Origin of the sequence: Nodosilinea sp. LEGE 06152, from assembly GCF_015207525.1 — a bacterium.
Taxonomy (GTDB): Bacteria; Cyanobacteriota; Cyanobacteriia; order Phormidesmidales; family Phormidesmidaceae; genus Nodosilinea.
Window position 1 is genome coordinate 1 of sequence record NZ_JADEWR010000017.1, and the last position, 57,671, is coordinate 57,671.

General features: G+C 59.0%; 45 protein-coding genes and 4 pseudogenes (1 of these 49 running past the window's edge). 26 read left to right on the top strand and 23 right to left on the bottom strand.

Annotated features, from left to right (window positions below):
* Nucleotides 1–330 precede the first annotated feature (330 nt).
* From IQ265_RS20835 to IQ265_RS20865, 7 genes are all read right to left on the bottom strand, one after another.
* A complete protein-coding gene (locus IQ265_RS20835) occupies nucleotides 331–975 on the bottom strand; it encodes a helix-turn-helix domain-containing protein (RefSeq protein WP_194057161.1) in 645 nt (214 codons plus the stop codon).
* A gap of 105 nt (nucleotides 976–1,080) precedes the next feature.
* Nucleotides 1,081–1,953 (bottom strand): urease accessory protein UreD, encoded by an 873-nt coding sequence (locus IQ265_RS20840; RefSeq protein ID WP_194057162.1) that lies wholly within the window; start codon nucleotides 1,951–1,953, stop codon nucleotides 1,081–1,083.
* Between the two features lie 6 nt (nucleotides 1,954–1,959).
* On the bottom strand, nucleotides 1,960–2,568 hold the full coding sequence (locus IQ265_RS20845; RefSeq protein ID WP_347404993.1) for a DUF3318 domain-containing protein: 609 nt from the start codon (nucleotides 2,566–2,568) through the stop codon (nucleotides 1,960–1,962).
* A 92-nt stretch (nucleotides 2,569–2,660) separates the two neighbouring features.
* The gene (locus IQ265_RS20850) at nucleotides 2,661–2,846 is read right to left on the bottom strand and encodes a chlorophyll a/b-binding protein (protein WP_194057164.1); all 186 of its coding nucleotides are present in this window, start codon (nucleotides 2,844–2,846) and stop codon (nucleotides 2,661–2,663) included.
* A 33-nt stretch (nucleotides 2,847–2,879) separates the two neighbouring features.
* A complete protein-coding gene (locus tag IQ265_RS20855) occupies nucleotides 2,880–3,068 on the bottom strand; it encodes a hypothetical protein (protein ID WP_194057167.1) in 189 nt (62 codons plus the stop codon).
* Nucleotides 3,069–3,257: 189 nt separating this feature from the next.
* Nucleotides 3,258–3,977 carry a HAMP domain-containing histidine kinase gene (locus IQ265_RS20860; protein WP_194057168.1) on the bottom strand — a complete coding sequence of 240 codons (720 nt, stop codon included), beginning with the start codon at nucleotides 3,975–3,977 and terminating at the stop codon, nucleotides 3,258–3,260.
* Between the two features lie 60 nt (nucleotides 3,978–4,037).
* Entirely contained in the window at nucleotides 4,038–4,670 is a 633-nt protein-coding gene (locus tag IQ265_RS20865; RefSeq protein WP_194057170.1) for an L-threonylcarbamoyladenylate synthase, read from the bottom strand.
* Nucleotides 4,671–4,793: 123 nt separating this feature from the next.
* Here IQ265_RS20865 and IQ265_RS20870 point away from each other — a divergent pair, with 123 nt between their 5' ends.
* A complete protein-coding gene (locus tag IQ265_RS20870) occupies nucleotides 4,794–5,189 on the top strand; it encodes a tetratricopeptide repeat protein (RefSeq protein WP_194057172.1) in 396 nt (131 codons plus the stop codon).
* 112 nt (nucleotides 5,190–5,301) lie between these two features.
* On the opposite strand, the gene IQ265_RS20875 is transcribed toward IQ265_RS20870, so the two are convergent.
* Nucleotides 5,302–7,023 (bottom strand): glycosyltransferase family 39 protein, encoded by a 1,722-nt coding sequence (locus IQ265_RS20875; protein WP_194057174.1) that lies wholly within the window; start codon nucleotides 7,021–7,023, stop codon nucleotides 5,302–5,304.
* Between the two features lie 191 nt (nucleotides 7,024–7,214).
* On the opposite strand from IQ265_RS20875, the gene IQ265_RS20880 reads away from it, so the two are divergent.
* The gene (locus IQ265_RS20880; RefSeq protein ID WP_194057176.1) at nucleotides 7,215–7,637 is read left to right on the top strand and encodes a biopolymer transporter ExbD; all 423 of its coding nucleotides are present in this window, start codon (nucleotides 7,215–7,217) and stop codon (nucleotides 7,635–7,637) included.
* A gap of 197 nt (nucleotides 7,638–7,834) precedes the next feature.
* Here IQ265_RS20880 and cobN read toward each other — a convergent pair.
* Nucleotides 7,835–11,699, bottom strand: a pseudogene (cobN, locus tag IQ265_RS20885) (cobaltochelatase subunit CobN).
* Nucleotides 11,700–11,923: 224 nt separating this feature from the next.
* On the opposite strand from cobN, the gene IQ265_RS20890 reads away from it, so the two are divergent.
* Nucleotides 11,924–14,107, top strand: coding sequence for an ATP-binding protein (locus IQ265_RS20890; protein WP_228038239.1), 2,184 nt, complete (start codon nucleotides 11,924–11,926; stop codon nucleotides 14,105–14,107).
* Between the two features lie 147 nt (nucleotides 14,108–14,254).
* Here the strand turns inward: IQ265_RS20890 and IQ265_RS20895 are convergent, their stop codons facing one another.
* From IQ265_RS20895 to IQ265_RS20905, 3 genes are all read right to left on the bottom strand, one after another.
* A complete protein-coding gene (locus tag IQ265_RS20895) occupies nucleotides 14,255–14,986 on the bottom strand; it encodes a TPM domain-containing protein (RefSeq protein WP_228038252.1) in 732 nt (243 codons plus the stop codon).
* Between the two features lie 229 nt (nucleotides 14,987–15,215).
* The gene (locus tag IQ265_RS20900) at nucleotides 15,216–16,721 is read right to left on the bottom strand and encodes an ATP-binding protein (protein WP_228038241.1); all 1,506 of its coding nucleotides are present in this window, start codon (nucleotides 16,719–16,721) and stop codon (nucleotides 15,216–15,218) included.
* Nucleotides 16,661–17,344, bottom strand: coding sequence for a response regulator transcription factor (locus IQ265_RS20905; RefSeq protein ID WP_194057180.1), 684 nt, complete (start codon nucleotides 17,342–17,344; stop codon nucleotides 16,661–16,663). The genes IQ265_RS20900 and IQ265_RS20905 overlap by 61 nt, the downstream gene beginning before the upstream one ends.
* 273 nt (nucleotides 17,345–17,617) lie before the next feature.
* On the opposite strand from IQ265_RS20905, the gene IQ265_RS20910 reads away from it, so the two are divergent.
* Together IQ265_RS20910 and IQ265_RS20915 are read left to right on the top strand one after the other, a co-directional pair.
* A complete protein-coding gene (locus tag IQ265_RS20910; protein ID WP_194057182.1) occupies nucleotides 17,618–18,187 on the top strand; it encodes a hypothetical protein in 570 nt (189 codons plus the stop codon).
* 83 nt (nucleotides 18,188–18,270) lie between these two features.
* On the top strand, nucleotides 18,271–18,711 hold the full coding sequence (locus IQ265_RS20915) for a GNAT family N-acetyltransferase (protein ID WP_194057184.1): 441 nt from the start codon (nucleotides 18,271–18,273) through the stop codon (nucleotides 18,709–18,711).
* Between the two features lie 18 nt (nucleotides 18,712–18,729).
* On the opposite strand, the gene IQ265_RS20920 is transcribed toward IQ265_RS20915, so the two are convergent.
* Entirely contained in the window at nucleotides 18,730–19,368 is a 639-nt protein-coding gene (locus IQ265_RS20920) for an Npun_F5749 family FMN-dependent PPOX-type flavoprotein (RefSeq protein WP_194057186.1), read from the bottom strand.
* Between the two features lie 141 nt (nucleotides 19,369–19,509).
* On the opposite strand from IQ265_RS20920, the gene IQ265_RS20925 reads away from it, so the two are divergent.
* The 5 genes from IQ265_RS20925 (at nucleotide 19,510) to pyrC (ending at nucleotide 24,119) form a co-directional block, all read left to right on the top strand.
* Nucleotides 19,510–20,610 (top strand): calcium/sodium antiporter, encoded by a 1,101-nt coding sequence (locus IQ265_RS20925; RefSeq protein ID WP_194057188.1) that lies wholly within the window; start codon nucleotides 19,510–19,512, stop codon nucleotides 20,608–20,610.
* Nucleotides 20,611–20,676: 66 nt separating this feature from the next.
* Nucleotides 20,677–22,269 carry an Hsp70 family protein gene (locus IQ265_RS20930; RefSeq protein WP_194057190.1) on the top strand — a complete coding sequence of 531 codons (1,593 nt, stop codon included), beginning with the start codon at nucleotides 20,677–20,679 and terminating at the stop codon, nucleotides 22,267–22,269.
* 63 nt (nucleotides 22,270–22,332) lie between these two features.
* Nucleotides 22,333–22,548, top strand: a complete 216-nt coding sequence (locus IQ265_RS20935; RefSeq protein WP_194057192.1) for a hypothetical protein — start codon at nucleotides 22,333–22,335, stop codon at nucleotides 22,546–22,548.
* 100 nt (nucleotides 22,549–22,648) lie between these two features.
* Complete coding sequence (locus IQ265_RS20940; protein ID WP_194057194.1) at nucleotides 22,649–23,068, top strand: VOC family protein; 420 nt, start codon at nucleotides 22,649–22,651, stop codon at nucleotides 23,066–23,068.
* A 22-nt stretch (nucleotides 23,069–23,090) separates the two neighbouring features.
* Complete coding sequence (gene pyrC / locus IQ265_RS20945) at nucleotides 23,091–24,119, top strand: dihydroorotase (protein WP_194057196.1); 1,029 nt, start codon at nucleotides 23,091–23,093, stop codon at nucleotides 24,117–24,119.
* A gap of 236 nt (nucleotides 24,120–24,355) precedes the next feature.
* On the opposite strand, the gene IQ265_RS20950 is transcribed toward pyrC, so the two are convergent.
* Nucleotides 24,356–24,568, bottom strand: coding sequence for a type II toxin-antitoxin system HicA family toxin (locus tag IQ265_RS20950; protein WP_228038253.1), 213 nt, complete (start codon nucleotides 24,566–24,568; stop codon nucleotides 24,356–24,358).
* 29 nt (nucleotides 24,569–24,597) lie between these two features.
* Nucleotides 24,598–24,803 (bottom strand): annotated as a pseudogene (locus IQ265_RS30155) (2-oxoisovalerate dehydrogenase).
* A gap of 90 nt (nucleotides 24,804–24,893) precedes the next feature.
* Here IQ265_RS30155 and trmFO point away from each other — a divergent pair.
* From trmFO to IQ265_RS20965, 3 genes and pseudogenes are all read left to right on the top strand, one after another.
* Nucleotides 24,894–26,276 (top strand): FADH(2)-oxidizing methylenetetrahydrofolate--tRNA-(uracil(54)-C(5))-methyltransferase TrmFO, encoded by a 1,383-nt coding sequence (gene trmFO / locus IQ265_RS20955; protein ID WP_194057198.1) that lies wholly within the window; start codon nucleotides 24,894–24,896, stop codon nucleotides 26,274–26,276.
* A 148-nt stretch (nucleotides 26,277–26,424) separates the two neighbouring features.
* Nucleotides 26,425–26,670 (top strand): hypothetical protein, encoded by a 246-nt coding sequence (locus IQ265_RS20960; RefSeq protein ID WP_194057200.1) that lies wholly within the window; start codon nucleotides 26,425–26,427, stop codon nucleotides 26,668–26,670.
* Nucleotides 26,671–27,358: 688 nt separating this feature from the next.
* Nucleotides 27,359–28,078, top strand: a pseudogene (locus tag IQ265_RS20965) (hypothetical protein).
* A gap of 4 nt (nucleotides 28,079–28,082) precedes the next feature.
* Here the strand turns inward: IQ265_RS20965 and IQ265_RS20970 are convergent.
* The 5 genes from IQ265_RS20970 to IQ265_RS20990 form a co-directional block, all read right to left on the bottom strand.
* Nucleotides 28,083–29,273 carry a benzoate/H(+) symporter BenE family transporter gene (locus tag IQ265_RS20970; protein ID WP_194057202.1) on the bottom strand — a complete coding sequence of 397 codons (1,191 nt, stop codon included), beginning with the start codon at nucleotides 29,271–29,273 and terminating at the stop codon, nucleotides 28,083–28,085.
* A gap of 39 nt (nucleotides 29,274–29,312) precedes the next feature.
* On the bottom strand, nucleotides 29,313–30,194 hold the full coding sequence (locus IQ265_RS20975) for an AraC family transcriptional regulator (RefSeq protein ID WP_194057204.1): 882 nt from the start codon (nucleotides 30,192–30,194) through the stop codon (nucleotides 29,313–29,315).
* Nucleotides 30,191–30,931 carry a GDSL-type esterase/lipase family protein gene (locus IQ265_RS20980; RefSeq protein WP_194057206.1) on the bottom strand — a complete coding sequence of 247 codons (741 nt, stop codon included), beginning with the start codon at nucleotides 30,929–30,931 and terminating at the stop codon, nucleotides 30,191–30,193. Before IQ265_RS20980 ends, IQ265_RS20975 begins: the two co-directional genes overlap by 4 nt.
* A gap of 707 nt (nucleotides 30,932–31,638) precedes the next feature.
* On the bottom strand, nucleotides 31,639–33,408 hold the full coding sequence (locus IQ265_RS20985) for a tetratricopeptide repeat protein (RefSeq protein ID WP_228038242.1): 1,770 nt from the start codon (nucleotides 33,406–33,408) through the stop codon (nucleotides 31,639–31,641).
* Nucleotides 33,408–34,703 carry a P-loop NTPase fold protein gene (locus tag IQ265_RS20990; RefSeq protein WP_194057208.1) on the bottom strand — a complete coding sequence of 432 codons (1,296 nt, stop codon included), beginning with the start codon at nucleotides 34,701–34,703 and terminating at the stop codon, nucleotides 33,408–33,410. Before IQ265_RS20990 ends, IQ265_RS20985 begins: the two co-directional genes overlap by 1 nt.
* A gap of 312 nt (nucleotides 34,704–35,015) precedes the next feature.
* On the opposite strand from IQ265_RS20990, the gene IQ265_RS20995 reads away from it, so the two are divergent.
* The 5 genes from IQ265_RS20995 (at nucleotide 35,016) to IQ265_RS21025 (ending at nucleotide 45,186) form a co-directional block, all read left to right on the top strand.
* Nucleotides 35,016–35,681, top strand: coding sequence for a GIY-YIG nuclease family protein (locus tag IQ265_RS20995; RefSeq protein ID WP_228038244.1), 666 nt, complete (start codon nucleotides 35,016–35,018; stop codon nucleotides 35,679–35,681).
* Between the two features lie 63 nt (nucleotides 35,682–35,744).
* Nucleotides 35,745–35,879, top strand: a complete 135-nt coding sequence (locus IQ265_RS29530; protein WP_255523783.1) for a hypothetical protein — start codon at nucleotides 35,745–35,747, stop codon at nucleotides 35,877–35,879.
* Nucleotides 35,879–36,157 (top strand): hypothetical protein, encoded by a 279-nt coding sequence (locus IQ265_RS21000; RefSeq protein ID WP_194057210.1) that lies wholly within the window; start codon nucleotides 35,879–35,881, stop codon nucleotides 36,155–36,157. Before IQ265_RS29530 ends, IQ265_RS21000 begins: the two co-directional genes overlap by 1 nt.
* Nucleotides 36,158–36,260: 103 nt before the next feature.
* The gene (locus IQ265_RS28865) at nucleotides 36,261–41,234 is read left to right on the top strand and encodes a PAS domain-containing protein (RefSeq protein WP_228038246.1); all 4,974 of its coding nucleotides are present in this window, start codon (nucleotides 36,261–36,263) and stop codon (nucleotides 41,232–41,234) included.
* Entirely contained in the window at nucleotides 41,161–45,186 is a 4,026-nt protein-coding gene (locus tag IQ265_RS21025; protein ID WP_228038248.1) for an ATP-binding protein, read from the top strand. Before IQ265_RS28865 ends, IQ265_RS21025 begins: the two co-directional genes overlap by 74 nt.
* Nucleotides 45,187–45,230: 44 nt before the next feature.
* On the opposite strand, the gene IQ265_RS21030 is transcribed toward IQ265_RS21025, so the two are convergent.
* From IQ265_RS21030 to IQ265_RS21040, 3 genes are all read right to left on the bottom strand, one after another.
* Entirely contained in the window at nucleotides 45,231–46,283 is a 1,053-nt protein-coding gene (locus IQ265_RS21030) for a TIGR00341 family protein (RefSeq protein WP_194057213.1), read from the bottom strand.
* A 404-nt stretch (nucleotides 46,284–46,687) separates the two neighbouring features.
* Nucleotides 46,688–47,752: a hypothetical protein gene (locus IQ265_RS21035; protein ID WP_194057215.1), complete on the bottom strand. Its 1,065-nt coding sequence runs from the start codon at nucleotides 47,750–47,752 to the stop codon at nucleotides 46,688–46,690.
* An 89-nt stretch (nucleotides 47,753–47,841) separates the two neighbouring features.
* Nucleotides 47,842–49,032: a helix-turn-helix domain-containing protein gene (locus IQ265_RS21040; protein ID WP_347404994.1), complete on the bottom strand. Its 1,191-nt coding sequence runs from the start codon at nucleotides 49,030–49,032 to the stop codon at nucleotides 47,842–47,844.
* 322 nt (nucleotides 49,033–49,354) lie between these two features.
* Here IQ265_RS21040 and IQ265_RS21045 point away from each other — a divergent pair, with 322 nt between their 5' ends.
* From IQ265_RS21045 to IQ265_RS21080, 8 genes and pseudogenes are all read left to right on the top strand, one after another.
* Nucleotides 49,355–50,440: a glycosyltransferase family 9 protein gene (locus IQ265_RS21045; protein WP_194057217.1), complete on the top strand. Its 1,086-nt coding sequence runs from the start codon at nucleotides 49,355–49,357 to the stop codon at nucleotides 50,438–50,440.
* On the top strand, nucleotides 50,430–50,843 hold the full coding sequence (locus IQ265_RS21050; RefSeq protein WP_194057259.1) for a hypothetical protein: 414 nt from the start codon (nucleotides 50,430–50,432) through the stop codon (nucleotides 50,841–50,843). The genes IQ265_RS21045 and IQ265_RS21050 overlap by 11 nt, the downstream gene beginning before the upstream one ends.
* 209 nt (nucleotides 50,844–51,052) lie before the next feature.
* Nucleotides 51,053–52,063 carry a glycosyltransferase gene (locus IQ265_RS21055; RefSeq protein ID WP_194057219.1) on the top strand — a complete coding sequence of 337 codons (1,011 nt, stop codon included), beginning with the start codon at nucleotides 51,053–51,055 and terminating at the stop codon, nucleotides 52,061–52,063.
* Nucleotides 52,064–52,213: 150 nt separating this feature from the next.
* Nucleotides 52,214–54,172: pseudogene (locus IQ265_RS21060) on the top strand (glycosyltransferase).
* Between the two features lie 82 nt (nucleotides 54,173–54,254).
* On the top strand, nucleotides 54,255–55,019 hold the full coding sequence (locus IQ265_RS21065) for an SDR family oxidoreductase (protein ID WP_194057220.1): 765 nt from the start codon (nucleotides 54,255–54,257) through the stop codon (nucleotides 55,017–55,019).
* A 194-nt stretch (nucleotides 55,020–55,213) separates the two neighbouring features.
* The gene (locus IQ265_RS21070; protein ID WP_194057222.1) at nucleotides 55,214–55,798 is read left to right on the top strand and encodes an HAD family hydrolase; all 585 of its coding nucleotides are present in this window, start codon (nucleotides 55,214–55,216) and stop codon (nucleotides 55,796–55,798) included.
* Nucleotides 55,786–57,282: a D-glycero-beta-D-manno-heptose 1-phosphate adenylyltransferase gene (gene rfaE2 / locus IQ265_RS21075; protein ID WP_194057224.1), complete on the top strand. Its 1,497-nt coding sequence runs from the start codon at nucleotides 55,786–55,788 to the stop codon at nucleotides 57,280–57,282. Before IQ265_RS21070 ends, rfaE2 begins: the two co-directional genes overlap by 13 nt.
* On the top strand, nucleotides 57,282–57,671 hold the 5' end (the start) of the coding sequence (locus IQ265_RS21080; protein ID WP_194057226.1) for a glycosyltransferase family 9 protein. Its footprint extends 837 nt past the window's final position; the window shows 390 of its 1,227 coding nt (coding positions 1–390); the start codon lies at nucleotides 57,282–57,284; its stop codon lies beyond the right edge, outside the window. Before rfaE2 ends, IQ265_RS21080 begins: the two co-directional genes overlap by 1 nt.

The following is a 57,671-nucleotide window of genomic DNA, read 5'->3' on the forward strand; positions in this document are numbered from 1 at the left end:
CATCCTCAATGCCATGGTGAGCCATGACACCCTCTGGCAGGCTCCAGCTTGCTCATTGCCGCCAGCTGCCACCCTCATGGCAGCTACTACATAGCAGGGTGAGCTTGACAATCAAGATAATCGCTACAGCGGCTACAGTCGCTGGATTAAAGCTGGTACCTTCTTATACCAAATCCGAGTCACACAACCCCGATTCGTAACCGGTACCTCGTAGGGAGCATTGCACTGCAATGCCCCTACAAATCGGGGGTATACAGACAGGATTTGGTATTACCTGGAATCTTCTGATGGGAGGGTTGTGGCCAGAATTGACGACACGCCCTAAAACCCTCACAGCGTTGGGAAATCGGCTGCCAGGCTGGCCCCTTCTAAACCCAGGGCCGAAGCGTATTTTTGAATAAACGCGCGAATGTAAAACGGCTCTGGCAGCTGCTGCAAATTGCCAGACTCGATCGCCTTTAGGGTATGGGGCTGAATAAAGGTTCGCTGATAGACATCCTCTAGGGACAGGGCTTTTTCCTGCCGAGTCTGCTGTAGGTAAGCCCCAACTTTTTGTAGGCTGGCCTGCTGAATAGCGGCAAAATCGGCCCTGGCCTGCAGCTTTTTGGCCAGCGTTTCGTGAATGTAGTGGCGCTGGTCTGAAAACCGGGCGGAGGGGCCGGAAGTCGCCGCTGTTTGGGGCCGGGCCGAAATGGCATCGGGCCGAGGTTGAGCGGTGACGCGCTGGGGGTTGGCTGGGGCTGGTCGGGGCGTCGCCGCTTCCAGGGTAAAGCCCTCAGTCTCACTGTCTTGCAGGCGCTGGTCGAGGCGGTATCGATTGAGCAGGCCCAGGGCCACCAGGGTGGTTACCGGCAGGGTTGCTACTGCCACCTGCTGAGCCGCTATGGATATTGCGGCCGTCGCGCCTGCCCCCAAAATCAGAGCATACTCTGAGGAGGGCGGCAGCTTAGAGCCAGAAAATTGAGGAGTCTTCATAGCACCTTCAAGACATTTCTATGGTCTACCTTTTCGCTGAGGGTAGTCCTTCGTCCGGAAGGAGCGGCCAAAGTTCTATCGTCGGTATGACCGCGGTTAGCCCTGCTAGCGGGGCCACAGCCGAGAGACTGCCCCAGGTCGCCCCAGGTAGTGGGGGCGCAGGTATTGCCAGACCGCCACAAACCAGCGCCGCGCCGCCTGACTAGATGGGCCTCGGTAGCGGCAGAGTACGCCCGACTGCAGGCGAGTAACGCCCCCGTCGCCCGCTTGCTCTTGGGGCCAAAGCTGACGGAGAGCCTCGATGTCGGGTGCTTCAACGCTATACCCGAGCAGGGCAAAACTGCCCACCACCGGGTACCCGGCCAGGCCGTTGAGGCTGTGCAGGGGGGCGCTGCCGCCAACTAGCTGTTGGCGATCGCACCACAGGGGCCAATCGTTTTGCCAGACCTCTAGCTGCGATCGCCACTGGCCTCGCTCAAAGGTTTCGCCCCGAGCGCTGCGGCCAAAGCGGGTGATCTCCCAACCGCCCCAGACTGCCCCAGGGGCCAGGACTACCCGCAGCTGCTGCCGGTAGTGGGCCTGGTTAAACACAATGGTTTCCTGGGGCATCCATTCCAAGCAGCTGCCTGGGGCTAGAGTAATCTCAACGGTTTGGCTAGATGGAGACTCGGCGCTGCTGCCGTAGATTTTGCTGGCGGCAGCCGTGGTGACCAGCACCTGGGCCTGGGGTGCTGTGGCTAGCTCTACCTCCAGGCGATCGCCCCCCACCAGCCCACCAGCCGTATGCACCAGCACGCTGTGGCACAGCCCCTCACCCTCGGGGTAGAGGGGGCGCTGCACACGCAGGGGAGCGCGGGTGTAGGTCTGGGTGGGTATACACCGCCCCGACTCGACCGCGTAGGTGAGGTGGGCGACGCCCAACCAGCCAGCCCGATCGGTTGGCAATGGGGGCGGCGATGGGGACGGTAGCTGCACCATAGGGGCCTAGCGCAGGTAACTCTCGGGCACCGGAAACTCCGAGCGCCCCGTCTGCCTCCGCAGGTTTTGGCAGCGAACCAGTTCGTTAACGGTCAAGACTTGCCGCCCCTCTAGTGGCGGTACGGCCTCAATGGCGCGAATTAGAGCGGCGGCGGCCTCGGCCTGGTCGTAGCCCCGTCGCTGGGCCACCTGCACCGCCTTGTCATCGGCAGCAATGTCGGTTTGGGGGCCGGTTACCCCCCGCCAAATCTGCCAGCCCGCCAGAGCCGTGACCCCGGCGGCGGCAACTACGCCCACCGCATCGGCCTGCAGCAGCTCGACTACCCCTCCGGCCAGCCCGGCCCCGGCCAGAGCCTGGTACCAGTTGGGCTTGAGCACGTTGGCCAGGGTGACCCAGCAGACGGTGCGCAAAAACAGCAGGTCGCGATCGCTGACTGCCAGCTGATGCCACAGGTCAAGGTTGATAGAAACGGCGTGGGCCTGCTGCCAGGGACGCGGAAACTCCGCCTTGATCACGCTCAGCTGGCGATCGTTGAGCATGAGTTTGGTTTTCATGCGGGCCGAGGCGGGCATTAGCTCCCGCAGTCGGCTAATTTCTGCGTTGGGGTTAACCACGGCCCTACCCTTTCAAAAACCACCCCTAAGCCTACCATTTCTAATCGCTAGAATGGCGCATCGGTAGGGGCTAGACCGCCTAGGGCAGCCGTTCAGCGCAGCCCCAGCCAGCTAAAAAACGTTTGGCCAGTTGCCAGCTCGAGCAACAGCAGCGCCACAAAGCCCACCATGGCAAACCGCCCGTTGATGCGCTCGGCATAGCGAGTCCAGCCAAAGGCCGGGGTGGGTTCAGCAGAGGCTTCAGGGTTAGAAGCAGCAATATTCGAGTCTTTGATCATCGTTGGGGTAGGTAACGTCTATGTAAGAACATCTTACTTTTTCCCTTCCTCTTTTTTCTCGACAATGCGGACGGGAATACCACTATCCAAATACTTTTTTAGAGCAGCGGTAAACTCATCTTCTGCGGTTTTGGGCTTAGGTTTTTGGACTAATGGTTTTCCCAATAAGGCCTCATTAGTCCATGCAATAAGGACCAGAATGAGAACAATGACAAGTTCCATAATGATTGCTGTGACTTAGTTTCAGGGATCTGATCCGGTAGGCTGCGCTTTAACATCTGTGGGGCAGGGGTATGGGTTAGCTACAGGGAAGCAGCGATTAATTCCGGAAGCGATTTGCCCAAACTATATCGAAAGATCCTGAAATGGATCGGTTTATTCAAATGTTCAGTGAAATGGCGGTATTGAGTGTCAGTTAGTAGGGCTTGGCAGCTTCAGGCACAGAAGGCTTTTAGGATTTTCTGCGGCACCTAAAAATTCTAGGGTGCCGCCCAAATGGGGCACTAAACGGGCCGCTAGCTGGTAGCGAAACTCTGGCGATAGGGCGGCTACAGCTGGGGTTTGAGCCTCGCCAGGGTTGGCTCCCAGGTGAATAACGACGGCGCTGGCGGCGGCAGCATCGGCGACGGTGAGGCTAATTTGGGGGCTGCCCTGAACCAGGGCGGCTTCTATTAGCATGACCAGTATCTGCTCTAGCCAGGCGGCATCGGTCTGAACGGTGAGGCTGGCGGCCACGGGGCCAAGGCTAAAGCGGCAGTGGCGGTTGATGCACTGCATTTCGATCAGTCGCTGGACTCGGGTGAGCAGTGGCTCTAGCAGGGTGGGCTGGGGTTGGGGTTGCAGGGTGCCAATGTCGAGCTTAGAGAGCGTAATGAGCAGATCGAGGTTTTTGAGCACCGTCTGAATGGCCTGGTTAGCCTGGGCAATGAACTCGCGCTCTTCGGCGGGATTTTCGCACAGGTCTTCGAGAATGAGCTGGTGCAGGCTAATGATTTGGTTGATGGGCGATCTGAGTTCGTGGGAGGCGGTGCCCAAGAAGGCCGCCTGGTGCTGGGTCTGGTGCAGCAGGCGATCGTAGGCTAGCTGCAGGGTGGCCAGATCGGTAAAGTCTTTGCCCTGGGGGTAGTGCATAGCTATGGGGGAGAAGGGGGTGTTCAATTCAAACCAAAATTCAACGTTCAAAATTCAACGTTAGGGGTTGGGTAGGGCTACCGCGCCCGATCGCAGCACTTTCCAACTTCCGTTCTGCCAGCGAGCTACGGTGGAGGGCAACCCGGAGCCCTGGGGCTGGTTATTGGGTGGCATCTCACTGCCGATCGCCCCGTAAATCTCGGCCTGGGCGGCGGGAGAGAGGGTGAAGACCTGGGGAAAGCTGGCCGCGATCGCCGTCATAGTTTCGAGGGGCGGCTGGCCAGAGCGATTGGCGCTGGTGGTGGCCAGGGGGCCAGTGTGGGCCAGCAGGTGCCGGGCCAGGGGGTGGTCGGGCACCCGCAGGCCAATGGTGCCGGTCTGCTGCGGATTCATAGCGGCGGGCAGGCGACCGGAGGCGGGCAGCACCAGGGTGAGGGCACCGGGCCAGTACTGAGCGGCGATCGCCCTCCACTCAGCCAGCTCATCGTCAGTTCCCGTAATATAGGGCAGCAGATCGCCCAGGCTAGCCCCCATCAAAATCAGGGGTTTGTCAGGGCTGCGCTCTTTGGCGGTGTAAATGCGATCGCCCGCCTCGGGCTGCGCCGCCAGCGCCGGTACCGTATCAGTCGGAAAGCTGACCAGCTCCCCAGATCGCACCGCTGTAACCAGTTCTGTTAACAATACTTCAGGCATAGGTTGAACTATAGAGCAAATTTCCTGCGGCTGTAACCCGTACCAACGGCGCGTGTCACCCCCCCTCAGCGATCGCCTGCCGCACCCTCACAATGGAAGCTGTTGCCCGAGTAAAATGCTTGAATGAACCCGATCCACGACCACGACCACAGCGCCGCCGCCCTCAATGCCAAGGGCTGTGCCCTATGCGAACAGAACCAGTTCGCCCAAGCCCTCGACAGCTTTGATCAGGCTCTGGCCCTCAACAATGCCTACTGCACCGCCTGGAACAACCGCGCCAACGCCCTGTGTGGCCTCAACCGGCAGGCCGAAGCTCTGGCCGCCTACGATCGCGCGGTAGCCCTCAACCCCCAGTACCACCAGGCCTGGTTTAACCGGGGCAAACTGCTAGCCGACATAGGGGCCTACGGCAACGCGATGGAGTCGTACAACCGCGCGATCGCCCTGCTGGCCGACCCCATGTACCTCCACGCCAGAGCAAACATTTGGGTAAAAAAACAGCTGATCGCTACGGTTTAGCGATCGCCCCAACACCCCTTTCAGCCCCTATTCAAGCAATTCCTTCAGCCCCCCATTTCCCGCCCACCCTCCTACCCATCCACCCTCCCACCCTCTTACCCATATCCGCCTCCTACCCCCTCGGTACCGCCCCAGGCACCAGCGGAGCCCGCACCAGCTGCCACTCTCCTACGGTGGCAATGACTTCGTAGCCCTCGCTCAAAGGCACCGCGTTGGGGTTGCCCCAGGCGTAGCCCTCAGAGGGTATTTGGCTCCAGTTGCCCAGGGGCTTGCCCAGGTGGGGCGTATAGACCGTGAGTAAAACCGACAGGCTATCCTGCCTGGGCTGCACCATGTGCACCGGGTTGTTTGCCAACACATCCACCACGGGCGGCGCTTGCAGGGCGAGCTTAAGATCGGCGCTGTAGTTGCCAAAAATGCCGGTTGCAAAGGCGGCCAGGACGGCCAGCCACGGCCCTAGCAGCCAGCCCCACTGCCACAGCCGCTGCTGGGGTTGGCTCACCCGCCCGCGCCGGTTGAGCACCATCAGCCAGGGCAGCAGCAGCCCCAGCCCGCCCGCTACTCCCAGCCAGCCGTAGGGGCGCAGGTCGGCGGCAATCAGCTCGCCGGGGGTAATTAGCATGGCGGCCCCGGCAGACATCAGCAAAATGCCCACGACTCCCGCTACCCAGCTCAACCCCACTGCGACCCAATAGCGCCGGGGTGCCCGGGAGCGAAACAGCCGCCCCAGGTGGGTTAGCCCCACCGCAGCCAGCAGCGCGATAAAGGGGTGAACGGGCAAATCGTCGAAGCCAACTCGAGTGTTAAACAGGCTGAGCAGCCCCACCAGCACCACCGGATACCCCAGCCAGAGGGTGCGGCGACCCAGGGCGCGATCGCCCTCGGCAGCCAGTCTACAATCCCTCGTTCCTACCAGCCAGGCTCCAACTAGGGCAAACCCTACCCACGGAAAGGTTGCCAGGGGCAGGTGCCACAGGTAGTAAATCGCATCTAGGGTAGACATTTGAGCGGCCAGCCCTGCCCCACGAAACGGAGAGAGCAGATGCGCCGAAAGCTGAGACAGGGGCAAGTCGCCGTAGCGGGCTACACTGTGCCCTAGCCACATCGCTGTGGGTATAGCCCCAAAGGCCAAACCGTAGTACAGGCCAATGTTGCTCAAGTGGTGGTGGGTTTTGTGCCCTCGCACCAGGTAGGGCAACAGCGCCAGCATCGGCAAAACAACCAGCAGGCCCTTCGCCAAAAAGCCAAAGCTGAGGGCGATGCCCGCCACCATGCCCCAGCCGATTCGTTGGCCGGGGTGATCTTCGCTGTGCAGCAGCGCCCAGATGGCTAGCAGGGTCAGGCTCAGCAGCAGCGCATCGGGGGTGGCCAGCTTGGTGGCCTGCATCCACAGGGGCATTACCGCTAGAATGCCCGCACTCCACAGCCCTAGCTGGGGTGAACCCAGTCGCTGGCCCAGCCGCCAGGTCAACCCCAGGGCGATCGCCCCCGCTGCCATGCTGGGCAGCCGTGCCGCCAGTTCGCTGCGGCCAAACCAGTGGTAGCTGAGCGCAATTAGCCAGTGCAGCCCCGGCAGGCGATCGAACTGGGGCGTACCCCACCAGCCCAGGCCAACCCAGTTGTTGTAGCTCAACATCTCCCAGGCCTGCTGAGCGTAAATGCCCTCGGGGGCCAGCAGGCTTTGCTGCGGACTGTTGAACGCCAGCAGCGGAACTACCCACAGCAGCAGCCATAGCCAGGGCTGCCGCGTTAGCCGCCCGGCCCACTGGTGAATGGTCTTAGAACTATCCCTAAATTTGTCCGTGATATTTTTCGCGAAATTATCCGTGAGCACACCAGACTCCCCGCTCCAGCTGTGGGGTTTTTAGGGGGCAGTTACTCCCCTAGCCACCCCAGGTTGGCCCTATACTAATGGCATTATCAGAAGTCGGATGACGGCTTTTGGAATCATATTTGGGGCTGCTTTAGGGCACCTCCGAGGCCGTTTTCTTTACCCTTGCTTAAACCCTGCCTGGGTTGAATGCCATGCGTGCTCGCCGCCGTCGTCAGGTCAATGCTCAAATTCCCGAGGTCAACCTCGTCCCCATGATGGACGTGTTGATGACGGTGCTGACCTTTTTCATCATTATCTCAATGAGCCTGACCGGGCAGCAGTTGCTCAACGTGCGCCTGCCCCAGTCGGTAGCAGAAGGTGGTACCGAAGAGCCCCAAATTGTGCAAGTCGATGCCCTGGTGGTGGGTTTGGATAAAGACGGCAACATGCTGCTGGATAACGAGACTATTACCTTTACTCAGCTCAGCCAGCGGGTGCGCACCTACTTTGCCCAAAACCCCAACGGCAAGCTGGTGCTCAAGGCCGATCGCGAGTTGAGCTATAGCCAGGTCTCGGGCTTGCTGACCGACCTGCGGGCGATCGGCGGCAACCGGGTCTCGCTGGCAGTGGAATAGCTGGCCGTAGAGTAATACCAATCGTCCATGCCGCTAGCGCGGCACCCCCAACGATAAAAACAGCCATAGCCGGTCCCTGAGCGAAGTCGAAGGGATGGCTATTTATAGAGCAATTCACAATCAGAAACCTTGTAGGGGCGTAGCATGCTACGCCCCTACAGATTGGGGGGTATTCACTCGAGATTTGGTACAACACCCTATAACTGTCGGGCTTCCAGCACTCCCTCGGCTTCGTGGGCGATCTGCCGCAGGGCATCGAGCATTGGATCGGGGGCCGTCTGCCACAGGCCGCGCTGGTGGGCTTCCAGCAGGCGTTCGGCCATGTCGCGCAGTGCCCAGGGGTTAGAGGTTTGCACGAACGCCTGGACAGTTGGATCGAGCACGTAGGCCTGGGCCACCCCCTCGTACATGTGGTCGGCGACACAGCGGGCAGTGGCATCGTAGGCAAATAGATAATCGACGGTGGCGGCCATTTCAAAGGCCCCTTTGTAGCCGTGGCGCATCACCCCCTCGATCCACTTGGGGTTGACCACGCGGGAGCGGTAGACTTTGGCGATCTCAGCTTCGAGCGATCGCACCTTGGGCTTGGCCGTCACCGCATTGTCGCCAAAGTAGGTGGCGGGCTGCTGACCCTGGAGCGTGCGGGCTGCCACCGCCATGCCCCCCTGAAACTGGTAGTAGTCGTCAGAATCCAACAAATCGTGCTCGCGGTTGTCCTGGTTGTGGAGCACCACCTGCAGGTGCCGCAGCCGCTGCTCAAAGGCCTCGGGCACGGCGTGGCCCTGGGCGTTGCGGCCGTAGGCGTAGCCGCTCCAGTTCAGGTAGGCGCGGGCCAGATCTTCATCGGTGGTCCAGTTTTGCGATTCGATCAGCCCCTGCAGCCCGGCCCCATAGGCCCCCGGTTTAGAGCCAAAAATTCGGTAGCGCGATCGCTGCTCCGCCTGCTCCGCCGTCAGCCCCTGGCGCTGCCACTCAGTAGATTCCTGCCGCACCCGATGGGCCAAAGGATTCTGCTCTGGCGGTTCCTCTAGTGCTGCCACCGCCGCTACCGCCTGGTCGAACAGGTCAATCAAGTTTGGGAATGCATCCCTAAAAAAGCCGGAAATGCGCAGGGTGACATCGACTCTGGGCCGCCCCAGGGCCGACAGGGGCAACACTTCAAAATCGACCACTCGCCGCGAAGGGCCATCCCACACCGGGCGCACCCCCATCAGCGCCAGGGCTTCGGCTAAATCATCGCCCCCGGTGCGCATGGTCGAAGTGCCCCACACCGACAGACCTAGGGTTTGGGGGTACTCGCCGTGGTCTTGGGTGTACTGCTCTACCAAGACCTCCGCCGCCCGTCGTCCTATATCCCAGGCGCTCTCGGTGGGGATGGCGCGAATGTCTACCGAGAAAAAGTTGCGGCCCGTGGGCAGCACGTCGGGCCGGTTACGGGTGGGCGCTCCGGCGGGGCCGCTGGGCACGTAGCGCCCGTCGAGGCCCTTGAGCAGGTTGGCGATTTCGTCGCTGGTGCGGTTGAGGGCGGGGAGGAGGGTGTGCGTTATCCAACGGAGTTCGTTTTTAATGTCTGGGTGGTCTGCAACAGTGGGATTGGCCCTCTCCCCCAGCCCCTCTCCCTGGGGGAGAGGGCGGCTCGGGGAGTTATTTTGCAACAACTCCACCAGTCGAGATGCCTCTTCTTCCAACCGCGCGATCGCATCTCCCACAATTCGACAGTTGGCTAACTCGGTAAAGGGCTCCCCCGGCTCGGCGGTGAGGGGGYYGWSNTCKNAKAYWCCAAGATTCTGCGATCGCTCGGGTTAGCCCCTGGCGGCCGGGGCCGGGGTGGCGGGCGATCGCCACGATCAAATCCCGTAGCTGGCGACCGTTGGGGCATTGGCCAAAAATATGCAGCCCATCGCGAATTTGGGCCTCTTTGAGGTCGCAGAGGTAGGTGTCGAGGGTGGGGAGGAGGGTGGGGAGTGGGGGAGTGGGAGGGTGGGAGGGTGGGAGGGTGGATGGGTGGATGGGTGAGGGGGTGAGGTCGGCGAGTAGGTGGGTTTCGTTGAGGAGGGTGAGGATGCGATCGCCAATCAGTGCCAGTCGGGTGGGGTCTAGGCTTTGGGCTTCGTAGTATTCGTCGACCAGGCCTTCTAGCTTTTCCAGGGGGCCGTAGAGTTCGGCGCGGGTCAGCGGCGGGGTGAGGTGGTCGAGAATGACCGCCTGGGCGCGGCGTTTGGCCTGGGAGCCTTCGCCCGGATCGTTGACGATAAACGGGTACAGGTGGGGCAGGGGGCCGAGCATGGCTTCGGGGTAGCAGTTCTGCGACAGGCCTACGCCCTTGCCGGGTAGCCATTCCAGGTTGCCGTGCTTGCCCAGGTGCACCATCGCCTGAGCCCCAAAGCCATGCCTGAGCCAGGTGTAAAAAGCGAAGTAATCGTGGGTTGGCTCTAGGTCGGGGGAGTGGTAGTTGAGGCTAGGATCTAGGTCGTAGCCCSGGSKGGGSTGARKSSSRRKRAAGRKKKTGCCGRGTKRAAGMSSGGGGRKGGGGARKGGGKGGGRGGGTRGGRGGGKGGGAGGGTGGATGGGTGGATGGGTGGAATGTTTTTTGTGAGCAGGGTCGAAAGGGGTGCCCCAGCGATCGCCCATGCCCGTCTGCACCGCTTCTGGCAGTGCTACAAAATGCTCTAGGTAATCGGTGACTGAGAGCGACTGGTGAATTTGGCGAAAGTCGCGGCCTTCGGGGTCGTTGGTCACCCCTGCGGTGAGCTGGCGAATCAGATCATCGCCATCGGTGGGGATGTCGCCGACGGTGTAGTCAGCGGCTTTGAGGGCGCGCAGAACTTCGATCGCGCTCTGGGGCGTATCGAGGCCCACGCCGTTGGCGAGGCGGCCATCGCGGTTGGGGTAGTTGGCAAGAATCAGGGCAATGCGGCGATCGCAGGCAGGGGTGCGGCGCAGGCTGGCCCACCGAGCGGCCAGATCGGCGACAAACTGAATGCGATCGGCTACGGGCTCGTAGGTGACTACATCGGTCTCTAGCGCTTCGCTGCGCTGGTTGGCCGCTTTAAACGATACGGCGCGGGTAATAATGCGCCCATCCACCTCAGGCAGGGCCACATTCATGGCAATGTCGCGGGGCGAAAGGCCCAGGCTTTGGCTGGCCCAAGCCGCCTCGGTGCCACCGCTGAGAATGACTTGTAGTACGGGCACATCCAGGCGTTCCCACAGTGCCAGGTTGGGGGTGGCCCCATCTAGCTTGGCGACCGAAAAGCTGGTGGTATTTAGCAGCAGGTCAATGCCATTACCATCCTTAGGCTGAAGCAAATCCACCAGTTCAGCCTGCACGTCGGGGTCTTGCAGCGACGACACAAACACCGGCAGCGGCGCTAGGCCCCGATCGATCAGAGCGGCGCAGAGGGCATCGATGGGGGCGGTGTTGCCCGCCAGGTAGTGGGCGCGGTAGAAGAGGAGGCCGATTTTGGCTTTCGGATTTCGGATTTTGAATTTTGAATTTTGAATTTTGAATTTTGAACTGGCAGAATACACCCCAACTTTAGGGATGGGCTGGGGGTCGGGAGGCTGGAATGTAGTGTCGAGGATGCGATCGCAAACCCACATCAACCCATTCGCCATGTTCTCAACGCCGCCTTCGTTGAGGTAGCGCCACAGCTGGTTGGCCACCGTCAGCGGCACGGTGGAGTGGCTGATCAAGTCGGGGGCGGGGCGATCGTCGCCGGGCAGCACGATCAGGGCGGCTCCGGTGTCGGCGGCCACCTCACGTACCACCTCCAGGCCGTAGGGCCAGTAGGCGCGGCCCCCCAGCAGCCGCACCACGATCAGCTGGGCGTGGTGCAGCACGTCGTCGGCGTAGGTGTCGATGGCGAGCTGCTGCTGGAGCTGGAGCAGACTGGCCACCCGCAGCCCCGGAAAGGAGGCCGGAAACCTGGCCCGGCTGAGGCTTTGAATATCGGTATCGGCGGCGGTCAAAAACACCAGCGGAGCCGGGGTTTGCTCGACAAAAATAACGCCCTCGGTATCGGGAGTCCAGCCGCCGGGGGTGGCCGCTAAGCGATGCATGGGCGTTCTCTAGAACAACAAATGGGGCAACGACAAATCTGAAGGAACTCTAGCGTAAGTCGGGGCTGCACCAAAACGAAAGCTACGATGGGCTGGTCAAATTCTTTTGGTAAATCCTTAAGGCTTTCTTCCGCCGAACCCCTCGTTCAACCCACCGCAATAGGTGCGTTCAGTCTCAAAATGTAAGGATGCCTAAATCTAAAGACCGTGGCACTGAACAGGGTATGCCCAGAGCGGCCCTGGTTTTGCTGGGGCAGTTTTTGCGTCGGTACAGTCGGCAGCACAAGCTTACCCTACTCACTGAAGCAGATGCATCCGCCGCCGCCGTTGACGACGTCAGCTTCTGGTGCCTGCGGGGGGCAGATCTGGCGGTGGTGGTGGCTGCACGCCCTCACAAGACCGATCGCGATCGCGCCCTGGTCAGTTTGATCACCGACGCCGATGCGGTCGAGACCTGGCTGGTGCGGCGGGGCCTAACGCCTGAGCCACACCCCAGCGGCCCCACCAGCTTGGCGACCCTAGGTCAGTTTATGCTCGCCTGGGTGCAAGCCTGTGCCGAGGCCAATGCCACCAGCCCCGCTGCCCCGACCCAAACCGTGAGCAATCGGCAGCAGGAGCGCCGCCTATTGCTCAACCAGGTGATTACCAAAATTCAGGGCAGCCTAGAGCTAGCTGAAATTCTCGAAACCACCGTTGCCGAGGTGCGTCAGTTTTTGCAGGCCGATCGCCTGCTGATCTACCAGTTTGAGCAGCCTCCGCTACCTCCTGCTGGGCCAATGGAGGGTGAGGCGGCAGAGCAAAGCGGGCAGATTGAGAGCATTGGCTATATCACCTATGAGTCGCGAGCCAGCGATCGCCTGCCCTCGGTGCTGCACTACACCGAGCATATGTGCTTTCAAAAGCATCCCGACTATCCCGATCGCGCGGCCTACTTCCGCCAGGGGCTACCCATCGTCATCGACGATGTGGCTGACACCTACCGCGACATTCCCTGCATGCTGGCCTTCCTGCAGCAGGTGCAGGTCAAGTCAAAGGCCGTGGCCCCCATTTTGGTGGGGCAAGACCTGTGGGGCCTGCTGATTGTGCACCAGTGCGACAACCAGCGCTGCTGGCACCCCTGGGAAACCGAGTTTTTGCAGCACATCGCCGAGCACCTGTCGATCGCCATCAACCAGGCTCAGCTCTACCAGCGGCTGCAGCAGCAGACCCAAAACCTCGAAGTTTGCGTGGTCGAGCGCACCCAAGACCTGCGCGATGCCCTGGTTGCCGCCGAGGCCGCCAACCGCGCCAAGAGCGAGTTTTTGGCCACCATGAGCCACGAGCTGCGCACCCCCTTGACCTACATCATCGGCATGTCGGCCACCCTCCAGCGCTGGTCGCTGGGCGAGCTTTCGCCCCGCCAGCGCGACTACCTCTCGACCATTCAGGCCAGCGGCGAGCACCTGCTGCGCGTCATCAATGACATCCTAGATGTTTCCAAAATTGAGAATGGTCGCACCGTTCTAGATGTACGGCAGTTCTCCCTGACCTCCCTCTGCCGCCAGAGCGTCGATGCCTTTCGCAACGAAGCAACCCGAAACACCATCGACATTGGTCTCGACCTCAAGCTCAGCAACGGCCAGGACACCTTTGTAGCTGACCCTCGACGGGTGCGGCAAATTCTCGCCAACCTGCTCAGCAACGCCGTTAAGTTTACCCCCGCCAACGGCAAAGTGGTGCTGCGGGTGCGGCGCGAGCAAAACGACGCCGTGTTTCAAATTGAGGACACCGGCATCGGCATTTCACCCACCGCCCAGCCCCTGCTGTTTGAAAAATTTCAGCAGCTCGAAAGCGTGCGCCAGCGGGAGCACCAGGGCACGGGGCTGGGACTGGCCCTAACCAAGCAGCTCGTCGAACTCCACAGCGGCTCGATCAAGGTGAGTTCTGCGGTGGGGGTTGGCTCTACCTTTACCGTGCGCATTCCGCTGCAGCGATCGCTAGCCCCCCTGGAAACGGAAGAACCCACCGCAGAGCCCGTAGTCGGGCGGATTGTGCTGGTTGAAGACAACGAAGAAACCGCCACCTTGATCTGCGATATGCTCACCGCCGCAGCCTACCAGGTGATCTGGATTGTCGATGGCTCACGGGTGCTCGACCAGGTGCGGCTGCTTCAGCCCGCCGCAGTGGTCATCAGCCTGGGTTTGGCCAGCGCCGATGGCAGCGACATTATTACCGCCCTGCGCCAGGGTTCAAGCCCTATGGAGACCAAAGTTTTGGCGCTCATCGCCCCAGACGCCCCCGACCAGACAGAACGAGCCCTCACCGCCGGGGCCGACGACTGGATTGGCAAACCGATCGACCCCCGGCGGCTGCTGTCCAAGGTCAACGCGATTATGACGGCACAGCCATCCTTGCGAGTCAATCGTTAGGTCGTTAGGGTCTTGAGGAAGGCTTGGCCAACGGTCAGGCGTTCGGACTAACATTCGTGGGGCGTTAGATTCGTGGGGCGTTAGAAAGGAATGGGCGCTATTCCAGTAGAACAGCGCCCAAACCAAATCTTACAGAATGGCTGACCGTTAGGTCTCTGAGTTGGAGGCCTGACCACCAAACGCCGGGGTAAGGTAAGCCACCAGCGCCCCAATCAAGAAACCTGCCACGTTGCGAGTTAGGGGCAGCCACTCGCTGGTGCGGGTAACTACGGGGCCAATGCCAAAGGCAAAGAACAAAATTCCCCACAGGGGCGAAAAGATCAGCACCCACTGCCAGGCCAAAATCTGGCCTGGTTTACGAGGGTGAGCGGCAAATCCGCAGATTACACCCCCCACCACGGAGGTAATTAGGGTCAGGACCCATTGCTCCTGGGGCAGGCCGGGTACGACGTTGCAGCCGCCCTGGCGCAGGCAGCCCTGAATTGACTCTAGGGCGCTGAGAATGGAGTTGTCTTCGCCGTTTTCGCGCACAAAGAACTGGTTGCCGTAGCGGGTTTGCAGCTCAATCCAAAAGGTGCGGGGCAGCAGGTCGTAAACGGCATCGCCGACGCTAAAGTTGAGCAGGTTGCCGCCTCTGGGGTCAGCCACTAGCATAATGCTGCGATCGTCAAGGCCCCAAAAGTCTTTGACGGCACGGCCTGGAGTTTGGTCGTACTGGGTCAGCACCCGCAGCTTCCAGCCGGTTTCGGTTTCAAAATCGTTGAGCTGAGAGTCGAGGCTTTCTTCTTGGCGGGCGCTGAGCGACTTGGCCAGGTCGATGATGGCGGTCTGACTGTCGGGCAGGAGTTCGGGGTTGTCGTAGGCCAGGGCCGGGGCCATGGGCAGCCAGGCGCAGAGGCTTACTACACAGATAACCAAAATGTTTAGCGCGTATCTCATACTGGCTTGCCGTAAGAACATGAAACTGACAACGACGAAGGCGACCCACCGCTGGCCCAAGGTAAAGCCAATAGTGGAGTATTTTCCTTAATTTAGTCTATACCTTTGTTAACAGTTGTTTACATAACTCTAATATTTCTCTGTTCACAGGACAAGGGCGCTTAGCTGCCTAGTTAGAAGACAGAGGCAAGTGCAACTCAAACCGGGCCTCCCCAGCGGGGCTTGGGGTCAGCACCAGATCGCCGCCGTGGGCGCGAGCGATCTCGCGGGCTAGGCTGAGGCCCAGGCCAAGCCCTTCGGTTTGGCGGGCGCGGCTAGGCTCGCCGCGATAGAAGCGGTCAAACAGGCGGCTGGCCTCGGCGGCAGTGAGGGGCGTGGTGGCGTTGGTCAACGTGAGCTGCACGCGGGAATTAGTGCGGTTGACCGCTACCCGCACCCAGCCCTGGGGCCGGTTGTATTTGGCGGCGTTGGTAATCAGGTTTTGCACCACCTGCCCCAGCAGATCGCGATCGCCCATTACCCTCACCCCTGGCTCAATCCCTGCACCCACCGCTAAATCGGGGGCCAGCAGCGATAGATCTTCGAGCTGATCCTGCACCAGGGCGCTGAAATCGACGGGCTGGCGCTGAATGCTCATTTGTCCGGCATCGGCCAGTGACAGCAGCAGCAGCTTGCGCACAATGCTGCTGAGCTGGTGCACCTGGTCGAGCAGCTGGCCCAGGGTTTGCTGGGCGGCGGAACCGGTTTCGACCTGCTGCATGGCCCGCTCTAGCTCGCCCTGGAGAATGGTGAGGGGAGTTTTGAGCTCGTGGGCGGCGTCGCCGCTAAAGCGCGAGGTCTGGTGAAAGCTGCGCTCCAGCCGCTCTAGCATGGCATTGAAGGCGGCGATGAGCGGCGTAAACTCAGGGTCGGTGGCGGCGGGTAGGCGCTGGTGCAGTCCCTGGGCCGTGACCTGGCTAATGCTCTGGCTGAGCTGGCGCACGGGCCGCAGCGCCTGACCCGCCAGCACCCAGGCTCCACCCCCAATTACCAGCAGCAGGCCGGGAATCGTCAGGGCGTAGATGCGGCGCAGAGTCGCCATCTCCTGGCGCAGAGCGTTGAGGTTGGCGGCGATCGCCAGCTGTCCGGCGGGCGTCGATCGCACCGCTACCCGCCAGGGGCCATTGGCCGACTGCACCGTCATCAGGCGGCGCGGTCCCCGAGGCGAGCGGCTGCCCTCACGGAAGCCAGGCCGAGGGGAAATGTGAGTCAGGGCACTGGGCCACTGGGGCGATTGGTAGACCACTTCCCCAGCCCGGTTGACTAGCAGCAGCCCGACCTCGGCATGGGCGGGTAGGTCCAGCTCTTGGGCCAGGGCCGCCTCAGGGTCGGCAGGAAATGTCGGGCGATCGCGGGGATTGCGATCACTGGGGCCACCGGAACCGCCGGGGCGACCCAGCGGCCCGGCACTTTGCAGGCGGGCATCGAGGCTGTCGAGGCGGGCCTGGTAGATCAGCCAGCCCGACAGCAGCGCAAAGCCCAGCAGCGCCCCTCCAGCGAGAGCCGCCGACCACAGCGCCAGCCGCAGCCGCAGCGAGAGCGACCTTCTCGAAGGCGAATCGTTTGGCGCTTGGTTCACCCGCTGGCCTCCGCTGCCCGAAAGCGATAGCCCACCCCGCGCACGCTTTCGATCCAATGGGCGGCGGCCAGGGGGTCGAGCTTTTTGCGCAGCCGCTGGATGGCGACATCGACCACGTTGGTGCTGGGGTTGAAGTCGTAGCCCCAGACATGCTCCAAAATCTGGGTGCGGGTGAAGACCCGGCCCGGCGATCGCATCAGGTACTCCAGCAAGTTAAACTCGCGCGCCGTCAGCTCGACCCGCTGGCTACCGCAGGTGACGTCGCGGGTAATGCGATCGAGGCGCAGGGGACCTGCGGTGAGAATGTTTTGGCGATCGCCGCTGGTGCGGCGCACCACCGCATGCACACGGGCCACCAGTTCTTCGACATAAAACGGCTTGGCAATGTAGTCGTCGGCCCCCAGGTTGAGCCCGGCCAGGCGGTCATCGAGTTCGTTGCGGGCGGTAATTAGAATGACCGGCACGGCATGGCCTGCCCCCCGCAGCGCCTTGAGAACGGCTAGCCCATCCAGGCCCGGCACCATAATGTCGAGCAGCACCACATCGTAGGTGCGATCGGTGGCCAGGGCATAGCCCTCGCTGCCGTTGGCGCAGGTATCGACCACAAAGCCTTGCTCCTGCAGCCCCTGAGCCACAAAGCTGGCAATTTTGGCCTCGTCTTCTACCAGTAAAACGTTCATAGGCGATCACAGCCCAGTAGTCGGCCAAGCCAAAGATGACAGGTTAGTAGGGAGTCCAGGGTTCAAGGTTCGGGTTCACGACCGACCTCAAACCGCACGCCACACACCCTGAACCCCTCGCCGCTTGAGCCCTATCAAAATCAGCCTGGTCAAGTACTAGCACAGCTAGCCAACCGCCAAAATGACAAAGCTGTAATTTAGCGGCCATGGTTTTGCCATAGTGCCCAGGCTTAATGGAAATCGTCAACCTAACGCTATCGGAGCAAATCGTCCATGGTAATGCACCGTTCTCTGATCACCGCTGGCCTAGCAACTGTCTTGGTAGGCGGCCTGGGGTTAGCTGCCCTTAGCCAAACTGCCCCAACCGGCCCTGTCCAGCCCGGTGCTGGTCAGACTGAACAGGGCCAGCGGCCCGAGGGTCGCGGTCGCGGTCGTGGTGAAGGTTTGGCCGCCGCCGCTGCCCAGCTAGGGGTGAGCGAAGCCGACCTAAAATCGGCCCTGGGCCTGCCTGCCGAGCCACCGCCGCGCCCCGACCTAGCCGCCGCCGCCACCCAGCTGGGCATTAGCGAAGCCGACCTGCGGCAGGCCCTGCGTGGAGATGGGCAGCGCGGCGATCGCGGCCAGCGCCTAACCAATGCCGCCACCGAGCTAGGCATCAGCGAGGCTGACCTGAAAGCGGCCCTGGGTCTGCCTGCCGAACCGCCGCCACGCCCCGACCTGGCCACTGCCGCTGCCGAGTTAGGGGTAAGCGAAGCCGATTTGCAGGAGGCTCTGCGCAGCAATATGGGCCGTGGCCCCGGCGGCTGTATGGGGTCGGAGGCTGAGGGTCAGCCAGCCCTATAAAATCAGCGATAATGACGGGGTAGCGAACCTCTAGCGCATCGTGACCAGGCAAAAAGGTCAGCGCTTACCGTTGGATGCCGCCGATGCACATTAGACCTGGTGAGATTGCCGACAGTGGCGCGATCGCGGCCCTGCTGAGCGACCTTGGCTACCCCACTACCGCCGACTTCGTCGCCTCTAAACTGGCGCGCCAGCTAGCCCACGCCGATGCCAAACTGCTGGTTGCCGTCGAGCATGACGTTGTCATTGGCTTGATTGCCCTGAACTTTATCCCTCAGCTGGCGCTGGCGGGCGACTACTGCCGAATCAGCTATTTTTGTGTGGCTCCCGAGGCCCGAGGCCGGGGTGTAGGGGCTGCCCTCGAAGCCGCCGCCTGTGGTTTGGCCAGGGCGCGGCGGTGCGATCGCATCGAAGTGCACTGCCACAGCCGCCGCGAACTAGCCCACCGATTTTACTACCGCCAGGGCTACACCGAGTCGCCCAAATATCTGCAAAAGTCTATCCGACCAGACTCGCCTGAATAGATTTAAGGTTGCCTTGCCTTAGGGATTCACCACTTTGACTTGCCAGGTATTGTCGGCCTGGTAGCTGTAGAGGGTGCGGTTTTGCGGATCGCCGCGCAGTTCGAGGTGGTCAACCGCGTGGGGAATGAGCAGCACGAGGCAAAATTCCCCTGGGGGTGCCTCATCGACATCGCGGGGCGAAAAGTCGGCCTCAGACTCGCGGGGCTGGGCGGGGTGGGGCCAGTAAAACTGCTGGCGAGCGTTATCAGAGAGAGCTTCCCAGGCGGTTTGCCGAGCGCGCTTGAGGTCGGCATCCGAGTCGGCCACCCCCACAACGGCAATAGGGCCAGCCAGCCGAAACTGCTCGCGGGTGTGGGTAAAGTACCAGCAGGCCTCGGCCCAGGGGTGCGCAGCAATATCGGCCACCTTGGCACTGCGCTGGTCGGTAACCACCGTCAGCGTGTTGGTGTTGGGCAAAAAATCGCGAAATACAACCGTTCGGTTGGCCGGATGACCAGCGGCGGTAACGGTCGACAGCTGAAAATAGCGGCTGTAGGGGCGGCTGCGATTGCGGTGCAGGGCGCGGGCCAGGGAGCTGCGCCAGGGGGCCAGCGCTGCCTCTTTCAGCACAGCCTTTTTTAACACGGGCTCCGACAGAGATGAATCAGAATCAGACATAAGGCGTTTAAAAAAAGCGCTACTGTGATCAGGTGGCCTGAAATTCCTTGACCATTAGGTTGGCCTTACTTCGGAATGGAAACTTTCCCGGTCTGGGTGAGAGGCATTCCAGGAGAGCKTTTACTGAGTGAGCTTGCAAGTATGACTGTTGCCATCCTATTGCTAATTGCAGGCGGAGGCCTATTGCTGGTAGGGGCAGAGACCCTGGTGCGGGGTGCCTCTAAGCTGGCGGCGCTGCTGGGAATTTCGCCCTTAATTATTGGCCTCACCATTGTGGCCTACGGCACCAGTGCGCCTGAGATGGCGGTAAGTGTGCAATCTAGCCTGGCTGGCCAGGGCGACATTGCCCTGGGCAACGTAATTGGCAGCAATATCTTTAACGTGCTGGTCATTTTGGGGCTGTCGTCGCTGGTGTCGCCGCTGCCGGTGGCGCAGCAGCTGGTGCGCCTGGATGTGCCCATTATGGTGGGGATTTCGGGGTTACTGGTGCTGTTCTCCCTCGACGGTCGCCTCCAGCCCAGCGACGGCATTATTTTTCTGATTGGGGGCGTGGTCTATACGCTGTTTTTGATCTACCAAAGCCGCCGCGAAACCAATGCCGAGGTGCAGTCGGAGTACGATCGCGAGTATGGCGCTGCCCCCGTTGGCCGCTGGACTTGGGCGCTTAATCTGGCCTACATCGCGGTGGGGCTTGTGACCCTGGTGGTGGGTTCGCGGATGTTTGTGACGGGGGCGGTGAGCATTGCCCAAGCGCTGGGCGTGAGTCAGCTGGTGATTGGCTTAACCATTGTGGCGGCGGGTACGTCTTTGCCCGAGTTGGCCACATCGGCGGTGGCCACCTTTCGGGGAGAAGGGGATATTGCCGTGGGCAACGTAATTGGCAGCAACATTTTTAACATTCTGACGGTGCTGGGCGTAACCGCGCTGACCTCGGGGGCTGGCGTGGCAATTCCCGACTCAGTGCTGCACTTTGACCTACCGGTAATGGTGGCGGTGGCGGTGGCCTGTCTGCCCATTTTTCTGACCGGCAACGTAATTTCTCGCTGGGAGGGGGGGCTGTTTGTGGGTTACTACGTGGCCTATGCCACCTACTTGATCCTGCGGGCGGCCTCCCACGACGGTCTGGGGGTGTTTAGCCGGGTAATGCTGCTGTTTGTGATCCCGCTGACCGTAATTACGCTGCTGGTGGTGATGATTCGGTCGTGGCCGAAGAAGCGGCGATCGCCGGTAGAGCATGAGTGAGCTTTTTCTGTTCCTAGCCATCCCCACTGCCAGTAGGATGGGTAGCACCATTGTTAACGTGCATTTATGGCTATAGCGGTTGATTTTGGCACCAGCAATACCGTCATTACCCGCTGGAACCCGGCAACAGAGAGCCCTGAGACCCTGGCGCTGCCGGGTCTGAGCTTGCAGCTAGCGGGGGTACCGCCCCTGGTGCCCAGCCTGGTCTATGTGGAGAAGCCCCAGGCCAATGGGGTGGTGGTGGGGCATGCGGTGCGCGATCGCGGCCTCGACATTGCCGCCGACCCTCGCTTTTTTGCCAACATCAAGCGCGGCATTGGCACGCCGCTGCAAGGGTTTCTGCCCGATATCGATGGGGAATCGCTTTCCTTTGAGCAGCTGGGGGAGTGGTTTTTGCGATCGCTGCTGACCCAGGTGCGCCAGGTGGCCGGAGATGACGACAACCTGGTGCTGACGGTGCCGGTGGACAGCTTTGAGACCTACCGCCTGTGGCTGGGGGACGTGGTGGCCGCGCTCGACTTCAGCCAGGTGCGGCTGATTGACGAACCGACGGCCGCCGCCCTGGGCTACGGATTGACCGGAGAGCAAACCCTGCTGGTGCTCGATTTTGGCGGCGGCACGCTGGACTGGTCGCTGGTGCGGCTGGTGGCCCCGGCCCAGCAAAAGCCGCCAATCGGGTTTTTGTTGAAGTGGCGCGGCCAGGGGGCCGAGCAAACCAGTGCCCAAAAACCTGAGGTAGCGCGGGTGCTGGCCAAAGCGGGCGAAAACCTGGGCGGAGCCGACATTGACCAGTGGCTGGTGGATTATTTTCAGACCCAGGGCATTGCGGGGGGGGCAGTGGTGCAGCGGCTGGCGGAGCGGCTCAAGATCGCCCTGTCTACACAAACCGAAGCGGCGGAAGCCTACTTTGACGATGAAACCTTTGACACCTACGACCTGGCCCTAACCCGCGATCAGTTCGAGGACATTCTCGCCCAAAATCAGTTTTTTGAGCGGCTGGAGAAGGGGCTGGCTCAGGTGCTTCAGCAGGGGCAGCGCCAGGGCATCGACCAGGAGGCGATCGACGCGGTGCTGCTGGTGGGCGGCACGGCGCAGATACCGGCCCTACAGCGGTGGGTGACAGAGCGGTTTGGAACGGAGCGGGTGCGGTGCGATCGCCCCTTTGAGGCCGTCGCCCAGGGAGCCCTACAGGTTGCCCAAGGCCTAGCGGTCGAAGACTTTCTCTACCACAGCTACGGCATTCGCTACTGGGACCGGCGCAACAACCGCCACGGCTGGCACTCGATTTTGCCCCAGGGCCAGCCCTACCCCATGAGTGCGCCCGTGGAGCTGACCCTGGGTGCTTCAGTGGAAAAGCAGCCCAGCATCGAGCTGATCGTTGGCGAGCTGGGGGCGGCCAGCACCCAAACCGAGGTGTACTTTGAGAACGGTCGCCTGGTGACCCGCCAGCTGGGTGGCGACGCACCCTCAGTGCAGCCGCTGAACGATCGCGAGGGCGCACGCACGATCGCGCAGCTCGAGCCGCCGGGGTTTCCGGGCAGCGATCGGGTGCGGGTGCTGTTTAGGGTCGACCGCGATCGGCTGCTGCGCATTACGGTCGAAGACATTCTCACCGGCAATACGCTGCTGGATAACGAAGCTGTCGTGCGGCTGAGTTGATTAAAAAGCTGAAGCGACTCAGTGGATTGTTATGATTTTCTCAAAAGCAGAATAAGGAGTTTTATGGCTATCGATCCTTACGAACCTGAACTAGCAAAGCGGCAAAAAGCGTTTCAAATTGCCTCTAAACAGCTTAATGAGTTACTAAATCTCAACGTGAGTCTTGCCCATCAAGGGAAAGTAGAATTTATTGAAAAATTTGGTAATGCATTGGAAGCTCTGCGAGATTATGAGCACACGGGTCGGGAGCTATCTGATTGGATAGCGCAGAAAAAATAAAATGCCTTACCGCAGCTATAGAACGGGTAAAGCCAACAAGTTCGTATGTTGTCACTCCGGCATTTTGTAAAGACCGATCTAGTTTGCAGGAAAACAGTTTATGGAGCCAAGAGTTACGGTCATTACCCTTGGCGTTGACGATCTTGAAGCGTCGCTGCGGTTTTACCGAGATGGGTTGGGGTTTGCGACCGACGGCATTGTTGGTCAAGAGTTTGAGTATGGCGCAGTGGTTTTCATCGATCTACAGCCGGGTTTGCGGCTTGCTCTTTGGCCCCGTAAAAGCATTGCCCACGATACTGGGCTGACCTTATCTCTGTCCAATGCCACGGAGATGACGCTGGGTCACAATGTCGCTTCGAAAGCGGAGGTAGATGCGGTGATGGGCCAAGCGGCGGTGGCCGGGGCGGCGATCGTCAAGGCTGCCCACGATACGTTTTGGGGTGGCTACTCAGGTTACTTTCAAGACCCCGATGGTCATCTATGGGAGGTTGTTTGGAACCCGGCCTTTTTGCCCCAGTGATTAACTGTTTTAGGATAAGACCATGGAAACGCTGACCCTGACCCGCCCCGACGACTGGCACCTGCATCTGCGCGACGGCGAGGCGCTGAAGGCGGTTTTGCCCCACACGGTGCGGCAGTTTGCTCGGGCGATTGTCATGCCCAACTTGAAGCCGCCTGTGCGCACGGTGGCTGAGGCGGCGGCTTACCGCGATCGCATTCTGGCGGCGGTTCCGGCGGGCCAGCAGTTTGAACCGCTGATGACCCTCTACCTGACTGACAACACTCGCCCTGAAGAGATTTTGGCGGCCAAGGCGGCTCAGTTTGTCAAAGCGGTGAAGTACTACCCCGCTGGTGCCACGACAAACTCGGATGCTGGAGTTACCGAGATTAGCAAGTGCGATCGCGTCTTTGAGGCCATGCAGCAGGTCAACATGCCGCTACTGCTGCATGGGGAAGTCACTGACCCAGCGGTCGATATGTTTGACCGCGAGAAAGTTTTCATTGAGCAATACTTAATTCCTCTGAAGCAGCGCTTTCCTCAACTGCGCGTGGTGCTGGAGCACATTACTACATCAGAGGCGGTGGAATTTGTTTTGGCGACTGACAATATCGCCGCCACAATTACCCCCCAACATCTATTGTTTAACCGCAATAGTTTGTTTCAGGGGGGCCTGCGTCCCCACTACTACTGCCTGCCCATCTTAAAGCGTGAAACCCACCGGCAGAAACTTTTGCAGGCGGCCACCTCAGGCAACCTCAAGTTTTTTTTGGGTACCGATAGCGCCCCCCATCCCCGCAACGGCAAAGAGAGCGCCTGCGGCTGTGCGGGATGTTTTTCGGCGCTGCACGCGATGGAGCTGTACGCAGAGGCGTTTGAAAGCGTGAATGCCCTCGACAAACTGGAGGCGTTCGCCAGCTTTTATGGGCCAGACTTTTACCAGCTACCAAGGAATAGCGATCGCATTACCCTGAGCAAAACAACCTGGCGCATTCCCGACAAGCTGCCTTTTGGCGACACCGAACTGGTGCCGCTGCGGGCCGGGGAAGCGATGACTTGGAAAATGGTTTGATTTTGTTAGGTTCAACCCCCGATTCGGCAGGGCAAACGCCATTTGCCTCTAGGGTTTGGTCTTTGTGGAATCGGGGGTGTGGTTTTGTATCGGTTACGTTTCTGGAGGCATGATGCAGCGGGTCATGCCGCTGATGTGTTCGCCGCTGCGCCTGGTGGCGATGGGGTGCTCCAGGCGATGCTTTCGTAGAAACATTTTGGTCTATGCAACTCGATGGCATACCTTGGAGCTGTAGGTTATTTAGAAAAAAGCCGAGTGATTACCTCATCCCGTTCTATGTCAAAGTGCTCTGCAACAGCTCGCAGGATAGCCTTGAGAGTACCTATTTTAATCGGGCTGTGATTCAGGATCGTAATGCGATGTTCGCAATTTTCGTAGGTTGTTAAACGTAAATGGCTGCCTGTCTGACAATCTATTTGGTAGCCAAGTTTTTCTAAGGCTTTGGCCAGTTACTGACTTATCGGATCTCTTGGCAGCTTCATGAAGCAATCACCTCTTCTCTGACAATGTGTAAGCGAATAAGCTTAGGGCGCTGGTTCTCATCAAAATGGCATTTCACAGCATCACGTACCATTGTTCGCAACTCTACTAAGTTGTCTGTTTGAGTAAAGATAGGTTCCCCTAATGACTGAGCGTTATAGCCCCTTCAGGATCTTCTTCAACCGAGAAAATAAGTTCAGTCATAGGGTTTTAGATATTGTTTGGCAGGCTTAATTTTAGACCAGAAGGCTAGAACCCGTTATCCTAGATAAGCTGAGTTTTGAGGACTACGTAGTGCACCCAGACCCCATTCATGTAATCGGCGGCGGGCTAGCCGGTACCGAGGCCGCCTGGCAGATTGCCCAGGCCGGGGTGCCCGTGGTGCTGCACGAAATGCGTCCGCAGAAAAAATCGCCCGCCCACCACAGTGAGCACGTGGCCGAGCTAGTGTGCAGTAACTCGTTTGGGGCAATGTCGAGCGATCGCGCCTCGGGCCTGCTCCACGAGGAGCTGCGTCAGCTCGGCTCGGTGGTGATTGGCAAGGCCGACCAGCACCAGGTGCCCGCTGGCGGTGCCCTGGCTGTCGATCGCGGCATTTTCAGCCGAGACCTGACTACAACCCTAGAGCAACACCCGCTGATCGAGCTGCGGCGAGATGAAGTAACGCAGATTCCCAACGACGGCATTGTGGTGCTGACCACTGGCCCCCTGACCAGTGAAGCGCTATCGATGGAGCTGGAGCGGTTTACGGGCCAGGGCTACATGAGCTTTTTTGATGCCGCCAGCCCGATTGTGGTGGGCGACAGTATTGACCAGTCGGTGGCGTTTATGGCCTCGCGCTACGATCGCGGCGAAGCGGCCTACCTCAACTGCCCTATGAATAAGGAGCAGTACCTGCACTTTTGGACTGAGCTGTGCAACGCCGAACAGGCCGAGCTAAAAGACTTTGAGCGCGAAACCGCTAAATTTTTTGAAGCCTGCTTGCCAATTGAGGAGATGGCGCGGCGGGGTGAAGACACCATGCGCTACGGCCCGCTTAAGCCGGTGGGCCTGTTCGATGCTCGTTTGGGCGACTTTAAAGCGCCTGAGAACAAGAGCAAAAAGCCCTACGCCGTGGTGCAGCTGCGGCAAGAAGATAAGGGCGGCCAGCTGTGGAATATGGTGGGCTTTCAGACAAACCTGCGCTGGGGCGAACAGTCGCGGGTATTTCGCCTCATTCCTGGTTTGGAAAATGCTGAATTTGTGCGCATGGGCGTGATGCACCGCAACACGTTTTTGAATTCGCCGGAGCTGCTGCACAACACGCTGCAATTTAAGGCACGCCCCACGCTGCTGGCGGCGGGGCAGCTGGTGGGTACCGAGGGTTATACGGCGGCGGTAGCTGGCGGCTGGTTGGCAGGGACAAATGCGGCCCGGCTGGCCCTGGGTCAGGAGCCGCTAAATTTGCCGGTGACGATGATGCTGGGGGCGCTGATCGACTTCATTACCTCGGCGGAGCCGAAGCACTTTCAGCCGATGCCGCCAAACTTTGGTATTTTGCCGCCCCTACCAACCAAGGTGCGGGGCAAGAAAGAGCGTTACGGCCAGTACCGCGATCGCGCCCTCAGCGATTTAGACCAGTGGGCCAGCGATCGCAATCTGGCGCTGCACCACCTGCCATTGAGCGCTATAGCTTGAGCAATTTGCTTTGCGTCTGCCGGGTGGTACAACCCAGCAGATTTTTGCCTCTACCTCACGGACTATTGCAACCCCTTAACAGTTTGCTAAAATCTTTGACGATTAAGGGAAGGTTATAATCAGGTTAATAATATCAAGGGGGTGACTCATGACCCAATTCAATGCTCCTAATCGCCGCGATCTCGACAACTTTCTCTCCCCCCGCAGCCGCTACTACGGTGAATTTTCGCCCCAGCAACTCACTTTTAATGCCAATCTGCAAGAGTTCGCCCACCGCATAAGCTATATCTCGGGCCTGCAAACCGGCGGCAAAATCTCGCCTGATGAGGCTTATAGCCAAATCAAGTCGCTTTATAAGCAGCTCAAGCGAAGTAAGAAAGGGCTAGAAATTTAAGTCTATAGTTGTTAGACAGGCGGCGTTAGCGGCGGCGAAAACACGGCGATCGCGTTTTCGCTAACCTACAATTCAACGGTTAAATGCGGTCATTCTCTGCAGCTCAGCAAGGGATGGCCGCATCGTTTTTGCTTAGAGACATTTGGTTACCAATCGAGATTTTACTAGATGAGTCGGGTTATCAGAAAAAGCCCTGAAGCGGCATTCTCATAACAAGACCAGCCTTACTGGATTTTAGTCTTTTATTGAAACTTGATAGACTTATTCCTCGCAGCACAGTCTCACCGTGCGACTCAGTGCGGTCAAATTAAGTCCAACTATAAAGCTGCTGAGTCTCAATTCAGAACAAACGATCCTGCTTGCATACGGCTGTGAGTGCTCAGAGGGAGAGCTAAGGGTCGGTACAGGATGTCTAATTTTGAACAGGTATAGCAGCAGTCGATTTGGCTGGGACACCTCAATAGGTGAATTTTTTCGGTAAAAGCAGCGCAACGCCTACGCGAACCTGTCCTAACCCGGTGGGCCTCCGTAATATTATTGAACGCCTAAAGATCTGCAATGCTTCTAGCATTCTCATGTTGAGTCTATTCGTAAGCATAAAGAGTCTAGCTTTGAATCAAGAGAGTCCTACGATCGAGTGTGCCTGTAGCGTATGCTCTAATTTGATTGCAGTGGGTTAACCCTGTTGATGGTGCACAAACTTCCGCGCTATTCGGCCAAGCGGGTACGGCGCGACCGAAAAATGCTTTATGAAATTGAGGGGCGCTGCTACCCCGGCGTAACCACGGTGCTGTCGGCTACCAAACCTCAGGCGGCACGGGAGGCGTTACAACGCTGGCGGCAGCGGGTAGGGGTAGACGCAGCTCAGCAGATCTCTGGCACGGCTTCCTCGGCAGGGACTCGGCTGCACAAGCAAATTGCGGCCTACCTAAATGGCGAAGCCGCTGAAATTTCGGCTGATTTAGTGGGGTATTGGGAGTCTCTGCAGCCTCTGCTGGCGCAGGTTGAAGAGGTGCTGCTGGTGGAGGGGGCAGTATGGCACAAGGCCGGATTTGTCGGCTTTCCCGATGCGCTGGTGGTGGTGAAGGGCGAGCTACACCTGTGCGACTGGAAGACGGCGCTGCGGCCCAAGCAACCTCAGTGGCTGGGGGATTATTTTTTGCAGATTGCGGCCTACCGGCAGGCGGCGATTCAGGTGTATGCCGATTTTGGTTTGGAGGTGCAGAAGGGGTTGATTGCGATCGCCCTAGCCGACCAACCGGCGCAGCTCTTTGAGGTAGCCGTGGCTGAGATGGATGAGCACTGGCGGGAGTTTGWGCASCRKCWRCRGGNGTTNRASCSRCKGNSARKYARRYKRGWGSATNSGSTANNGGCRSRYWSGWKCGTAGGMSKSTNSKTGRGTGGATGAGGAGTTATGGGGTGGGGGAGAGGGTTTTGGATTGAGAGATGATTAGCGCCAGGGCTCCGGCGATCAGGCCCCAGAAGGCGGAGCCGATGCCGAGAAGGGTGACGCCGGAGGCGGTGACGAGAAAGGTAATCAGGGCGGGTTCGCGATCGCGGTCATCTTTCAGGGCGGTGAAGAGGCCGTTACCGATGGTGCCAAGCAGGGCTAACCCGGCGATCGCCAGCACCAGTTCTGGGGGAAAGGCAGCAAATACGGCGGTGACGGTGGCCCCAAACAGGCCGAGCAGGAGGTAGAAAAACCCGGAGGCGATCGCGGCTACATAGCGTTTATCAGGGTCTTCGTGGGCTTCGCGACCCATGCAAATAGCGGCGGTAATGGCGGCTAAATTGATCGCAAAGCCACCAAAAGGTGCGAGCAGCACCGTGGCGGCCCCCGTCCAGCCGATGATAGGCGAAATGGGCACCGAGACATAACCCGAGGCGCGCAAGACCGCGACCCCCGGCACGTTTTGAGAGGCCATGGTGACGACAAACAACGGCAGGGCAACGCCGACGAGCGCCCCTAGCGAAAACTGGGGGACAGTGAAGACGGGCCGGGCCAGCTGCAGGCTGACGGTATCGAGCTGAATTTGGTTTTGGAAAGCGGCGATCGCAATGCCAACCGCCAGCGCACCCACCACGGCATAGCGAGGTCTGGTGCGGCGCATAAATAAGTAGACGCAGAACATGGCAAAGGTCATCGCAAACTGGGTTTGCATGGCCGTAAATACGTCCAGCCCAAAGCGCAGCAGCACCCCGGCCAGCATTCCCGCTGCAATCGATAGGGGAATGCGGTTCATCAACCGCTCAAACCAGCCACTAAACCCGGCCAGGGTAATCAATAACCCTGACGCCAAAAATGCTGCGAGCGCCTCGCTCATCGGCACCCCCGCCGCAGCGGTAATTAGCATAGCCGCCCCCGGCGTAGACCAGGCGGTAACAACTGGGGCGCGGTAGCGTAGCGAAAGGCCAATGGATGTAAGCGCCATGCCCAACCCCAAAGCCCACAGCCATGAGGCAATTTCGGCTGGGGTTGCACCAAGGGCCTGAGCGGCCTGAAAAACCAGCACCGCCGAACTGGTAAAGCCCACCAGCAAGGTGACAAAGCCGGCAACGATCGCAGAGAGAGACAAATCTTTGAAAAATCCTCGAGCCACCATGGTTTTGTAGGTAAAAGGCTGGCCCCAGCCTATAGGCCATCAGCGGCTGGCGTCTTGGATCAAATTGCCCTGGCGGTACTGGCCGGGGGTAACACCAAAGGCTTTCTTAAAGGCGCGGTTGAGGTGGCTCTGGTCGCAAAAGCCGTGGGCGATCGCTAGGTCAGCAATGGGCTGGTCGCCGTGGAGCGATCGCTTGGCCTGCATGAGCTGCCAGTGGCGCTGATAGCTGTGGGGCGGCAACCCCACCTGCTGCCGAAAGCTGCGAATTAAATAGAAGGGGCTCAGCCCCACCTGCTGGGCCAGGGTATCAATAGAAATGTTGTCAGCGTAGTGGGCTTTGAGGTAGCTCTGCGCCTGGGCTAGAGCTTTGCTTTTTGGCTCCAGCTGCCGCCAATGGCGCTGTCTATCACTGTAGCGATCGATTAAATAGGCCAGCAGCTCCAGCAGTAGTGAGTCTCGCTCTAGCTGTGGCGTGGGCTGACTCAGCGCGACAAACAAACGGCCAAACATAGCCTGCCCAATGGCATCGGTACTGGTCTGTAGGGCGATCGCAAAGTAGGGCAGCGCTGGCTCTGGCCCCGGCCACTCTAGCTGAGCCAACATCTGCTGCATTTTTGGCACACTGATGTAGAGGTTGCGAAAGCCCCAGCCTGCCTCAGCCTGCACCTGCCCTGTATGCACTTCTCCGGGATGGATCAGCTTAAAACTGCCGGGGTTGGCGTAGTGATGGTCGCCCCGATAGAAAAAGCCGCCCAGGCCCGAATGGGTAAAGCCAATGGTGTAGGCCTCGTGCATGTGTTTGGCAAAGCTGTGGCGGTAGAGCTGGGCACTGTATAGCTCTATGCCCGCCACCCCAGACTGCCACAGGCGAGAAACCTCGGTTCTTTGCGTTCCTGATCTTTGCGTTTCTGAGGGCGTCATTGGGTACTCAAAGCGGTGATTGACGGGTGTAGGTGCTCAACCCAGCGGGCGTAGCCGTCACCATTTAAGTGCAGGCCGTCGGCGGTGTAGGCCCCATCGAGCTGACCGTTGACCACAAATAGCGCGTGAAGATCTACGTAGCGGTAGTCTAGAGACTCGGCCAGGGCGGCTATGCCCTGATTGAGCTGAAGAATCTTGGCGTTTGCACCTGGGAAGACTGAATCGCTCACGGGTAGCACGCTCTTCACGTAGACCTGGGTTTGGGGGGCCTGCTGTTTGATCAAGGTCAACATCTGCTGGTGGTGGCTCAGCACTTGCTCGGGCGATCGCCCCAAAAAGATCAGATCATTGATGCCAATCATCACAAAAATCGCCTGGGGGGCCGTCTTGAGCAAATCGGGCAAGCGCCGCAGCACGCCGCTGGTGGTATCGGCACTAATGCCGCGATTGCGAATTGTCGCGATAGGAAACCAGTCTGACCATTCCCCTTCGTCAATGATGCTATCGCCAAGGAAAAGGATGTCATTGGTACCAACAGAAAGTTTTTCGAACTGACTCTGGCGATGGCGATAGTAAGGACTCTGGTAGATAGCCACTTCGCGGCTGGCCTGACGGTGCCACCGCTCCTGCAAATAAGCCCATCCCCCCCGGCGAGCGATGACTAGAACCCCAGCAGCCAAAAACACAACGTTCAGGCTAATAGAAACCAGACTCATCCAGCGGGCGATCGCAGCCATCGGTCTTACTCACTAAATTCTCCCCACTACCGTAGAGCATTGCGAGAAGAGAGCCCAGTGGGGGCGTAATCACCAGCGCAAGAAAGCAAAGAGATGCCGATAACCCAATCAGCTATTCGTCTTATTTTGAGACTCAAGGAGATTGCGACAAGTCCCTTAAGTGGAACAACTAGTCTTATAATGAGACTCGCGATGAGGCGAAACGTGGGGCACGGAAGCGCTAGGACATTGTAGAGAAGCCCAGTTTTTACATCGCTGCTTCAACAGGTGGTTTGTATTCTGGCGGTGGAAATCAGTTCTTAGCCGCATCGTACCGATGCTCTAGCAACTAGATGTCTTAATTCAAGACTCAACAGAATCGTAGTCAGTCCTATGAATAGATTTGATAGCCTCATAACGAAACTAATCGGTTGAGCGTTTAGATGTGCTGGTTCGATTGCCTAGCTAGGGTGGCTAGCTAAGATCGCTATCTCCTAAATGATTAAGCCCCCGCTCGGCAGAATTTAGTGCGTTGCCTCTTGCGACTTTAGCTACCCTTGTGGAGAAGGACTGCTTGGCATCACCCACAGGTACTGTCGCTAGGGGCTACGGAATCGCTGTTGAGGGGGCGAAAATTTAGTCCAATTTTAGTCCAAAAAATTTTAGCCCTCTCTAGAATTACCAAAAACAAAGGGTTTCGCGGGTTTGATAATTTGCGTGACAGGCAACTACTCAAGCCTTGAGAGTTGCCTTAAAACTTCTTGGGTCGTGGGGTGGTTAGAAAGCTGGTCGGCTTGACCAGTCTTTAGAGCTGCTTGCACCAGATCTATAAAGTTGCTAGTTCCAGTTTTGGTATGAGGGTGATTTTGAGGCAGTGTCTTGGCTTGAATAGCCAGAGCCTTCAGGTAAAGGGGTTCTGCTTCGGCATAGCGCCCTGTTGACTTGTATAAGGCTGCCAAATTGTTCAAACTGGTAGCAACATTAGGATGCTCGGCTCCCAACAGCTGTTCCCGAGTAGTAAGTGATTGTTTGAAAAGAGGTTCCGCTTCACCATAACGGCCTGTTGAATAGTAAAGGACTGCAAGGCTGTTCAAGTTGGCAGTCATGGATGAGCGATCATTGCCCACCTGTCGCTCCCAAATGGCAAGCGATCGCTTTAAAAGAGATTCCGCTTCCCCATAACGCTCCATTGCACGGTACAGCCCGGCCAGATTATCTAAGTCAATTGCAACAGCGGGATGGTCTTTTCCATGGACTCGCTCATCAATGGAGATTGCTTGCTCAAGAAGTGGTTCCGCCTCGCCATAGCGCCCCATGGACTCGTACAACAAGGCCAGATTGTTTAGGCTGATAGCCACATCGGGATGGTCGGACCCCAACTGTTGTTCCTTGATGGTGAGCGATCGTTCGTAGAGGGGTTCCGCCTCGCTATAGCGTCCCATCACACGGTATAGCTCGGCCAAATTATTCAGACTAGTGGCCACATCGGGATGGTCGGACCCCAACTGCTGTTCTCGAATAGCAAGCGATCGTTCGTAGAGGGGTTCCGTCTCGGTGTAGCGTCCCATCACACGGTACAGCTCGGCCAAATTATTCAGACTAGTGGCCACATCGGGATGGTCGGACCCCAACTGCTGTTCTCGAATAGCAAGCGATCGTTCGTAGAGGGGTTCCGCCTCATCGTATTGCCCTATTAACTTATACAGCGAAGCCAAATTATTTAGGCCAATAGCCACATCAGGATGGTCAGCTCCCAACTGCTGTTCTCGAAGGCGCAAGGCGTTACGGTAAGCAACCTCAGCCTCGGCGTAGCAAATTTGTTGTTGGTAGGCATTACCTAAACTGTTGTACAGGCTAGCGACCAAAGGTGAGCCTGGGTCTTGGGCCAACAGGTTATCAATCTGTCGCTGCAAGTCGGCGGGGTCAGCGGCGGGTGATCTGGGAGTGTGCTCTTGGCTCTGGCTCTGGCTACGCTCCGGATCAAACGCCCAGGCGATTGGCTGCGAAAACTCAAACACTCCCCCCCGCCAGCTCCAAAAATCCGGCGCTTTGTCGGCCAACTGCGCCGCAATGCGGGGCGTCAGCCACAGCACCAGCGGCAGCTGAAACTCCCGCAGCGATTCCCGCGTCCACTGTAGCGAAAACAAAAACTGATCCAGGGCCGATCGCTCTTGATTTAGGCGCAGCCCCAGCAGCTCATCGGCCCCCAAAACAGTGACGACCGCAGCGGGGCTAGTAGCCAGCTCCGGTTCTTGCTCAACATGCGCTTGCAGACTTTGCTTCAGACTGGGCTGGTGCAGGTCAATGCGAATGCGATCGCACCTCGTCCCCTTTTCCCGCAGCTCAGTCTCGTAAGTATCGATAATCTCATCGCGATACTTCCAGTTGTCGCAGATCGCCACCAGCAAATTTAGCCGCCCATAGCTCGACTGTATCGACCACACCAATCGGCGCAGCTGATGTTGATTTTCGGCGGCGACATCGTCCACAAGATCCATCACTCAATCAGCTTCTTTTGTTTGAGCAAATCCACCACAATCGGGTGCACGTCATACCACAGCGCATCGTTTTCATATTCCAACACCATCAAGCCGTGGAGAAGTTTTACAAACCCGTCGCTGCTGGCATCGGGGGTTTCGGCGGTTTTATACACCCCCACCAACAGATCGTACAGATCGCTACCAATCTGCCGAGCAAAGTCGTGACGTAAGTTTCGCAGCGCTACCACCAAAATCTCATCGTCAATTTTAACGCTGTCGCTGTCGGGCTCAATTTCGAGCTGCACCATGCACTCCGTACAGCATTCGCGGGCAATGCGCACCAGCTCTCGCATCACGCCTCCACTTTTCAGCACTATCTGTCGGGCCGTCTGAGCATCTACCAAATCCTCGGGCAGCCGCTTAGACAGCACCTTTAAAAAAACATCGAAGGTTTTGGCAACTGGCTCTGCCTCGGAGTTGTGGCAGTCAGCCTTGGCAAAAAACTTCGCTACCGGAAACAGGTGCGGTCGCACCACCCCTTCAGAATTCAGCGCCCCCATCACCTGCGGCTCTTGCACCGCCGAAACGGGAATGGTGAACACCACCCGAAACTGGGGCGAAAACAGCGATTTAATGTTGTTGCGGTAGATTTCTTCCACTAGGGGCAGATCCAGCTTATCCAGGTCATCGATAATCACCAAGACAGGCTTTTTAGTCGCGGTTTGAATAGCTGCTGCCAGGCGATCGCACTTGCCCACCAAGTCAGAAATCCGCTTTTCAAACGTTTTCTCTAGCTCATCGCGAAAGCTTTTTTCTTGCTGAAGTTTGGCTGTGAACAGATTGAGAATGTTGTCTAGCCCTAGCCCTAACTCTCCTGTAGTGGCTTGGCTTGAGGTTTGGGTGCGCTCCGTAGTATTCCAACCCAGCAGCGATTGTTTAATATCGTCATCGACACGGATATTGCTTTGCTTGGTCGCCTGGCTCAGTAGCTTAATGGCGATCGCATAGAGAATATTGACGTGGGTAATGCCGCTCATCTCAATCAAATCTGCGATCGAGAAAAAGACCACCGAATGCTTAGGCTGCATCTCAATCGCCAGGCGTTTCAGCAGCGTAGACTTGCCGCAGCCCCGGTGGCCCGCAAAAATAAATTTGCCGTTTTTAACCGAGGCCTCAATTTCGCGCTTCAGCCGCACCATCACCGGCAGGCCATAGTCCACCCGAAACCGCTCAATATCCTGCGGTTCCACTAGGGGGAACAGGTCTAAATCTTTGTAGGCCTGCTGATATCGCTCTAAAAGCGCCTGATCCATGCCACCCAACACCCACGAAACCCCTCCATGGTACTGCCTCAGGCAAATGCCGAGCGGTGGACAGGCAGTCAGCACCTTTAAAAACTAGTTAAAGCGTTGGCTAGAGAAGAAACTACTAGCAATCTCAAAGCTTTACCGTGCGTTCAAATATAGACTCATAAATCTCTACATGAGTCTCAAAAATGCTCGGCTTAGTCTCATTGTGTTCTGAAATTGCAAGCTGTGTAATGCGAAGGGTTTCTACAGCATCAAAGCTACCGGTCGATGCGATTCGGACGATAATGAAACCGTGTTATCAACGTAGGCAAGCCTGTGACCTCCGAAAAACCAGACGCGCCAGACGCGATCGAGCATCAGAACGTCCCTATCGAGCATCGCAGTCTGCACGACTTTTTATATAGCGCTGCCGACGAASMTRSWRSYGAAACCGCCGCCGCCCCGCCCACCGCTTCTACCGGCAATACCCCCATCCCCGTTGCCGAGTGGTGCGAACAAACCCAGGATGCCAAAGTCACCGGGGTTTATGCCGTACTCGATCGCGCTGGTCAGACCCAGTTTGTTGGTATCTCCCGCAATGTCTCTCTATCGCTGCGCAGCCACCTCGCCGCCAAAGGAGACGCGGTTTGCGCCCTGGTCACGGTAGAGCCCTTTAACTTTCCCAACCGAGAGGCCATGAGTGCCCTGCGCGATCAGTGGATTGCGGCGCTGCCCAGCCCTCCGCCCGGTAATGTCGATGGCACCTGGGCTGGCACCATTGCTCAAGCGGCTACCGAAGCCATGTCTGCCGCCGAACGCGAAGCCTACGAAGCTAAAAAGCTCAAGCTCCGCCGCGCGATGGCCGATGGCGCACTGTCTAAAGAGCAGGGTGCGGCCCCAACGGCTCAGGCAGGCGATGCCAAAGCAGATCTCGAAGCCGCCCTGACCGATGACAACTGGAGCGCCCTGATTCGCGATCAAACCCAAGAAACCCAGTCGTAAAGAGGCGGGGTGGGAAGATTTTTTAGGGTGCCTCACGGGCGACTACGAAGAGGTGGTGTCCTGATGGAACGCAGTGCTCATTCTTACGGCAAAAAGCTGGTCGATTACGAAAGCTTGGGCATTGCTGAAGACTGGATTGTCGATTGTCTAAGCTTGAGAGGGCGGCGCTACCCTGGCAGCATACCGATTGGTCGATGATGACTATCAGATTCATCAGTTTCGGTGAGAATAAGGTGATTCGTTCAGGGCGGTTTCCAAGCCTGTCGCTGATGGCTGAAACCACCCTTGGGACTGGGCAGCAGGCCTATGCCCTGCTGGGGTGGTTTAACTGTCTTGCGGTAGATTTAGCCAGCAAAGTAGGCGTTATAGAATTTGGAAAAAACTTCACGATCGCACCTATGCGCCCAGGGTTGCTTTCTGCCTTTCAATCCCAACGTTTTTTCACACTAGCCAGAGGGCGGGCAGCCAGTTTATGAATTTTCCTTGGCTTTGGCGGCTTTGCTAAGACTTTAGGGGTGAGCTTTAAAGGCTTAAAGCGCTTAGATAAGGTAGGCAAGTCTGGGGAACTAAGGTCTTTGTATGGCAACTCGCGATCGCACCGTTTTAGTTCTTGACGATGACATTCTGGGCAGTGCTGGCGTCTACCGGCATCTGCTTGAGCACGAGACTGCGCCTGCCTATCAGGTGATCACAGAGCGCTACAGCGGCCCCATTCTAGAGCTGTGCCACACCCATTCGGTGACTGGCATTCTTTTGGTCTGCCATGCTCCTGCGCGACGTGGCTTTGAGCTGCTGGCTCAGCTTAAAGCTCAGCTGGGCCAGGCCTGCCCGCCAATTGTGGTGGTGAGCGACAATGACGCCAATTTGGCCAGAGCGGCATTTAAGGCTGGCGCAGCAGACTACCTAGTTCGAGACGAGGTAACAGCCGACACGCTTGATCGGGCTCTCAGCGGTGCCATCCCAGCCTCGGATGCGGCAGCAGACCCTACAGCTGCGCTCTCCTCCGAAGACCGCTACCGCGACCTGGTTGAGTCGTTAGACGAAGGCTTTTGCCTCTGCGAACTACTGCTCGACCAGGATGGTGCCCCCGTTGACTATCGATTTTTAGAAGTCAATGCTGTCTTTGAGTCACTGACGGGTTTGCAGCAGCCCGTTGGCAAAACCGCGCGCGACCTGGTGCCCGGTCTGGAAGAAACCTGGGTTGAGACCTACAGCCGGGTAGTGCTCGATCGCCAGCCAATTCGCTTTGAACAGCAGTCGGTGCCCATGCATCGCTGGTTTGATGTCTATGCCTTTCCCATGGGGAAGCCCCAGCAGCACCTGTTTGGCATCCTGTTTAGAAACATCACCATTCGCAAACTGGTGGAACAGGAGCGCGAAAAGTTTTTTGCCGTGGGTTCTGATCTGCAAACCGTTACGAGTAGCGACGGGTATTTTCGCTGGGTCAGCCCATCCTTTGAACGCCTGCTGGGCTGGACAGCCGCCGAAACCACCACTCGACGCTGGACTGAGTTTGTCCACCCAGACGATGTTGACCGCTCCATGCTGGAGGCAAAAAACTCGTTTTCTGGCCAGGAAACCTTTGCCTTTGAAAACCGCTTTCGCCATCGAGATGGCTCCTACCGCTGGCTGCTCTGGAGAGCCCAGCCCGACAGCACTCAGCAGCTGCTCTACGGGGCCGCCGTCGACATCACCGAAAACAAACGCCGCGCCGCCAATACGGCCTTTCTGGCAGAAATCGCGACAGAGTTTTCTCAGCTTTCGTCGGCCGACGAGATTATGCAAACCGTCGGCACAAAAATTGGTGCCTATCTAAATCTGTTTGCCTGTGCCTTTGTCGAAATTGATGCGGCCGAGGCTGAGGCGGTCATCAACTATGCCTGGCACGCCGAAGGAATGCCCGACCCGGTAGGCACCTATCACATTGCCGATTTTGTCACCGATAGCTTTCGACAAGCGGCCCACAACCAGGAAACCGTTGTGGTTCGAGATACCCAGGCCGATGCCCGAATCAAGGGCGACCCCTACGCAGCCGTAAATGTCAGATCGCTGGTCAGCGTGCCGTTTCATAAAGATGGGCGGTGGCAGTTTATGCTCAACGTCTACGATTCGGTGCCCCACGACTGGCGCGATGACGAAGTTGAATTCATCCGTGAACTGGCCCATCAAATCTTTCCCTGGCTAGAGCGCGCTCGTGCTGAGGCGGCGCTGAGGGAAAGCGAGGCTCGCTTCAAAGGCTTTGCTGAAAACAGCAGCGACGTAATTTGGATTACGGATGCCAATAAGTATCGACTGGTCTACGTTAGTCCTTCTTTTGAGCAGGTGTGGGGTCGCTCTGCCACTGAAGTCTATGCAAACCTGCAGCTTTTTGTAGACTTTATTCACCCCGACGATCGCGATCGCATTCAGTGGGGTTGGCAGCAATGTACCCAGGCCGCCTTTACCCAGGAGTATCGCATCATTCGCCCCGATGGCACCATCGTCTGGATTCGCGATCGCGGTTTTCCCATTCTCGATCACCAGGGAGAGCTGCTGTGGGTGGGCGGCATTGCTGAAGATATTAGCGATCGCAAACGCATTGAACTAGCGTTGGCGGCCCAGGAGCAGCGCTACCGCTACATTTTTGAAACAATCGGTATTTCAATTTGGGAAGAAGACTTTTCTGAGGTCAAAACGGCCATTGCTCAGCTTAAGGCCGCCGGGGTGCAAGATTTTCGCCAGTACTTTGACACCCATCCCGAATTTGTGCAGCAGGCCATTGAAAAAGTACGCCTGCAGGATGTCAACCAGGCCTCTTTGCAAATGTTTGGGGCTCAAAAACGCGCCGACCTGCTAAACTCGCTAAACCAAATTTTTGTACCCGAAACCTATGCGGTATTTGTTGAAGAACTCCTGACCATTGCCGCCGAGGGAACTCAGTTTGTTGCCGAAACGACCCTGCGAAACCTGCAGGGCAAACCTCTACAGGTCTGGCTGAGTATTAGCTTTCCTGCCCCCACCGAATCCTACGACCGGGTAATCGTTTCGCTGCTGGATATCAGCGATCGCAAGCAGGCAGAGATCGCCCTGCAAAACAGCGAGAAACAGGCGCAGCTGGCGATACAGGTGGCGCGCTTAGGAACCTGGCGCTGCCATCTAGACACCAATCTCGTTGAGCTAGACGAGCGCATGGGCGAAATTTGGGGCGAGCCAGACAGTAGGGAGATGCTCCCGCTGCCCCAGGTCATGGAGCGCATTCACCCCGAGGATCGAGAACGCGTTACCAGGGCCATTGAGGCTGCCCTCGACCCGCGCGGGTCGGGAACGTACAGAATTGACTACCGAATTGTCTGGAGCGATGGCAGCCAGCGATGGGTTTCCGTCAACGGGCAGGTGCAATTTGAGGGCGAGGCCGGCTCTCGCCGAGCGGTTGAGTTTATGGGTACGGCCCTCGACATCACAGAGCGCAAGCAGGCAGAAGTCGCCCTGCGCGAGCGCGAACAGCGCCTCATTCTCGCCACCCAGTCGGCCAACCTGGGCGTATTTGAGTGGAATGTTCTAACCGACGAGGCCATCTGGGAAAATTCTCAGATGTACGACATTTTTGGTCACACCCCAGAAGACGGCACCATTAGTAACGCTCAGTTTATGGGCGACGTGATTCATCCCAACGATCGCGAGGCGTTTGAACGCCGTTTGGCAGAGGGCATGAAGAACGGGCGTATTCAGGCCGTTTGTCGCATTCGTCGACGCAGCGATAGTCAGTGGCGCTGGGTCGAGTTCATCGGCCAATTTGAGCTGGCGGCAGATGGTACGCCCCTGCGTTTGATTGGGGTGTTGAGCGACATTAGCGATCGCAAACGCAGCGAAGCCAAACGCAGACAGGCCGAAGCAGAACTGCGCAGCAGTGCCGAGCAGTTGAGCCTGGCCCTGGCGGCAGCCAAACTGGGCGACTGGAGCTGGGATGCCGCCACCGACATCGTGACCTTCTCAGAGCAGGCCGCTGCCATGTTTGGCATTCCGCCCGGCCCCCACATGACCTGGACGCAGGTGCAAAATCTCATTCATCCCGACGATCGCGATCGTGCCAGAGCCCAGGTCGAGCAGGCGGTCGTCGACCACAGCGACTACGACATCGAATACCAGGTGGTGCGGGCCGATGGTCAGCCCCGGTGGATTGCCGCTAAAGGACGCGCTCAATACGACTCGTCTGGGCAGGTTTTAGGCATGCTCGGGGTGGTGCAGGATGTTACCGCCCGCAAACACACTGAGCAAGAACGGGAGCAACTGCTGGCCAGCGAACGCACCGTTCGGGCCCAGGCCGAAGCGGCCAACCGCATCAAAGATGAGTTTTTGGCCGTGGTATCCCACGAGTTGCGATCGCCCCTCAACCCCATTTTGGGCTGGTCACAGCTGTTGCGCAAAGGTCAGCTCAATGCTCAAAAAACGCAGTACGCCCTCGATGTAATTGAGCGCAACGCCCAGATACAGGCGCAGCTGATCAACGATCTGCTGGATGTGTCTCGCATTTTGCGCGGCAAGCTGAGTCTGAACAAAAAAGCCGTTGACCTGGCGGTGGTGGTTCGAGCCGCCTTAGAAACGGTGCAGCTGGCGGCAGACGCCAAATCCATTCAAATTCACACGGTTTTGGAGCCCAATCTGGGGCCGGTGTCGGGCGATGTAGATCGGCTGCAGCAGGTAGTTTGGAACCTGCTGTCCAACGCGGTCAAGTTTAGCCCCGAGGGGGAGCGGGTTGAGGTGCGGCTGGAGCAGGTGGAGCGTGGGAGTGTAGGCGAGTGGGAGCGTGGGAGCGTGGGCGAGGGAACGAGCCCCACCCACCCGCCAACCCACCCACCCGCCAACCCACCTACCCACCCACCCGCCAACTCGCCCACCCACTACGCCCAGCTCACCATCAGCGATACGGGCAAAGGCATTCACCCCGACTTTCTGCCCCACGTTTTCGATCGCTTCCGCCAGGAGAGTTCGAACACCACGCGACAGTTTGGCGGGCTGGGGCTGGGGCTGGCCCTGGTGCGCTACCTGGTCGAACTGCACGGCGGCAAGGTGCAGGCCGACAGCCCCGGTGAGGGCTTAGGGGCAACCTTTACTGTCCAGATTCCGCTCATGGCGCAGGCCGCTGCCGCAGGCCAGGATGCCGAACGGTCTCAACCCTCCACCGACTTGACCAACGTGCAAATTTTGGTGGTCGATGACGATGCCAGCACGCTTGAGTTTATTGCCTTTTTGCTGGAGCTCAATGGGGCCAAAGTGGTGGCCGCCGCCAGCGTTGACGAGGCGCTCCTGGGGCTAGCCCAGTTTATTCCCGACGTCTTGCTCAGCGATATTGGCATGCCCGACCGGGACGGCTACATGCTCATGCGCCAGGTGAGACGCCTGCCCCCCGAAAAGGGCGGCCGGGTACCCGCGATCGCGCTGACCGCCTACGCCGGAGAAATTGACTATCAGCAGGCCATAGCGGCGGGCTTTCAAAAGCACATTGCCAAACCCGTCGAGCCCGATCACCTGCTCAAAGCGATCGCAGACCTGGTCAGGCGAGGTGACCATGCTTGAGCAAACCGCTGGAAACGGGCAGGACACCACCCTTTTCTCTAAATTTGGAGAAATGGGCGAACGGATGCAGGCGTTGGATTGGGCACAAACCCCAGTGGGACCAATCGAAACCTGGTCACAGAGTTTGAAGTCAACCATTCGCACCCTGCTGAGTTCGCGCTACCCCATGATTTTGCTGTGGGAACAGGAACTCATTCAGATCTACAACGACGCCTACATCAACCTAATTGGCGCAAAGCACCCCCACGCGCTGGGGCGATCGATTCGAGAGACGCAGGCCGAATCGTGGACTGTGATTGGGCCGATGATTACTGAGGTCATGTCTACGGGCATTCCAAACTGGGTGGAAGACCAGATGCTGGTGGTCAATCGCTCTGGCTACAACGAAGAAGCCCACTTTAGTTTGTCCTACAGCGCCGTCGAAGACGACGCCGGGGTAATTCGCGGCATGCTCTGCGTGTGTAGCGAAGTTACGCAGCAGGTGCTCGGTGAGCGCCGCCTGCGCCTGCAGCGAGATCTAGCCGCCCGAGCTGGGGAAACGCGCAGCGTCGAGGCCACCTGTCAGGATATTCTCACGGCGATCGCAGACTACCCGCTCGATGTTCCCTTTGCCCTCATCTACCTGCGGGAGTCAGCCGACGACGCTAGCCTGCGGCTGTGTGGCCCTATCCGAGACGACTGTTATGCGATCGCACCGATTGCGATCGCCCCTGGAACTGCAGCAGATCAGTGGTCTCTAACCAGCGTTATGGCAGGTCAAACTGTCGTTATCGACGGGCTCAGCCGCCATGCGACCATTCCCGGTGGGCCCTGGGGCGAAACGGTGCATCGAGCGATCGGCTTGCCCATTCCATCGGCCAATGTCACCGCTCCGCTTGGCACGTTGGTCTGCGGTCTCAGCCCCAATCGCGCCCTAGACGAGGGCTATCAATCGTTCTTTGAGCTGGTGGCAAGTCAGGTTTCAGTGTCCATCCGCAATGCCCAGGTGTATGAAGAAGAGCGGCAGCGGGCCGAGATGCTGGCGGAAATCGATCGCGCCAAAACCGTCTTTTTTTCCAACGTCAGCCACGAGTTTCGCACCCCGCTCACCCTGATGCTGAACCCGCTGGAGGATGTGCTGGAAAGCGGAAATTTGCCCGCTGCAGAGCGCAAACACATTGCTCTAGCCCATCGCAACAGCCTGCGGTTACTCAAGCTTGTCAATACCCTGCTCGATTTCTCCCGCATCGAAGCCGGTCGCATTCAAGCCGTCTATGAGCCCACCGATCTTGCGGCCCTAACGACCGATTTGGCCAGTGTATTTCGCTCGGCGATCGAAAGCGCTGGTCTGCAGCTGATCGTCGACTGTTCGCCGCTCCCCGAGCCTGGCTATGTTGACCACGAAATGTGGGAAAAAATTGTCCTCAACCTGCTATCCAATGCCTTTAAATTCACGCTTGAGGGCAAAATTCGGGTGAGTTTGCGCATGGGCCAAGAGAGCGATCGAAGCGAAAATGACCCGCTGCCGATTCATCCATCCATCCTCCTCAGCGTTCAAGACACAGGTACAGGGATTCCGACGACAGAATTGCCGCACTTATTCGAGCGTTTCTACCGCGTCAAAGGCTCCCAGGGGCGCAGTTACGAAGGCTCTGGCATCGGGCTGTCGCTCGTGCAGGAACTCGTCAAGCTGCATGGGGGAACGATCGACGTCACCAGCGCAGTGGGGCGGGGCACCACCTTCACCGTGGCCATTCCCACAGGCTGCGCCCACTTGCCAGTCGAGCAAATCGGTGGAGCGGCAGCACTAGCCTCCACAGAAATCAAGGCCCGTGCATTTGTGGAAGAGGCCCTACGCTGGCTACCGGAGCAAAGTAATCAGGCTCAAGAAGAAGCGGCTACACCGGGCAATAGCGTGCCGTCCTCGCGCCATGCTCCCAGGCCCTCCCCCTCGCGCATTCTGCTAGCCGACGACAATGCAGATATGCGCGACTACATCAAACAGTTGTTGAGTGCGCACTACAGCGTCACGGCTGTAACCGACGGCGTGGCTGCTTTAGCAGCTATCCAAACATCGCCGCCCAATTTGGTCATCACCGATGTCATGATGCCGGGGTTAGATGGGTTTGGGTTGCTCAAAGCGCTCAGAGACAACCCACAAACCAGAGAAATTCCAATCCTGCTGCTCTCGGCTCGGGCGGGTGAAGAATCTCGGCTGGAGGGCCTGACCGCCGGAGCAGATGACTACTTAACCAAACCTTTCTCGGCGCGTGAATTGCTGGCTCGGGTAGATGCCAATCTGAGGTTGGGCCAGCTCCGGCAGGAGGCCGTGCAGCGACGGATTCAAAATATTTTAGAAGGCATTACAGATGGATTTTTCACTCTAGATCATGAGTGGCGCTATATCTATATCAACCAAAGCGCTGAAACGCTTTTGGGCAAGCGCCGGATGGATCTACTTGGAAAAACGATCTGGGAAGAGCCTCCTGCGGTGATCGACCCGTCGGTGGAAACCACTATTCGCCAAGCGGTGGCTGAGCAAACTACGGTCGATTCAGAAGTCTTTAATGCCCCCCTCGACACCTGGTTTGAGGTGCACTGCTATCCCTTGCTTGAGGGGGTGTCAATTTACTTTCGCGACATTAGCGATCGCAAACAAGCCGAAGCGAAACGCAAACAGCTCTTAGACTCCGAACGCGTCGCGCGGGAACAGGCCGAGCAGGCCAATCGCGTTAAGGACGAATTTTTGGCCGTTCTCTCCCATGAATTGCGATCGCCCCTCAACCCAATTCTGGGCTGGTCACAACTGTTGCGCAGGGGTCAGCTCAATGAACAAAAGACGCAGCACGCCCTCGAGGTTATAGAGCGCAACGCCCAGACGCAGGCGCAGCTGATCAACGATCTGCTGGATGTGTCTCGCATTTTGCGCGGCAAGCTGAGCCTGAACAAACAAGCCGTTGACGTACAGGCCGTGATTCAAGCCGCTTTAGAAACGGTGCAGCTGGCAGCGGAAGCCAAATCAATTCAAATACATACCGCCCTTGACCCCGATGTAGGGACAGTTTTTGGCGATGCAGAGCGCTTGCAGCAGGTGGTTTGGAACCTGCTCTCCAATGCCGTCAAGTTCACCCCGGCGGGGGGACGGGTTGAGGTGCGGCTAGAGCCAGTCGAGCCTAGACGGGTAGGCGAGTGGGAGCGTGGGCGAGTGGGAGCGTGGGCGAGTGGGAGCGAGCGCGGGAGCGTGGGCGAGGGAACAAGCCCCACCCACCCGCCTACCCACCTCCCCGCCACCTCGTCTACCCATTACGCCCAGCTAACGGTCAGCGATACGGGCAAAGGCATTCATCCCGATTTTTTACCCTATGTGTTTGACCGCTTTCGGCAGGAGAGCATGGCCACCACCCGACAGTTTGGCGGCTTGGGTTTAGGACTTGCGCTGGTTCGGCATTTAGTCGAACTGCACGGCGGCAGAGTGCAGGCCAATAGCCCTAGTGAGGGGCAGGGGGCGACCTTTACCGTCCAGATTCCTCTGATGGCGCAGAAGGTTGCCACAGACCAGGAGCTTGAACGATCTAGGCTATCGACAGACTTGACCAACGTTCAAATTTTGGTGGTGGATGACGAGGCCAACACCCGTGAGTTTATGGCCTTTCTGCTAGAGCTAAACGGGGCTAAGGTGGTAACCGCTGCGAGTGCAGATGAGGCCATTTCAGTGCTGGCCCAATTTGCCCCCGATATTTTGCTGAGTGATATTGGCATGCCTCAGGTAGACGGCTACACGCTAATGCGACGCGTGCGGAGCTTACCGCCCAAACAGGGGGGACAAATTCCCGCGATCGCGCTGACCGCCTACGCCGGAGAAATTGACTATCAGCAGGCGATGGCGGCGGGCTTTCAAAAGCACATTGCCAAACCCGTCGAGCCCGATCACCTGATTGAGGCGATCGCAGGCCTGCTAAGCCGCAATGCGTAGGGTGCATTCACGGCTTGCAAACCCGCATATTCGCCCTGCCCTAATCAAGGGTTGGCAGGCAGCGAAAACTCTTGTATCGGCACCACTCGCAGGGTCAGCCCAACTGGCTGATCGAGGCGATCTTCCAAAAACGCCTGCGACTGTTGCACGTCCTCAGCGCTAATAGTATTGGGCGGAGCCGCAAAACTTAGGGAGATCTGGAGCGAGCCATCGTTTTGTTGGATGGCCATTTCCTGCAGCTCGGCCCGCCTCACTAGGGGGAGTTCGGTGCGAATAATTCTACCGACCTGCTGGCGAGAGTTAGACTGCACCAGCAAATTGTTGAGCGAAAGCCCCAGCGGAATGCCCAGCACCACTAGCACCAGTGCCGACAGCACTACCCCTTCCTGGGCGCGCTTTAAAGTGCCGTAGCGCTGCCACAAAAAGACCAAAATACCGCTGAAGATAATGCCCGTCAGGTTAGTGATAAATAGCAGGGTAGCCCCCAAAAAGATAGTCTGATCCAGCCGGGCAATGCCAATGCCAATCACGCCCAACGGCGGCACCAGGGCCACCGCGATCGCCACCCCCGGAAAGGCATCGGCCACATGCTTGCGCGATTTGGCAAAGGCTCCCGCCGCCCCTGCCGCGATCGCCACCATCAGGTCGATCAAGTTAGGCTCGGTACGCAGCAAAATTTCTTGATTTAAAAGCTGCAGGCCAATCAGACTGGCAATCAGCGTCGAGCTAAACACCGTCGCCAGCGTACCCCAAAGCAGAGTCAGACTCGCCCGCTTCATCAAGCGGCGGTTAGCAACGGCGATCGCGTAGGCAATGCCAATAATTGGCCCCATCAGCGGCGCAATAATCATTGCTCCAATCACCGTTGCAGTGCTGCCCGCCAGTAGCCCCAGCGACGAAATCACCCCCGACAGCATCAGCATCACAAAAAAGCTGAGCGACGGCACCGACTCTCGCCACAGCAAGCGATTCACCCCTGCCATCGGCATAGGCTTGCTGGCTAGCCACTGCCAATCGCCGCTATTGCTCAGCCACAGCTTGCGCTGCTGGCGGCGCACTCGGGCCAGCAGTTTTAGATATCGGTATCGCTGAGTCATGGCTTACCAAAAAGGTGCAGGCGCAGACCCATTCTCCAACGACCGCGACTCCTTTCACCCAGATTGGACACCGGACGCAACCTGAACAAAATTAGTCTACAGAGAATTAAAATTGGACTCATTTGGATTCAACACAGACTCAAACCTAGACCGCCAAGCCCTAGCCGTCTACCCCCTTTCTCCCTACGGGAGACGCCAGCGCGAACGACTCCGCTCTCCTTTGACTCCGCTCTCCTTCGACTCCGCTCAGGAACCGACCGACCGNMCCKMCCCMTCSACYCNYCCWCYCCTTCGACTCCCCTCTCCTTCGACTCCGCTCAGGAACCGACCGACCGACCGACCCATCCACCCATCCACCCATCCACCCATCCACCCGCCCACCCACCCACCCATCCACTCCAAACCTACAGTCCCGACAGCCGCACCTTATAAGGAATCTCCTCGACCGGCACGTCTTCGCTGTCCCAGTCGTCGTAGCGCAGCTGCAGGCGCTTCTCCCCGGCGTATCCAACCAGCTTGCCGCTGTAGCGTTTGGCCTCGGTGCCCAGGCTTTGAATGCGCACCATACCGTTAAATACCGTGGCCCGCGCCAGGTAAATCACCAGGTCATCGCGCGAGGGGCGATTTACCGTGGTGCTGGCGGTCAGGTGGCCGAGGCCGCGCTCGTCCATTTCCTGGGCCAGGGCCATCGCCGTATTGCGAATGCCGCGAATCGCCACGATCGCAGCGGCCACCGCCATCGTAATATCGACCCCCTCGTCGGTCAAAATGCGCTGGCTCGACAAAAATTGAAAGTTGCGCTCGCCCAGGTCGCTGCGAATGCGGCGGTGAATGAGGTTTTCGGGCTGAAAGTGGCTCAGCGCCCCCACGATCGCACCGCAGGCAGCCCGAGGTTCGCGCCAGGGCGACTCGCGGGTTTTGCCGTAGACCTGCTTGCCGTCCTCTTGAATGCGGCCCACGTGGGTCTTGAGATCGATCGCCACCAGCGAAATCGACTGCGCGTTGCCCTCGTAGACCCGGCGCTTGAGGTTTTCATCCAGCTCGTGGGCCACGGTGACATGGGCCAGCGTTGCCCCATTGTCGGTGCCGCCCCCAGCGGGGAAAAAGGCCTCCAGCTTGAGTTCACCAATTTCTGACAGGGTGGCAAACCGGGAGGCCACCACGTCGCGGTAGCGTTTGGTCGCCTCACCCTGGTGAATGCGATCGCCGCAGTTGGTGTAGGCCAGGGTGGTCACCGCGCTGGGCAGGCTCATATCGGCCCCGCAGGCTCCAATATCCGTTGCGCTAGCCCCGGCAAACTGTAGCTCGTCGCGCAGCAGCTGTAGGCCTTTGATCAGGGCATAGCGATCGCTCACCAGCTCGTTGAGATAGTTGTGGTACGCATTGCGCTCCATGCCAAAACTGGCCGAGAGCTGCCAAAATCGCGCAATTCGCTCCTCGCTGGGGGCGGCGTCAAAGGGCAAAGCCATCGATATTAACCCTTCCAGTTGAATAGCCGCCTTAAATCATGCCACGACCAGCCTAAACTCAACCGTTCAACTGTCAAAATGCCTATTCCTCAACAGGCCTGAAACTCCTGCAGTAAAAGCGCCAGCCGAATCTGCACCGCTTCGTCAAAGCGGCGGGGGTCGAGGCCCGTCAGCGAGGCGATTTTCTCCAGGCGGTAGGTCAGCGTATTGCGATGAATGCAGAGCTGCTTCGCCGTCGACGACAGCGCGCAATCGGCGGCAAAGAAAACCTTCAGCGTGCTGATTAAGTCGGGCTCATTGTCGAGAGGGCTGAGCAAATGCAGCGCCAGATCGACCTTGGTGCGCTCATCCGCCACGCAGGCAAAGGCCGCCATACCCAAGTCATCTAGACAGTAGACCCGGTTTTGGCCGTTAAACCGTCGCCCCAGCCGTAGCGCCACCTGGGCATCTTGGTACGAGCGCGACACCCCCAAAATACCGGGGTGATAACGGCCAATGCCAATGCACACCGTCGTGCCCGTAGTCTCGCGCAGCTGCTCCAGCAGGGCATTAGCCGCTCGCTTAAGGGCCTCCAGATTAGTCCAGGAGGAGCCGATCGCGTCTGCGGAAGTACCGCTGTGGTTGGCCCAGGGATGCAGGTTTTTGCTGTCGCTGGCCTTGAGTACGGCAAACTGCCCCCCGCCCAAATCGGCGCAGATGGTATCGTCGGGCAAATTAAAGAAGGTCACCGTACTGGTAATGATGGCTTGAGAACGGCGCTGCTGTTCATAGGTGGGCGCTTCTGCGCTGTAGCTAGCTGTCAAAATCGCCTCTGTAGCGTCGATTAAAATGACCGCTCGCGGCGGAGAAAAATCTATGCCAAGCAGAGCCGCCTGCTGTAGTGCCAGAGCTTCGTCTTTAATATGGCCCTGCAAAAGATTATAAATAACCTGATTCTTAAAAACTTGCTGGCTGGAAGGAGTGGAATAGGTAATCTGACTAATCATTAAGTCAATGTAAGCTTGAGTTAGCTTTGGCGAAAGCTTTTCGCCATCGGCCCACTGCTCAATAAAAACCACTCCCATCTGGTCATACACATGGAAGGGAAATTTTAAATACTGGCCAGCGCCGTTGTCGTTGCCCCCATTTTTTGACGATTCTTTTATAGAAGAAAGATCGTGTTCGACCCGCTGACTGGCCACTACGGTTTCGTCCGCATCACTGACTAAAACAGCGGTTTGTAGCAACGAAGACATTTGCTTGGCAACCACTTCAGCGATTTGATCAAAAGATTGAGCCACGGTCAAGCACGCTGTAGATAAAAACTGTACCAGATTAATCTTGCCAAACGCTGAGCAATTCTAGCAATTCACGTCACCCCAATGAACTAGCTTCGTGGTTGCGATCGATCTTGACACCTACCGAAAGAAATAGTTTTTTGCAATCAAAAGAGGTATCCCTAAAAAGAATCTTTTAAACCTTAAAAAGTTCTAAAAACTCAACTGTGCAAAATGCACAAACGGCATCAACAAAACAGCAGAATGTCTTGTCAAATGTCCAATGAAGTTATTTGCAAATCTGCCTAGTATGACATTTGTAGTTGTTAATTTAGGGCATTCGGCTATGGCCTATCGCCTTCCGATACCCGCGATCGCCCGAATTTTAGTGGTGCGCGCGCTGCCAGGTCTAGGGGATTTGTTGTGCGCGGTGCCAGCGCTGCGATCGCTGCGGCAGGCCTATCCCCAGGCCAAAATTACCTGGCTCGGCTTGCCGGGCACCGAGTGGTTTGGCCAGCGGTTTGCCCATTTGATCGATCGGTGGCTGCCCTTTCCCGGCTTTCCGGGCATTCCCGAGGGCTGGCAGGGGCCGCAGGCCACCATTGACTTTTGTCAGTCTTTGCAGAGTCAGGCCTACGACCTCACGCTGCAAATGCACGGCAGCGGCAGCTACATCAACCCGTTTCTCACCCTGCTCGGCGGCCAACACCAGGCCGGGTTCTACCTGCCAGGGCAGTATTGCCCCAATCCCCACTATTTTTTGCCCTACCCCCAGCAGGGTTCAGAGGTCGATCGCCTGCTCGATCTAATGCTGTTTTTGGGGCTGCCCGAAACCAACCGCACCCTCGAATTTCCGCTCGCCGAGGTAGAGTACCAGGCCGGTCTGCAGCTGCTAGAGGCGCACTCTCTGGTGCCGGGTCAGTACATTTGCCTGCATCCGGGGGCCAGCATTGAGTCGCGCCGCTGGTCGACGGTCGGGTTTATAGAGGTCGCGCGGCAGTTAGCCAGCCAGGGGCATCGCATTGTGCTCACCGGCACCGCCGCCGAGCGCAGATTGACCAATCAAGTTTCGGCCGCCATCAACCAGCCCGGCACGCCCCTGCCCGTCAATCTGGCGGGCCGCACCTGCCTGGGAGCCCTGTCGGTTTTGCTGCGCCACGCCGCCCTGCTGGTCTGCAACGACACCGGCATTTCGCACCTGGGGGCCGCGCTCAAGACCCCCAGCGTGGTCATATTTAGTGACTCAGACATGCAGCGCTGGGCACCCCTAAACGAAGCCCGCCACCGTCGCGTCGACAGCCGCCAGGCCGGCTCGGCAACCCCGGCCAGGGTGCTGGTGCAAGCCCACGACCTGCTCAGCTCTCCCCACGGTCCTGAGTCGCGGCCTGAATCGCGGCCTGAGTCGCTGATGGAGGCCTGCTATGGCCGTTAAAACCAGCGTCAATCTGCAACGAATTATCGTTTTTACCCAGTCCCCAAATTCAGCCCCAGCCGATCTACAGCACCTCTGTCCCCAGGCCAGCCTGACCGTTGTAGACCCCGCCCAGGTCGCCTGGCTGCTGCTTTCGCAAACCAGCGCCCCGGTCGATTGGCAGCGGGCGATCGCCTGGCTGCGCCAGCAGCAGTTCGACGCCGCCGTAATTTTCACTGCCCCCGGCCAGTCCCCTTATACCCTGGGCTACCTCTGCTACCTGGCAGGCATTCCCATCCGCATCGGCCAATCCTGCGAGTTTGGTGGCCAGGTACTCAGCCACTGCTCGCCCCCGGTTGGCGGAGACGGTGAGCAGCTGCTGAGCCTGCTGAGGGAGTGGGTGAGTGGGCAGGTGGGCGGGTAGGCGGGTGGTCGAGTGGAAGGGTGGATGAGTGGATGAGACCTAGCTGCAAGTCCTGAACTCCACCCATCCCCCCATTCCCAACTCCACCCCCTCACGAAGCCCTTTCCTACTCATCCACCCATCTACCCCCTACCCATCCACCCCTTACCCTCCCACCCGCCTACCCATCCACCCCCTACCCGCCTACCCCTTACCCATTCCCCACACCCATGCAACGCCTTCGCATCCTCACCTGGCACGTTCACGGCAGCTACCTCTACTACCTGACCCAGTGCCCCCACGACTTTTACCTGCCAACCAAGCCGGGGCATCCCGAAGGGTACGGCGGACGGCTGCCGGGGTTTGACTGGGGCCACAACGTCTTCGACATTGCGGCAGAAGACGTGCGCCATCAGGAGTTCGACTGCATCTTGTACCAGTCGCGCCGCAACTACGAGCAGGATCAGCACGAGATTCTCAGCCCCGAACAGCGGCAGCTACCGCAGCTGTTTTTGGAGCACGACCCGCCCCGCGAGCACCCCACCGACACTCGCCACGGGGTTGACGATCCTGGGGTGCTGCTGGTGCATGTAACGGCCTTTAACCGGCTGATGTGGGACTGTGGCCGCACTCCCACCCGAGTGATTGAGCACGGGGTAACGGTGCCCGAAGAGGTGCAGTACACAGGCGAAATTGCCAAGGGCATTGTGGTGGTGAACGGGTTGCGATCGCGCGGTCGCCGCCTGGGAGCCGACCTGTTTCAGCAGGTGCGTCAGCACATTCCCCTCGATCTGGTCGGCATGGATTCTGAAAGCCTCGGCGGTCTGGGCAATATCTCCCACCGCGACCTACCCGCCCTAATGGCCCGCTACCGATTTTTCTTTCACCCCGTGCGCTACACCAGCCTGGGCCTAGCCGTCTGCGAAGCCATGTATCTGGGCCTGCCCATCGTCGGCCTCGCCACCACCGAGCTACCCACCGTGGTTGAAAACGACGTTTCTGGCTTTATTCACACCGATCCAGCGGCGCTCATCAAGCAGATGCAGCAGCTAATTGACCACCCCGACCTCGCCCGTCACCTCAGCCAGGGAGCCCAAACCGTCGGCCAAACCCGATTTAACCTGTACCACTTTGTGCAGGACTGGAACGCCGCCTTTGCCGACGCCATTCAGCTCAGGCAGGACCAGAATCACCGCCCGCCCGCGCTGGCGGCCCCACCCCCCCAAGGCCGGAGTCGCTAGCGATCTAAGCCTCATTTTCCCATCCCCCTCTCCTTCGACTCCGCTTCCTTCGACTCCGCTCAGGAACCGACCTTCCTCCCATCCCTCTCTCCTTCGACTCCGCTCAGGAGCCGACCCGCCTACCCATCCACCCTCTCACCCCTCACAGCTATGACCAAACGAATCGCCATCATCAGCGAACACGCCTCACCCCTGGGCACCTTTGGCGGTACCGACAGCGGCGGCCAGAATGTCTACGTGGGCCAGACGGCCAAGCAGCTCGCCGCCCTGGGCTACAAGGTTGACGTTTTTACCCGGCGCGATGCCCCCGACCTGCCCGAGGCGGTGCTGTGGCATCAGGGGGTGCGCGTTATTCATGTGCCAGCGGGGCCGCCGGAGCCGGTGCCCAAAGAACAGCTGCTGCCCCACATGAAGGCATTCACCCGCTTTATGGTGGCCTTTGCCCGTCGCGAACAGCAGCAGAACGGCGGCTACGATCTGGTGCACGCCAATTTTTGGATGTCGGCGCGGGTGGCCAGCCAGATCAAGCAGTACACCGGCATTCCCTTTGTGGTCACGTTTCACGCCCTGGGTAAGGTGCGGCGGCGTTACCAGGGCGAGGCCGATGGCTTCCCGGACGATCGCTTTGCCATTGAAGAACAGGTCGTGCAGGCGGCAGACGGCATTATCGCTGAATGCCCCCAGGATCGCGACGACCTGATTCAGCTCTACGGGGCCGACGCCCGCAAGATTCACGTCGTGCCCTGCGGGGTCGATTTGAGCGAGTTTTGGCCAATTCCAAAAGGGCAGGCCAGGGCTACTCTGGGGCTGCCCGCCGCCGAGCGGGTGGTGCTGCAGCTGGGTCGCATGGTGCCGCGCAAGGGGGTCGATACGGTCGTAGAGGCGATCGCGCTGCTGAACCGGCAGCGGCTGCCGACCCGGCTGGTGGTGGTCGGGGGCGAGTCGGCGGTGCCCGACCCACAGGTTACGCCCGAGATTGGTCGCCTGCAGGCGATCGCGGCTGATCTGGGCATCGGCGATCGGGTCTCCTTTATCGGCCAGCGGGGGCGCGAGGTGCTGAAGTACTTCTACAGCGCCGCCGATGTGTTTGTGACTACCCCCTGGTACGAGCCCTTTGGCATTACCCCGCTGGAGGCGATGGCCTGCGGCACTCCCGTGATTGGCTCAAATGTGGGGGGCATCAAGTTCACGGTGCGCGATGGCGAAACGGGCTACCTGGTAGCGCCTAAGAATGCTCAGGAGGTCTGCGATCGCATTGCCTTCCTGTACCAAAACCCGACCATGCTCAACCTGTTTGGTCGCCAGGCCCAGCGCCATGTGGCGCGACGGTTTACCTGGGCCAAGGTGGCCAGCGCCCTGGCGGGCATCTATGAGTCGGTGCTCAGCACCAGCCTCAGCGCCAACGCCACCGCCGAAACCACCATCAACGACCTGGCTCAGATCGAGGCCCGGTTCGATGCCTCCATTTTGGCGATGCGGCAGGCCCGTCGCCTGGTCAGCGCCGACATTCTGGCGGTGTCTCGACAGATTAGCGAATGCTTTAACCGGGGGGGCAAGGTGCTGGTCTGCGGCAACGGGGGCAGCGCCGCCGAATCGCAGCACTTCGCCGCCGAACTGGTGGGTCGGTTTTGCTCCCACCACCGCACCGGGCTGCCGGTGATGGCCCTGACCGCCGATGTGGCCCTGCTCACCGCCTGGGCCAACGATGTCGGCTACAGCGATATTTTCGCTCGCCAGGTCTACACCTTTGCCCAGCCCGACGACCTGCTGCTGGTCATCAGCACCAGCGGCAAGTCTGAAAACCTGGTGCAGGCGGTGGCGGCGGCTAAAGCCTGCAACGTGCGCACCGTTGGCCTGCTGGGCGGCAGCRGCNNGGYGANCCTGSWGYMCCTRRYSSMSYWGKCWWTMTGSNNGNTGSCWANCCNSGAYYYYSASCGNAYYCAGNAMGKGYWGYTNNNGCTGGCCMWSSWSCTGMYSKGCKASYGGGTYGRSRCCGACCTGGAGCGCTCCGACCCGCCCGCCCTGCCGCGATCGCAGGAGGAAGCCACCCCGCTCCACCCCAGGGTGGTCAGCACCGCCGCCTCGCTGCCCGCCAGTCAAAGTTCTTAGTTCAAAATTCAAACCCTGCTTTTTGAATTTTGCCTTTTTAATTTTGAACCTTACCCAACCAATTCATCAGAAAGGAAATCCCATGCAGACTCTTTCCAAACCCTCCACCCAGTTCCCCGCCCTCGCCAACAAAGTAGCCATCGTCACCGGAGGCGCGCGGGGCCTAGGTGCGGCCACCTGTCGCTGCCTGGCCGAAGCCGGGCTGAAAGTCGTTGTCGCCGACCTGCGCCACGAACTCGCCACCGAACTGGTGCAGGAAATTGAATCATCCACCGGCCAGCAGGGTCAGGCGATCGCCCTCAACCTCGATGTCACCAGCCCCGCCAGCGCTACGGCTCTGTTGGAGCAGGTGCGCGATCGCTACGGCCGCATCGACGTGCTGATCAACAACGCCGGCATCGACATCACCGAATCGATTGAAGACCTCACCACCGACCAGTGGCAGCAGGTGATCGGCGTCAACCTCAGCGGCCCCTTCTTCATGTCAAAGGCCGTCTTCCCTGAAATGCGCCAAAACGGCGGCGGCCACATCATCAACATTGTCTCCACCGCCGCCAAACGCGCCTGGGCCAACGCCTCCGCCTACCACGCCAGCAAGTGGGGCCTGCTCGGCTTCTCCCAGGCCCTCCACGTCGAAGGGCGACCCCACAACATCAAAGTCACCTCTTTGATTGCTGGCGGCATGCGCACCCCCTTTCTGCTCGATCGCTTCCCCGACATCGACCAGAACACCCTGCAAGACCCCGCCAACGTCGCCGAAACCATCCGCTACCTGCTGACGCAGCCCCAGGGCACGGTGATTTCAGAAATGATGGTGCTGCCGATGAAAGAGACGTCTTGGCCGTAGGTGGGTAGGCGGGTAGGCGGGTGGATGAGTGGATGGGTGGATGGGTAGGCGGGTTAGTAGTTTTGAATGCTATCCCCTTGTCCAATTCTCCACTCATCCCCTACCCCCATTGCCCACTCTCTGCTCCCACCCATCCACCCTCCCACTCATCTACCCATCCACTCTCCTACTCTCCCACCCATCCACCCTCCCCAATGCTTCCCGCAATCTTCCTCGACAAAGACGGCACGCTGATTGAAGACGTCCCCTACAACGTCGACCCAGACCTGATCCGACTGGGTGCGGGGGTAGCGACGGGGGTACGGCGGCTGTACGAGGCGGGGTTTGCCCTGGTGGTGGTGACGAACCAGTCGGGGGTGGCGCGGGGATACTTTGCTGAAAGCGCGATCGCTCCTGTAGAGCAGCGCCTCCGTCAGCTGCTGGGCGTGCCCCTGGCTGGGTTTTACTACTGCCCCCACCACCCCGAGGGGGCCGTGGCTCGCTACGCCTTTCGCTGTCGCTGTCGCAAACCCGAGCCGGGTATGCTGCGGCGGGCGGCGGCAGACCTAAACCTAAACCTGGAGCGCTCCTGGCTGGTGGGCGACATTCTCAACGACATTGAGGCGGGGCGGCGGGCTGGGTGCCGCACCATCTTGCTCGACAACGGCAACGAAACCGAATGGGTTTTGAACCCGGGGCGGGTGCCCCACCAGACCGTAGCTACCTTTGACCAGGCCGCCGACATTATTCTTCAGCACCGCTCTGCAGCAATACCATGCACATCCCCATGCAAACAATAGATGCTCAAACCAAACGACTGCTTAACCTGATCACCAGCTTCTCTGACCTGCGGGTGCTGGTGATTGGCGATGCCATGCTCGACACCTACCTGCAGGGGGCAACCACGCGCCTGTGCCGCGAGGCCCCGGTGCCCATTGTGGATGTGGGGGAAGCCAACCACGTGCCGGGCGGAGCCGCCAATACCGCCGCCAATGTGGCAGCCCTGGGGGCCGAGGCCTACCTGCTAACGGTAGTTGGCGACGACGCAGCCGGGCAGCAGCTAGAAGAAGCGCTGGCCGACGGTGGGGTAAAACTAGCGGGGGTAGTGCGATCGCGCGATCGCGCTACCCTGGTTAAACAGCGTTTGCTGGCCGATCAGCAGCTGCTGGTGCGCTTTGATCAGGGCAGTACCACCGACCTTTCAGGCCGCGATGAAGAGCAGCTCTTGGCCCAGCTAGAGCGCTACTTTTCCCTCTGCGATGCCGTGATTATTTCAGACTACGCCTACGGCATCATCACGCCGCAGGTCACCCTGGCCCTGCAGCGGTTGCAGGCGCTGCACCCCCGCATTTTGGTGGCCGACTCCAAGCGCCTGGAGGTCTACAAGCGGCTGGACGTGACAGCGGTGAAGCCCAACTACGACGAAGCTATTGCCCTGCTGGGGCTACCGCGTCTGTCGGGGGCGGCCAGGGTCGAGCAAATGACCCGCCACGGCCAGCGGGTGCTCAGCGAAACCGGAGCCTGGATGGCCGCCATCACCCTCGATCGCGACGGCGTTCTGATCTTTTTGGAAGACGGTGAGGGCAGCGTGGGTGAGCCCACCCGCACCCTGGCCATCCCCGCCCCCAATACCCACGCCACCGGGGCAGGCGATACCTACGTGGCCACCCTGGCCCTGGCCCTGGCCGCCGAGGCCGACCCCCACGGAGCCGCCTCGCTGGCGGCCACCGCAACGGCAGTGGTGGTCACAGAACCGGGCACCACTCGCTGCCACCCCCTGGCCCTGCGGCGGGCGCTAATGGAGGGCAACAAGCGGATTATGGATCAGACCGAGCTGGTGTCGATCGTGGCGCAGCAGCGGCACCGGGGCCAGCGGATTGTGTTTACCAACGGCTGCTTCGACATCTTGCACTCGGGCCACGTCACCTGCCTGGAGCGAGCCAAAGCCCTGGGCGACGTGCTGATTGTTGGGGTCAATACCGACGACAGCATCCGCCAGCTCAAGGGGCCAACCCGCCCGGTAAACGCCCTGGCCGATCGCCTCACGGTGCTAGCTGCCCTGGGCTGCGTCGACTACGTAGTGCCCTTTGCCGACCTGGCCCCCCGCGAGCTAATTCGCCTGATTCGCCCCGATGTCTACGCCAAGGGCGGCGACTACACTCGCCAGTCGCTACCCGAAACGCCCCTGATTGAAGAACTGGGTGGTGAGGTGGTGATTGTGCCCTACGTGGGCGATCGCTCCACCACCGGCCTGATTCAGCAAATTCGCGCCGGAGACTCGTAATGGATTGGAACACCGCCCAGCGGATTCTCTGCGTTCGCCTCGACAGCCTGGGGGATGTGCTAATGACCACCCCGGCCATGGCTGCGATCAAGGCCAGCCGCCCCGGCTGCCACCTCACCCTGATGACCTCGGCGGCGGGGGCTGCGATCGCCCCCCAGCTGCCCATGGTCGACGAGGTCTGGGTCTACGATGCCCCCTGGCTCAAGGCTACCGCCCCCCGCGAAACCAGCCAGCCCGAGCACGACATGCTGGCCGAACTGCGGCGGCGGCGCTTTGATGCCGCGATTATTTTCACCGTCTACAGCCAGAACCCGCTACCCACCGCCACCATGGCCTACCTGGCCGACATTCCCCTGCGGCTGGCTCACTGCCGCGAAAACCCCTACCAG

Bases quoted from the DNA above. Each gene is read 5' to 3' on its own strand.
- IQ265_RS20835 (WP_194057161.1), bottom strand. From the start codon at position 975: ATGAAGACTCCTCAATTTTCTGGCTCTAAGCTGCCGCCCTCCTCAGAG.
- IQ265_RS20840 (WP_194057162.1), bottom strand. From the start codon at position 1,953: ATGGTGCAGCTACCGTCCCCATCGCCGCCCCCATTGCCAACCGATCGG.
- IQ265_RS20850 (WP_194057164.1), bottom strand. From the start codon at position 2,846: ATGATCAAAGACTCGAATATTGCTGCTTCTAACCCTGAAGCCTCTGCT.
- IQ265_RS20855 (WP_194057167.1), bottom strand. From the start codon at position 3,068: ATGGAACTTGTCATTGTTCTCATTCTGGTCCTTATTGCATGGACTAAT.
- IQ265_RS20860 (WP_194057168.1), bottom strand. From the start codon at position 3,977: ATGCACTACCCCCAGGGCAAAGACTTTACCGATCTGGCCACCCTGCAG.
- IQ265_RS20865 (WP_194057170.1), bottom strand. From the start codon at position 4,670: ATGCCTGAAGTATTGTTAACAGAACTGGTTACAGCGGTGCGATCTGGG.
- IQ265_RS20870 (WP_194057172.1), top strand. From the start codon at position 4,794: ATGAACCCGATCCACGACCACGACCACAGCGCCGCCGCCCTCAATGCC.
- IQ265_RS20880 (WP_194057176.1), top strand. From the start codon at position 7,215: ATGCGTGCTCGCCGCCGTCGTCAGGTCAATGCTCAAATTCCCGAGGTC.
- IQ265_RS20890 (WP_228038239.1), top strand. From the start codon at position 11,924: ATGCCCAGAGCGGCCCTGGTTTTGCTGGGGCAGTTTTTGCGTCGGTAC.
- IQ265_RS20895 (WP_228038252.1), bottom strand. From the start codon at position 14,986: ATGGCCCCGGCCCTGGCCTACGACAACCCCGAACTCCTGCCCGACAGT.
- IQ265_RS20905 (WP_194057180.1), bottom strand. From the start codon at position 17,344: ATGAACGTTTTACTGGTAGAAGACGAGGCCAAAATTGCCAGCTTTGTG.
- IQ265_RS20910 (WP_194057182.1), top strand. From the start codon at position 17,618: ATGGTAATGCACCGTTCTCTGATCACCGCTGGCCTAGCAACTGTCTTG.
- IQ265_RS20915 (WP_194057184.1), top strand. From the start codon at position 18,271: ATGCACATTAGACCTGGTGAGATTGCCGACAGTGGCGCGATCGCGGCC.
- IQ265_RS20920 (WP_194057186.1), bottom strand. From the start codon at position 19,368: ATGTCTGATTCTGATTCATCTCTGTCGGAGCCCGTGTTAAAAAAGGCT.
- IQ265_RS20925 (WP_194057188.1), top strand. From the start codon at position 19,510: ATGACTGTTGCCATCCTATTGCTAATTGCAGGCGGAGGCCTATTGCTG.
- IQ265_RS20930 (WP_194057190.1), top strand. From the start codon at position 20,677: ATGGCTATAGCGGTTGATTTTGGCACCAGCAATACCGTCATTACCCGC.
- IQ265_RS20935 (WP_194057192.1), top strand. From the start codon at position 22,333: ATGGCTATCGATCCTTACGAACCTGAACTAGCAAAGCGGCAAAAAGCG.
- IQ265_RS20940 (WP_194057194.1), top strand. From the start codon at position 22,649: ATGGAGCCAAGAGTTACGGTCATTACCCTTGGCGTTGACGATCTTGAA.
- pyrC (WP_194057196.1), top strand. From the start codon at position 23,091: ATGGAAACGCTGACCCTGACCCGCCCCGACGACTGGCACCTGCATCTG.
- IQ265_RS20960 (WP_194057200.1), top strand. From the start codon at position 26,425: ATGACCCAATTCAATGCTCCTAATCGCCGCGATCTCGACAACTTTCTC.
- IQ265_RS20970 (WP_194057202.1), bottom strand. From the start codon at position 29,273: ATGGTGGCTCGAGGATTTTTCAAAGATTTGTCTCTCTCTGCGATCGTT.
- IQ265_RS20975 (WP_194057204.1), bottom strand. From the start codon at position 30,194: ATGACGCCCTCAGAAACGCAAAGATCAGGAACGCAAAGAACCGAGGTT.
- IQ265_RS20980 (WP_194057206.1), bottom strand. From the start codon at position 30,931: ATGGCTGCGATCGCCCGCTGGATGAGTCTGGTTTCTATTAGCCTGAAC.
- IQ265_RS20985 (WP_228038242.1), bottom strand. From the start codon at position 33,408: ATGGATCTTGTGGACGATGTCGCCGCCGAAAATCAACATCAGCTGCGC.
- IQ265_RS20990 (WP_194057208.1), bottom strand. From the start codon at position 34,703: ATGGATCAGGCGCTTTTAGAGCGATATCAGCAGGCCTACAAAGATTTA.
- IQ265_RS29530 (WP_255523783.1), top strand. From the start codon at position 35,745: ATGGAACGCAGTGCTCATTCTTACGGCAAAAAGCTGGTCGATTACGAA.
- IQ265_RS21000 (WP_194057210.1), top strand. From the start codon at position 35,879: ATGACTATCAGATTCATCAGTTTCGGTGAGAATAAGGTGATTCGTTCA.
- IQ265_RS28865 (WP_228038246.1), top strand. From the start codon at position 36,261: ATGGCAACTCGCGATCGCACCGTTTTAGTTCTTGACGATGACATTCTG.
- IQ265_RS21030 (WP_194057213.1), bottom strand. From the start codon at position 46,283: ATGACTCAGCGATACCGATATCTAAAACTGCTGGCCCGAGTGCGCCGC.
- IQ265_RS21035 (WP_194057215.1), bottom strand. From the start codon at position 47,752: ATGGCTTTGCCCTTTGACGCCGCCCCCAGCGAGGAGCGAATTGCGCGA.
- IQ265_RS21045 (WP_194057217.1), top strand. From the start codon at position 49,355: ATGGCCTATCGCCTTCCGATACCCGCGATCGCCCGAATTTTAGTGGTG.
- IQ265_RS21050 (WP_194057259.1), top strand. From the start codon at position 50,430: ATGGCCGTTAAAACCAGCGTCAATCTGCAACGAATTATCGTTTTTACC.
- IQ265_RS21055 (WP_194057219.1), top strand. From the start codon at position 51,053: ATGCAACGCCTTCGCATCCTCACCTGGCACGTTCACGGCAGCTACCTC.
- IQ265_RS21065 (WP_194057220.1), top strand. From the start codon at position 54,255: ATGCAGACTCTTTCCAAACCCTCCACCCAGTTCCCCGCCCTCGCCAAC.
- IQ265_RS21070 (WP_194057222.1), top strand. From the start codon at position 55,214: ATGCTTCCCGCAATCTTCCTCGACAAAGACGGCACGCTGATTGAAGAC.
- rfaE2 (WP_194057224.1), top strand. From the start codon at position 55,786: ATGCAAACAATAGATGCTCAAACCAAACGACTGCTTAACCTGATCACC.